Genomic DNA, 57,671 nt, shown 5'->3' on the forward strand with positions numbered 1-57,671 from the left:
GTCTGCAAGGATGGCTATGAGGTGATTCAGTCACCTGATGTGGATGCGGTGCTGGTGACCTCATGGGATCCGACGCATGAAGAGTTTACCCTGGCGGCCATCGCGGCGGGTAAGCCGGTGTTCTGTGAAAAACCGCTGGCCATGAGCGCAGAGGGTTGCCGTCGGGTAGTCGAAGCAGAAATTCAGCACGGTAAGCGGCTGGTTCAGGTGGGTTTTATGCGGCCTTACGATGCCGGCTACCGGGCGCTGAAAAAAGTGATTACCGACGGTGAAATCGGCGAGCCGCTCATGCTGCATTGCGCGCATCGCAATCCGACGGTGCCCGAAAATTACAATACGGAAATGGCGATCACCAATACGTTAATTCATGAACTTGACGTACTGCGCTGGCTGACGAGTGACGACTACAAAAGCGTGCAGGTGGTTTTCCCGCGCGTCAGTTCCAAAGCGCGTCCGCATCTGAAAGATCCGCAAATCGTCCTGTTTGAAACGCAAAAAGGCGTGCGCATCGATGTAGAAATTTTTGTTAACTGTACCTACGGCTACGACATTCAGTGTGAGGTAGTGGGTGAAGAAGGCATCGCCAGACTGCCGGAGCCTTCGTCAGTGCAGCTGCGCAAACAGGCCAAACTTTCCAACACCATTTTAGTCGACTGGAAAGACCGCTTTATCGAGGCTTACGACGTCGAACTGCAGGCGTTTATCAACGACGTGAAAGCCGGGCAGTTAACCGGTCCGTCTGCCTGGGATGGTTTTGCCGCCTCCGTCGCCGCTGACGCCTGTATCAAGGCGCAGAAAAGCGGTGCCATTGAACCGATTGAAATGCCCGCTCGTCCGGCATTCTATAACTAAATCTCTCGCCTTTGGCAGGTAAACAATGAACAACGATAACGTAAAGCTGGCGATAGCGCCCATTGGCTGGACAAATGATGATATGCCCGAGCTGGGCAGCGAGAATACTTTTCAGCAAACCGTCAGCGAGATGGCACTGGCGGGCTTCTCAGGGAGTGAAGTGGGTAGCAAATACCCACGCGATCCTGCCATTCTCAAGCCAATGCTCGATATTCGCGGCATTCAGATCTGCAACGCCTGGTTCAGCACATTTTTTGCGCAGGGTGACAAAGATGAGACCCTTGAGGGTTTTACGGCGCACATGAATTTTCTCTATGAAATGGGTGCCCGGGTGATCGGCTGTTCAGAGCAGAGTAAAAGTATTCAGGGCACAGCACGGGCAGTGTTCGATCACAAACCGGTGTTTAACGATGACGAGTGGCAGAGAACGGCGGAAGGCTACAATACGCTTGCCGACCTTGCCGCCGCGAAAGGGATGCGCGTTTGCCTGCACCACCATATGGGCACCGGCATTCAGACGCCCGCGGAAATCGACCGTTTCATGGCGCTCACGCATGACAATGTCGGTTTACTCTATGATACCGGCCACATCTATTATTCTGAAGGCTCACAGGACGTGATGCTGGCAGTGCTGAAAACCCATCTGCCGCGCATTTTCCACGTTCATCTGAAAGACGTGCGGGATGAGATTGTCGCAGAAGTGCGTGACCAGCACCTGTCGTTTCTGGACGGTGTGAAAAAGGGCACATTCACCGTTCCAGGCGACGGCGTCATTGATTTTAAACCGGTTTTCAAAATTCTTGATGACTACGGCTATCAAGGCTGGATGGTGGTTGAGGCTGAGCAGGATCCTGCGTTGGCCAATCCGTTCGAGTACGCGGTAAAGGCAAGAAAATATATTCGGGAGAATACCGGACTGTAAGACTGTTATCCGCCTTGAAGAGAATGACCAGGCCCTGTGTAAGGCTGTGCCCTCATCGGATGCAGCCTGTTATAGTGGCCAGCTCGCCCGCGCGTCGTCCCTGTCGCGGTGAATCTGTGAGTCATTTCATAAACCAATGAAATAAAAGCTGCATACATAACAAAAAAATGAAATTTTCCAACCATCTGATATCATAGCGTTCATTATCCAGCCACGTTTTCCGCAAATGAGCAGATGTCATGAGTAATAATCCCTCCCAACTTTCACTGCTGCAGGACGAGATTCGCCGTCGCTACGAAACGCTGAGCAAGCGTCTGAAGCAGGTGGCTCGTTATATCCTTGATAACAGTAACAGTATTGCTTTTGACACCGTGGCCTCTATTGCGCAGCAGGCCGACGTTCCGCCATCTACGCTGATTCGCTTTGCTAATGCATTTGGCTTCAGCGGTTTCAATGAAATGAAACAGGTTTTTCGTCAGCATCTGATGGAAGAGACCGTCAACTATACAGAACGAGCGCGGCTGTTTCGTCAGACAGCAGCGGACGATGCTGCGAATTCGCCCGAAAGTCCGGCTGAAATTCTCAATGTTTTCACCATGGTCAACAGTCAGGCCCTGCAGCAGCTGGCCATGCAGGTGAGCCCGGACCAGTTAGACAAAACCGTGCAGCTTCTGAACGAAGCCGAAAATGTCTACGTAATCGGCCTGCGGCGGTCGTTTAGCGTTGCCTCTTATTTAGTGTATGCCCTGCGCCATCTGGAACGCCGTGCCTTCCTGATTGACGGGCTGGGCGGCATGTTTACAGAACAGCTTAATCTGGTCACGCCCAAAGATGTGGTGATTGCCATCAGCTGTTCACCCTATGCAAGGGAGGCGGTAGAAGTGGTCGAGTTGGGGGCCAAACGCGGTGCCAGCTTAATCGCGATCACTGACAGCCAGGTCAGCCCACTTGCCGCCTTCAGTGACGTCTGTTTCGTTGTACGCGAAGCCCAGGTTGACGGCTTTCGCTCTCAGGTTGCCTCGCTGTGCCTGGCACAAACGCTGGCCGTCTCCCTGGCGCTGGCGAATGCGCAGTCCGGTCAGCTCTCCTGACATGCCGCCAGCTGCGGCGGCTTTGCTTACAGGTCATACCTGAACACATGATACACGCGCCCTCAGTAAAGCCGGGAGCATGACGCCGCCGCGCGTCCCGGCGAGAAACGCCCTCTGCAGCAACAAAAAAGCAGCCCTCAGGCTTAATGCTGGTCACTTAGGGGGACCAGCCTTTTTTATCGGCATATTTCCGGGATCTTATTCGCCGCTCCCGCGGGGAGTTTCGTTCTCTTCGCCCCGGCAGTATCAGCCATCTCGCCCTTTTCATACGGCGTTCTCAGTTCGCCCGGAACCGTGCCCGGGGTAACTCATCAGGAGCCGCGATATCTCACTGATAGCTCTGCTGAAGCTCAGCGGGAATAAGATCAGAGAGCGAGCGGGCGCGTTCGGGAGAAGTGGAATGAATGATGCCCAGAGCCTGTGAGAGTTCTATAAAAAAGGGTTCATGATGAACATGAACCCCTTTGATACCTGCCACTGGATCGGTCAACCGGGCCTTAAATGACCCGCATTAGCCCTCAGGCTGCCGTTTTGCTTTCAGCCGTGATTAACGTGACGGATAGCGATCGCTGTTGATCCAGGCATGATCCTGTTCCCAGCTGAATTTCCACAGGCGAACCGGCCCTGCCATAACGTTAAGGTAGTAATTGTTATAGCCAGCCAGGGTTGCTACAGGATGGTAACCGCGCGGTACGGTGACGACATCCCGGTTATAAACAGCCATGCACTCATCCAGAGAACGATCGTCTGTATAAACGCGCTGCATCGCGAAGCCCTGTTCGGGTTCAAAACGGTGGTAATAGGTTTCTTCGAGATAGGTTTCGTTCTCGCTGTTTTCCTGGTCGTGCTTGTGACTCGGATACGAACTGGTATTGCCCTCATCGGTAAACACTTCCACCACCAGCAAGCTATTTGCCGGTTCACTGTCCGGCAGAATGTTGTGCACAAGTCGCTGGTTGTGGCCTTTGCCGCGCCGCTCAACGCCGACATCTTCTGGCGCAATCAGTCGAGCGGGCAGGTTGTCGCCCTGCCCCGGTGCCTTGCAGACCGCCAGCTCAAGATCGCTGTCCGCTCTTACCGTCACTGCATCATCATGAGGGACATACACGGAATAAGGCGGCGTACGTTCAAACGGCGACATTCGCTTACCTAACCCCGGAAAGTTTGCATGACGCGTGCTAATCGAGGCCAGGCCTGCCACCAGCACCAGGCAAAGCTCGCTGTCACCGCTGGCCATGTCGAGCGTCTGTCCTTGTTTTAACAGGAAAGACTCGAAACCCACATAGCGCCAGCCCGCACTGTCTGGCGTTACCTGCTGTATGCGCCCCTGCTCATCGGGTTGTTTTACCTTTGAGAGTAATGACATCCGCCGTCTCCTAATCCATCGCCCTTTATCGTCAATACGCTGTCACTCAGCGCCCACTCAACCCAACGTCGGCATACTGAATTCAGAAACCGTTTGCTGGCCGCTCGGCCAACGGACGGTCGCTGTTTTCATGCGCGTATAAAAACGTACGCCGTCCGGACCGTGGACATTCAGTGCGCCAAACACCGAGCGCTTCCAGCCACCAAAACTGTGGAATGCCATTGGCACCGGCACGGGCACGTTGACGCCGACCATTCCGGCTTCGACGTTTTGGACAAATTCACGCGCCGTGTGACCATTACTGGTAAAAATGGCGCTGCCGTTGCCGAATTCGTGACTGTTAACCAGTTTCAGCGCACTGTCGTAATCCGGCGCGCGCATGATGCTCAGCACCGGGCCAAAGATTTCTTCACGCCAGATCACCATCTCTGGGGTTACGTGATCGAATAACGTTCCACCGACATAGTAGCCGTCCTCATAGCCTGCAACCTTCTGGTGACGACCATCCACAACCAGCGTTGCCCCTTCCTGCTCGCCGATGTCGATATAACCCAGCACTTTCTTCTGATGGGCGGCCGAAACGACAGGCCCCATTTCATTCTCGTCACTGCCCTTACTCATGCCCGGCCCGACGCGTAATGCTTTAATCAGCGGCGTCAGGCGCGAAATCAGTTTATCGGCGGTGTCATCGCCTACTGCGACCACGACAGGCAACGCCATGCAGCGTTCACCCGCCGAGCCAAATGCGCCCCCCATGATGGCATTGACCGTGGCGTCCAGGTCAGCATCAGGCATGACGATAGCGTGGTTTTTGGCCGCGCCAAATGCCTGCACGCGTTTGCCGTGCGCGCTGGCCGTTTTGTAAATGTGCTCAGCCACACCCGACGAACCCACAAAGCTAACGGCCGCGATTCGGGGATCTTTGTAAAGCTGTTCTGCATTCTCATTCGAACTGTGTACCACGTTGAAAACGCCATCCGGCAGGCCCGCTTCTTTCAGTAACTCCGCCATGCGCACGGCGGCAGACGGATCCAGCGCCGGGGGTTTAAGTACAAAGGTGTTGCCGCAGGCCAGGGCAATAGGGAACATCCACAGTGGCACCATGGCGGGGAAATTGAAGGGGGTAATCCCTGCAACCACGCCAACCGGCTGCATGAGCGAGTAGCTGTCTACGCCGCCGCCCACGTTAGGCGAGTTCTCCCCCTTAAGCAGGTGAGGAATGCCGCAGGCGAACTCAATCACCTCAATCCCGCGCGTCAGTTCACCCAACGCATCAGACCAGACTTTGCCGTGCTCGGACACGATCAGCGCCGCCAGCTCATCACGATGCTGTTCCATTAAGGCTTTAAAGTTGAACATCACGCGTGCGCGGCGCAGCGGGGCGGTTTTGGACCAGGCAGGAAAGGCTGCATGCGCCACGTCGATTGCCTGGGCCACTTCGTCTGCGCTGCATTGGGTAAGTTCACGGATCACCTTGCCGGTTGCCGGATCGAACACAGGAATGGTTTCGTTGCTGGCACTGAACGTGGTTTTACCGCCAATAAAATTTCCTACGATAGTCATGATGTTGCCTCTTTGGTATGTACGGTTCCAGCAGGCAAAGCACAAGAAGTGGCATGCTGGCTGGGCAGGAAAAGCCAAAAGCATGCTGAGAAGCTATTACAATGGAATAAATTTTTCAAATAAATATTTTTGAAAAATTACTTTTTAGCGGGGCAGATCGCATTTTTGCATGTCGCTCTGAACGGCTCGCCAGCAATGGCTTTACATGACTTGTCTGGGGGGAAGTTAGTGCCTGTATGCTGTGACGACAAGCGCCAGCGTGAAGCCTGCACTGATGCGGTCGTCCCTTCCCGGTCAGGCGTCAAAATAAGCAGGGAGAGACAAAACACCGCCTTCCTTTTAAGTTTCATTAAATCGCATAGTGAAATGAACATTTCTTTTTACGCACCTCTTGCCCTCAGCCTGCCTTTGACAAGGTTCATTCTGTTGGCGCAATGCCCTTAAGCCAAACTGGTGCACGAGAGTGGTGCAAAATCCCTCACCCAGGGCCATTTCCTGAACCAATAATTTCCTGATAGCAAATCAGGAATCATGTGTTTCATCGCTTACCGCCTTTCCTGCATCGCAGGGTAACGGTCTATCTGTATGATTATTAGCATTATTTATGAGATTCCTCGACACAACCCAAAACCTGGCCTGCTTTATGCAATATCGTCGGACCTCCCTGCACCCGAAAGAGATAATCATGTCTGACCCAAAAAACAGCGGCTTACTGTACGGACTGGACCAGCGAATCCCACCACTCCAGGCTTTCTTCAGCGCTTCACAGCATGTGCTGGCGGGCCTGGTTGGCATTATTACGCCCCCGTTGCTGATCGGCACGGCGCTGGGTCTGGATGCGTGGCTGCCTTATTTGATCAGCATGTCGCTCCTTGCCTCCGGCATCGGGACGTTTCTGCAGTCAAACCGGGTATGGGGCATAGGTGCCGGCATGATATGCATGCAGGGCACCAGTTTTGCCTTTCTTGGTGTGGCCATCTCCGGCGGCCTGTGGGTCAAAGCACAGGGCGGCAGTCCAGAAGACATCATGGCGATGCTGTTTGGCGTCAACTTTGTCGCGGCGCTGGTGCCGGTCATCGTCAGCCGCTTCATCGATACCTTAAAGCGGGTCTTTACGCCGGTGGTGACGGGGAGCGTGATTGCGCTGATTGGTATCAGCCTGATCAAAGTCAGTGTGATTAACTGGTGCGGCGGTGAGAAAGCCCAGGATTTTGCCAGCCTCAGTAACCTGGCGCTGGGTGCGTTAACGCTTGGCGTCATCGTTGTGCTGAGCTGCTCCGGTAACCGCTGGCTACGCCTTTCATCGGTCGTGGCCGGCATTGCAGCAGGCTGTATTGCCGCTGCACTGAGTGGCAAATTTCAGGTTCACGATCTGGGCGAGAGCGTCTTTCGTTTACCCTCTCTGTTTCCGTTTGGCTTTCACTTCAACAGTACGCTTTTCATTCCGGTGGTGCTGGTCTCTCTGGTCTGCATCATCGAGGCGGTGGGCGATCTTACTGCTAACAGCCTGATTTCCGGTAAATCTATTACCGACAAGACCTTTAGCGCCCGTCTCAAGGGCGGCATTCTGGCAGACGGACTGAGCTGCATGATTGCGGCGATGCTGAGCGCCTTTCCCAACACCACCTTTGCGCAAAATAACGGCGTGATCCAGATGACGGGCGTGGCGAGTCGTTTTGTCGGCCGTTACGTCGGCGTCATTCTTATCCTGCTGGGGCTGTTTCCGCCTTTCAGCGAAGCACTGCGTCAGATTCCCACACCGGTGCTGGGGGGAGCCACGATGGTGATGTTCGGCTGCGTCGTCACGGCGGGGATTCGCATCCTAAGCCAGGCTCCGCTAACGCGCAGGGAAATACTGATTGTCGGTCTGGCGTTTAGTTTCGGGCTGGGAATCGAATCCGTTCCCGCTTCGCTTTCCCATCTGCCGCCCATGTTTGAGAATCTGTTTGGCTCCGCGGCCACCACCGGCGGCCTGGTCGCCATTGTCCTGAATCTTCTCATTCCTGGCGCAGACAAGCCGGCACGTGAAGAAGTAGAAGAGGGCGAATCCGCACAGTCATTGTAATCCTGCCACATTCGCCCGCGACGCAGTCGTTGCGGGTGACCGCCTGTGCGCTCAGGCCCCCTGCTCTTGATGTCTCCGACAGCTTTCTCACTGGATCCGCCCCAGAATCCTTTAACACCCAGACGGCAACACAGCAGGAAATCCGGCTTATTCCGCCATTTATCGGGTAAAAAACTCGCCTGATTTACCGTTTCCCTCAACAAATCAGACCGTTACTTTTCCTTCAACTACACTTTCATCAGTTATTTATGCGCAGAGATACAGAATGAACGCGTTACAGCAGGAAAAAATTGGACAAAATATCTTAATCAAACTCGCGATGCTGGTGATTATCCTTGCCGGGATAAGAGCGGCCTCCGACATTCTGGTCCCGTTACTTCTGGCGGCCTTTTTTGCCATCGTACTGAATCCGTTAGTCACGATACTGATGCGGCGCGGGCTGCGGCGGGGGTTGGCGATTACCCTGGTGATTACGGTGATTTTTATCGTGATTCTGCTGCTGGGAGCCATACTGGCAAGCTCGATGAGTGAGTTTTCCGACCTCTATCCTCAACTGCGCACCATTATGGAAAAGAAAATGGCGGTGGTTCAGCATCTGGCAGCCAGCATCCATCTCAATATCTCAACCGATGCCCTGGTTCAGCGTTTCGACCCCAATACCGTTATGAATCTGGCCAGTGTGGCGCTGAGTGGCTTTTCAGGCGCGATGACCAATACCGTGTTACTGATCCTCACCGTGGTCTTTATGCTGTTTGAGGTGCACCATCTGCCTTACAAAATGCGTAACTCGTTTGTGAACCCCAAAATTCGTATCGCCGGTTTACACAAGGCCTTAAAAGGGGTGACGCATTACCTGGCATTGAAGACGCTAATCAGCCTGATCACCGGCATCGCGGTCTGGCTGACGCTCTACCTGCTGGACGTGAAATTTGCGTTACTGTGGGGCGTGGTGGCCTTTATCCTTAACTTTATTCCCAATATCGGGCCGATTATTGCCGGTATTCCTCCTTTCCTGCAGGCGCTGCTGCTCAACAGCGTGTTTGACGCGGCAATGGTGGCGGCGCTGTTTACTGCCATTCACATGGTTTTCGGCAATATGCTTGAGCCACGCATCATGGGGCGCGGTCTGGGCTTATCAACATTGGTGGTGTTTCTGTCATTGATATTTTGGGGCTGGCTGCTGGGCCCGGTCGGCATGCTGCTGTCCGTTCCTCTGACCAGCATCACTAAAATTTTAATGGAAACTACCCCGGGCGGGAGCCGTCTGGCCATTATGCTGGGAACCGGCCGACCCAAGCCTTCGCGGCTGTTAACCAAGTAAACGCTGCTGCACATGCTGCAGATGATCTCTCATCGCCGCCTGTGCAGCCTGCTCATCACCGGACGCAATTGCCTCGGCGATGCGCTGATGGTCCGCGTTCATTTCATCTGCAAAGGTATTGTCGGCATAATGACGTTCCAGCCGGCGGAAATGGGCGCTGTCGCGTTTGTTCCACAGATTTTCCATCATTTCCCGCAACAGATCATTGCCGCTCATCTCGCTAATCAGCAGATGAAAGCCTTTGTCCTGCTCGATGAAAGCCGCGTCGTTTTCATTAAATGCCTGGAGCGCTGCGCTAAGGGACAGCAGCTGCTGACGCTGGGCCTCACTGCCGTTTCGCGCCGCCATGCCCGCCAGCATGCTCTCATAGGCTTCGCGCGCCTGTAGCAGATCCTGCAGGCTGAAGTTCTCGGTTTCTTTGCCTGCTGAAGGTTGCGGTAAGGTCTGAGCGACAAAAACCCCCGTACCGGTGTGGATGCTGACGTAACCCGTCATCTCCAGCGCTATAAGGGCTTCACGCACCGATGAACGACTGACGCCCAGTTGTCGGGCCAGTTCCCGTTCGGGCGGCAGCGCCCCGCCCGGCACGAAATCGCCGCCATGAATGCCCGCAATGATGGCATTAGCAATTTGCCGATAAAGCCGCTCAGTTTTCAGTACCGCTAACCCCATAACTCTCTCCTGTTGCAGGCCGCCTTTCTGGCATCAGATGATACGTATTTATATTGCTGCGATCCGGATCACGGCCTTAATTTACGCGCTATCTTACTCTTGGTCCAGCGGCCTGACCACTGGGCCACACGTCCACCAAGGAGCAATAATGGAACATACATGGCGCTGGTACGGCCCGAACGATCCTGTGTCACTTGACGATGCCCGCCAGGCAGGTGCAACAGGAATTGTCACAGCACTTCATCACATCCCTAACGGAGAAGTGTGGCCTGTAGCCGAAATCAAAGCGCGTCAGGCGCTGCTGGCGGAAAAAGGTCTTACCTGGTCAGTCGTTGAAAGCATTCCTGTGCACGAAACGATTAAGACCCAACGCGGCGATTATCAGCACTACATCGCCAATTATCAGCAGTCAATTCGCAACCTGGCAGCCTGCGGGATTGATACCGTATGCTATAACTTTATGCCGGTTCTTGACTGGACGCGTACCGATCTGGCCTGGGAACTGCCGGACGGCGCTAAAGCGCTGCGCTTTGATGCCGATGCCTTTGCCGCGTTTGAACTGCATCTGTTACAACGCCCCGGCGCGGAAAAAGATTACAGCGCCGCCGAACAACAGGCCGCCGCAACGCGTTTCGCCGCCATGACCGAGGAAGAGAAAGCCACGCTGGTGCGCAACATCATCGCAGGCTTACCCGGTGCAGAAGAGGGTTATACGCTCGAACAATTTCAGGCACAGCTGGCGCAATACGACGGTATTGATAAAGCCAGGCTGCGCGAGCATATGGCCACCTTTCTGCGCGCCATCGTGCCGGTGGCGGAAGAAGTCGGCATTAAGCTGGCCGTCCATCCTGATGATCCTCCCCGTCCAATTCTTGGCCTGCCGCGCATTATCTCCACGCAAGAGGACATGCAGTGGCTGAAAGAAACGGTAGACAGCCTGCATAACGGATTCTGTTTCTGTACCGGTTCCTACGGCGTACGTGAGGATAATGCCCTTATCGAGATGGCAGAAACCTATGCCGACCGCATTAACTTTGTGCACCTGCGGGCAACAAAGCGAGAAACGAACCCCAACAGCTTCCACGAGGCGGCCCATCTGACAGGCGATGTGGATATGGTTGGCGTCATCAAAGTGATCCTGGCCGAGGAGCAGCGTCGCCGTAGGGCGGGCGAACAGCGGGCCATCCCGATGCGCCCCGATCACGGTCACCAGATGCTGGATGACTTGCGTAAGCGCACCAACCCAGGCTATTCCGCCATTGGCCGCCTTAAAGGGCTTGCAGAACTGCGCGGCGTCGAAGTTGCCCTGAAGCAGATCTATTTCCAGGACTAAACGTTGTTGCCCCGACGTCGTTATGCTGTCGGGGCAAAGGGTAGTTTAGACAGGTTGCTGTACTCATATTTATGGCGCGTCATCAGTTGGTCAGCCGCGCTTTCCAGGTAACAAGAGGGTTCTCATTTCTCTCCCTTCTGGCTGCCGTGTTTTGGATTACTCCTCCCACGGCTTCGCTGCGGCACCCTTTTCAGGACGCCCCCAAGCTCACCTTTTCCACGACCGGTTTACAGCCGCCATCAAACTAATGTGTGAGCATTCACTAATAGCATGAATTTTTTGTCAATTAATTGCCTGCCAGGTCGATAATTGACCATATCGGAGAATAAGGGATTTCCGACCGTTCACCAGCGGCGTGAACTGGCGTGCTATGCTGCATTAACCCTTAGCACCTCTCAAAACACGATCACGATTCAGAGGTTTTTACGGTGCCGCTAATAAAAAGAAAACATGAGCATGCCAAATCGCTCATTGTCCTCGCAGGACTATTGCCGCTGCTCCTGGGGTTGTTGTTCACGATAATTGATGCCAGAAAAACAGTAAAAGAACAGCAAATTGATACGGCCGCGACCTTACTGTCTCAGGCAGAAAAAATCAGCGATAACGCCTGGAGCATGATCGCCTGGCTGCGCCAGTATGAGTACCAACCCTGTGAAAAGATAGAAAATACGCTGCGGATTAATAGCACTCTCCATCCCTATTTTCGCGGTATCGGCAAACTGGAAAGTAACACGGTAAGCTGCTCTTCTGCCTACGGTAACAAGCCCGCTACGCTTAAAGCCATGATTGGCGTCGCCCCGCCCGTGACCGGCAAAGACTGGTGGAGCCTGTCCATCGCGGGTTCTTACATCGTGCCAGACCGACCTGCCGTGATATTTGTGCGCCAGCTGGCAGCTGGCAGAGCCCTCTGGGTGATGGTTGAAGGGCAGTATCTTATTGATTTTATGAGCGCGCTGGGCAGTACGCATCATTATCAGATAACCATGCGTTTTAGTAACGGTGCGCCAATCGTGTCAGGCGATCGTGAAATGGCCGACGACAGGTGGCTTAAGCCTCAGGTCTATCATGCCACCTCTTCCCGCTATAGCATCAAGGTCACCCTGATAGCGCCCGGTGCTGAGCTGGTTAAAACATGGACGCAGCTTCTTTTCGTGTTTATGCCGATGGCGGCGATTTTTTCCGTGCTGTTTATGATTCTTACCGCCTCCTGGCTTCGCAGACGTTTTTCCTGGGGAGATGAAATTCGTCGCGCCATTCAGTCCCGTCAGTTCAGCGTGCATTATCAACCTACCTACAGCTGCACGCTGCAACGTTGCACGGGCGCAGAAGCCCTGTTGCGCTGGACTCTGCCCAACGGTAACAGCGTGCGCCCGGACACCTTTATTACCGCCGCAGAAGCGGAAGGGATGATTATCCCGATTACCCATCATTTGATGGCGTTGATCGTTGAAGACACGCAAAGCTGGGCGCCTAACCCCGGCTTTCATCTGGCGATTAACGTGGCTGCCGAGCATCTTCAGCACCCGGATTTTGTTGACGATATGCTTAATTTTGCTGACAGGATGGCGAGAACCGAATTCAACATTACTCTGGAACTGACGGAGCGGAGCCTGATCAAAGAAGGGAGCCTTGTCGCGGCTAAGCTGGCGCAACTGCGTCAGGCAGGCATGAAAGTCGCTATTGATGACTTTGGTACGGGGCACTGCTCTCTCAGTTACCTGCAAACTTTTACGCTGGACTACCTAAAAATCGATCAGGGTTTTATCAATGCCATCGAATCCCTGGAGGGGGAAACGCCGGTGCTGGACGCCATTATCAGTCTGAGCCATAAACTGAAGCTGCAGGTATTGGGAGAAGGCGTCGAAACGGCAATGCAGTTCCGCTATTTACAGCAGCATGGTGTCACCTTTATCCAGGGCTATTTTTACGCCAGGCCCATGGATAACCCCACGATCGTGGCATGGATGAAACAATATGGTCATTTGCCGGTTGAGGTTGAAAACACCTGAGCCGCAACTTACTGACGCACGCGGCACAATGACGGCGAAGAAGCGCTAAATCAACGCGCTTTTCGCTGTGCTGCACGCTGCTTACTCGCCGCCCGCATTGCCACCGCAATGGCCTCTTCCTGTTGAATGACGTGCTCAACAGGCGCACTGGCGCGCTGATTCAGCCGTTGCAGCGTAGGCATCGACTGCTGCAACAGTTGCTGGCACTCCTCGTATTCCGAGCGTTGCTTACCTGTCACGGTCGATGTTTGTAGTGCTTCGCTCAATTGAGCCAGGCGGTCAATCCAGTATTTCGTGCGGCAGCTAAGCCATCCAGAACTGAGCTGCGCCTCAGGAGACCGGGAAGCCGTGGGCACCTCAGAAGAATTCATTAATTTTCTTTCTACACTATCTATCTGCGCCACCCAAGGGCTCTGGCAAGTAAGGGGTGTTTTCCTTGACATTCTTCCTCCAAATCAAGGTGAAAGAGTATTGCCGAAGGCGTTCTGATAGGCAAGCCTCAAACCTTAACCCGCCCAATCCTTAATCTTTATTAATAGCTTTAAGCCAGACGGCTGAGTGAGCTCAAACCGCAGCGCTCACTTAACACGCAAACGCGCGCAGAACCTGACTTTTTTTCGCTTCAGGGGCTGCTATAAACCACCGGTAAAATTGTTCGTTTTCAGGTCAAACATGACAAATATCACACAAAAACGTTATACTCTGCGGCCGATAAATCAGATAACAACAGTATTTGTTGTTTTGATGGATCGACAGATAATGCTGTTTTACGGCTATGCTTAAATTTCCTCAACGCAGCGGTCTGAACGCTGTTTTCGGTTCGCGCCGTTGAGGACTTTCATGTTCCATTACAGGGTAATTCTATGAAATTGCGTAGGAAGCGTGTAAAACCGATTGGGATAGATGATGTCACCATCATTGATGATTCCCGTTTACGTAAAGCCATTACCGCCGCCTCTTTGGGTAACGCCATGGAGTGGTTTGATTTTGGTGTTTATGGCTTTGTGGCTTATGCCTTAGGTAAGGTGTTTTTTCCGGATGCCTCTCCAGGGATTCAAATGATTGCCGCACTGGCAACCTTCTCCGTTCCTTTCCTGATTCGTCCTTTAGGCGGCCTGTTTTTCGGCATGCTGGGGGATAAATATGGTCGTCAGAAAATCCTGTCGATTACCATCGTCATTATGTCGGTCAGTACCTTCTGTATCGGCCTGATTCCCTCCTATGCCTCCATTGGCATCTGGGCGCCGGTTCTGCTACTGTTGGCCAAAATGGCCCAGGGCTTCTCAGTCGGTGGGGAATATACCGGTGCCTCTATCTTTGTGGCCGAGTATTCGCCTGACCGTAAGCGCGGCTTTATGGGAAGCTGGCTGGACTTCGGTTCTATCGCCGGCTTCGTGCTGGGCGCGGGCGTCGTCGTCTTAATCTCTACCATCATCGGCGAAGAGAACTTCCTTGCGTGGGGATGGCGTCTTCCGTTCTTCCTGGCCCTGCCACTGGGTATTATTGGCCTGTATTTGCGCCATGCCCTGGAAGAAACCCCCGCGTTCCAGCAGCACGTCGACAAACTGGAACAAGGCGATCGCGAAGGCCTGCGTGACGGTCCGAAAGTCTCTTTCAAAGAAATCGCCACGAAACACTGGCGTAGCCTGCTAGCCTGTATCGGTCTGGTTATTGCAACCAACGTGACCTATTACATGTTGCTGACCTACATGCCAAGTTACCTGTCGCACAACCTGCACTACTCTGAAGATCATGGCGTGCTGATTATCATCGCCATCATGATGGGCATGCTGTTTGTCCAGCCCGTGATGGGGCTGCTGAGCGACCGCTTTGGCCGTCGTCCGTTTGTGATTATCGGCAGTATCGCCCTGATGATCTTCGCCATTCCGGCCTTCATGATGATCAACAGTGGCATGCTGGGAATGATTTTCGCTGGGTTGTTGCTGCTGGCCGTTATCCTTAATGCCTTTACCGGCGTGATGGCTTCGTCACTGCCTGCTATGTTCCCGACGCACATTCGCTACAGTGCATTAGCCAGCGCCTTCAACATATCGGTACTGATTGCAGGCCTGACGCCAACGTTAGCGGCCTGGCTGGTAGAATCGACCAATAACCTTTATATGCCCGCTTACTATCTGATGGTGGTTGCAGTCATTGGCCTGATTACCGGCCTCTACATGAAAGAGACGGCGAATAAGCCCCTGAAAGGTGCAACTCCCGCCGCCTCTGACATGGAAGAAGCGCGCGAAATTCTGCAGGAGCATCACGATAACATCGAGCAGAAAATCGAAGATATCGACGCCGAGATGGCCCGCCTGGAAGCCAAACGTAAAAATCTGGTTGAACAGCACCCAAATATCAACGAGTAACGCCCCTCTCTCCCGCCCCTGAGGCGGGAGAATCTTTTGCTGCCTCTGCACACCGCACACAAACCTTCATCGCCTGCACCTAATCGGAGTAGACTGTGCGTCTTATTTAAACTGGCTACGTGAGTGTCTATGTCTGATTTTTCCCTTACCCAACGTCCCAGAAGATTGCGCGCCAGCGCGTCAATGCGTGCAATGTTTCAGGAGTCCAGCCTTAGCCTGAACGATTTGGCCCTGCCCATTTTTGTTGAGGAAGGTGTTGATGACTATAAAGATATTCAGGCCATGCCTGGCGTAAGACGTATTCCTGAAAAACGTCTTGCCTATGAAATTGAACGTATCGCTAAGGCGGGCATTCGCTCGGTCATGACCTTCGGGATTTCCCATCATACCGACGCGACCGGCAGCGATGCGTGGAATGAAAACGGCCTGGTGGCGCGTATGTCGAAAATCTGCAAAGACACCGTGCCTGAAATGATCGTGATGTCGGATACCTGCTTCTGCGAATACACCAGCCACGGCCACTGTGGCGTGCTGTGTGACCACGGCGTCGATAACGATGCCACCCTGATCAATCTGGGCAAGCAGGCCGTTGTGGCGGCGGAGGCGGGGGCCGACTTTATCGCGCCTTCTGCCGCAATGGATGGCCAGGTTCAGGCGATACGCCAGGCGCTGGACGCCGCAGGCTTTACCCAGACAGCGATCATGTCTTATTCCACCAAGTTTGCATCATCCTTCTATGGCCCCTTCCGGGAAGCGGCAGGTACGGCCCTGAAAGGCGATCGTAAAACCTATCAGATGAACCCGATGAACCGTCGTGAGGCTATTCGCGAGTCGCTAATTGACGCGGCTGAAGGTGCCGATGCACTGATGGTCAAACCGGCCGGAGCCTATCTGGACATTCTGCGCGATATCCGCGAGCGCACCGAACTTCCGCTGGCGGCCTATCAGGTTAGTGGTGAGTACGCGATGATTAAATTCGCGGCCCAGGCGGGCGCCATCGATGAGCGTAATGTCGTGCTCGAAAGCCTTGGCGCGATCAAGCGGGCTGGCGCAGATTTGATTTTCAGCTATTTTGCACTTGAGTTGGCCGAGAACAACCTGCTCTGAGCCATGGCCCTTCTGCGACGGTGCCTGCACCTTCGCAGAAGGCGTTATTCCTGTCCGGTAAACGGGGAAATGAACGCGATGCTTATTGGCGTGAATTAATCACATCACTCATTACGCCCTCTATTCAGTAAACAAATAATACACAAATCGCAACGTAATATAATTTTTTAGCCTTTACTTCCACATCGCAGGAAATAACCATTCACTTCCTTAAGAATCTTTACGTATGTAATGTTTTGAGAAACACAGGATAATTTACAATCACCTTCGAAATTTAAGGGGGTGTTATGAATGAGAACAAATACAATGAGAGCGTGATTATTTCTGTTACTGACTGGATTAATAAGAATCTGGACCAGCGCTTAAGCATTGACGACATTGCTGAAAAGGCGGGTTATTCAAAATGGTATCTACAAAAGTTATTTTCCCGTTATCATAATGAAACGCTGGCCCATTACATCCGTAGAAAGAAATTAATTGCCTGTATTAATGATTTAAAATACAGCCATGCGCCCATTATCAGCCTGGCAGTTAAATACCACTTTGAAAGTCAGCAGTCTTTTACCCGCTCCTTTAAGCAGATGATGGGCTGTACGCCTAGCGTATGCCGTAAAAGCCAGCGACTGAACGTTACCGACAGCAACGCCCATCCTTGCAGCGTATGTAGTAAGGCTGAAAACCACCCAAAAAAGAAGTTATTTAGCGGAATAAACGAAACCTTCGGGGTTGGTCATTTAGTCCGCTTGCTTTAACCGTGGCAGCAAAAAACTAGTTATCATCAGGCTTATAGTACTGTACGCCAATCTGGATCCGCTCGCGACCACTGGCAACGCGATGACGATTGGTATCCCGTAGGGAGTAAACACAACCGCAATATTCCTGCTGATAAAAACTCTCACGCTTACTGATTTCAATCATGCGTGCCGATCCGCCGCCTTTACGCCAGTTGAATTCCCAGTAGGACAGATCGGGATAATGTGCGGCAGCACGGACGCCGCAGTCGTTAATTTGCTGCATGTTCTTCCAGCGGGAAATCCCCAGTGAACTTGTGATCACCGGGAAACCATTTTCATGGGCGTACAGCGCCGTGCGCTCGAAACGCATATCGAAGCACATGGTGCAGCGCTCACCGCGCTCCGGTTCCCACTCCATCCCTTTGGCACGTTTAAACCAGTCGTCACGATCGTAGTCCGCATCGACAAACGGCACGCCAAACTTTTCGGCAAAGCGGATATTTTCGTCTTTGCGCAGCTCATACTCTTTAAGCGGATGGATGTTCGGATTATAGAAATAGATGGTGTATTCAATGCCGGATGCCAGCATCGCCTCCATGACTTCTCCCGAACAGGGCGCGCAGCAGGAGTGCAACAGCACTTTTTTATGGCCACCCGGTAAGGGTAGCGGTTGTCGCTCGTAGGGCTGAGACATAAGCACCTTCAATCAATGTAATCAAAAGCGCAGTGTAATGCCGGGGCGTGGATGTTGCAAAATTTCACGCTGACGGGCTGCCATTATCCCTGTCAGCCCGTCAGCGTTGCTGCAACCTTTACCTCACCACTGAAGCGTTTTGCCCGCGTAGTCCAGATAGTGGTGGCCGCCACGTCCCCGACTGGCGGTTAACTGCGTGACAATCCCATTGGCGCTTTCTTCAGGCGTGAGCGGTGCCGCATCGCCTCCCATATCCGTTTTGACCCAACCGGGATGCAGGGTTAGTAGCGTGCCGTTTTGCGCCGCCACCGGTCTGGCCAGCGAGCGCGTGAGCATATTAAGAGCCGCTTTGCTGGCTGAGTAAAGTGGCGCTTCTGCATGTCGATTCTCATTCAGGCTGGCAAGTTGAGATGAGGTTAACGCCAGTACGCCGTGTTGCTGGTTCAGTAACGGCAGCAAAATTTCTGCGGTTCGTATCGGCGCAACGGCATTGGTCATAAACAGCTGGATTAGCTCAGCATCGTTGCTCTCTGACAGCTTCTGATGCGCAGGCCCGTAAATGCCGGCGTTGATCAGAATCGCGTCAAAAGGCTGCCCGCTCAGCCCAACCGCAAATTGCTTGACCGCCTCGGTCTGCGTCATATCGAGCCGACGCCAGTCAACCTGCGGGATTTCCCCCTGCGGGGGGACTTCACTGCGATGGGTTGCCGTGACCTGCCAGTTGTTGGCCGCAAACGCCTTGACGACCGCCAGTCCAATGCCACGTGATGCACCAATCACTAACGCTTTGCCTTGATAAGCCATAGAGTTTCCTCGTTGATGAACGCAGTAAACAGCGTAGATACGTATTGGCAAACACACTGCATCATCAATGCTATTTTGCATTCAGACAGCATTGATGGGGCAGTGAATACTTACGGACAGAGGTGTTGCTGTATTATTCAATTTGCTGGTCTGGCGGGGATGAATGGTCACCTTCACGACTTTTCTCAACGCTCTGCGGATGGTCTTCGCCCATTGACAGTGCAGTTGCGCTGGCGGGATCAAACAGTGAGAAGCTTTCAATCTGATCCACCATGATGACTTTTCGAAATGCCATCGCGTTTTTCGGCTCAGAATCCAGTGTGATGTCGTGCTCGGCATACCAACTGCTGTAGTTATGCTCGACCGACAGTTTCAGCGTATGGCTGTCGCGGTAGCCGCTCAGCATCGGGATGAGCACGATATTGGCCGTGCGCTCATATTCAAAGGTGGCAGCGTGTACCATGCCGATATAAATACGACGGGATTTTAAGGTGATCCACGCCAGCTCTCCTTCTTCCATGCACTGGAACAGCATCTGTTCAACACCATTGGATCGTGAAAGCTTCTGATAAAGATCTTTGCGACCTGACACGTTCAGTTGTGCGCTGCCTGCCCAGTTTGACCGGTAGAGACAGAAGAGGATGGCAAAGCCCAGCATGATTACCACTGGGGCCTGAATACCGAGAAAACTCCAGTTCATGAACTTCATTTGCAGTTGCAAATGATCGCCAGGAAACGCATACAGGAAATTGGAAACGCTTGAAATAATAAACAAGATAAACCAGATAAGGGCGGTGACGAAAACGCCCTGCAGTACAAAAATACAGCCGTAAAGTGCGACAAGAAAATAGACATCCCATCCTGAAGAACGACGCATTTTGAAACGGCTGGACAGATCCCGGCTGGTGTACCAATAACCACTCACCATCAGTACCATAAAAATTGCGGTTCCCACCTCAAACTCCCTTTAAGGTATTGACGTGCCGATTAAAATCTTCCTTTACTTCATCACTGAGAATATTGACGGCAGCATTGCCATTTTCATCAATAATTATGCGCTCACCATCCGCAATAGAGTCGTTTATGTCCTGGCGGCTCATTATCTGCAGGAATTTATCCGGGCTGGCGAACAAAGAACGAACGAAGCTAATCATGATGTGTCACTTAACGAGTCAAAAAAGCAAGTATGTGACTGAATCGTGTTTACTGCCATTTTATTGCCGGTAAACATTCTTAAAAGTCACTTTAGCGAAGCGGTAATCAGCCATAATTTTTTCTGCATGCAAAAGGCCGCCGTTTTTAAAAAATCACGCCAGAAACAGGTTATTTTAACGCTGAATTTTCCCCTTCGCGGCCACCGCTGATTTTTGCTTTACCTCACTCCCTGGGGTTCAAAACGCGACCTGAAAAACCGATCGTCTCTGGCTGGCCCTCAGCATGACGAGTAATGTCTCCGCATCGTTCAGGCCACTCAGGCCTTGTCCTCAGACCTCGTAGCGCAACGGCCGTAACCGCGCTGACCGGGTCCGCGCCGTGCTGAACCGTTTTCTTCACCTGCATCACATTTCCCGCCGATTTTGTTGCCCCAATGTGATGCAGGTTTCAAATATGTTGCACCCTAATTGCGCCAGATTGATGGACGGGCTATTCACTCCTCTCACTCCCTTTACTGAATCCTCTGACGTGCGGCTTATTTTCATGCACCTCAGAAATATGGCATGCATTGTGCTTGTTACCTGACTAACAACGCAGCGGACAATGACAGCCAGGTAACATTGAGGACAACATGAGCGCGAACGAAGCCCTGTTCAAAAAAATCGAAGCCGCTTTTAGCCTGCAAACGCCAAGCGAAAAGCGGATTAGTTCGTGGCTGTTAAGTCATCCCGAGCAAATTCCGTTTGAAACGGCTGACAGCATCGCCCAGGCGACCGGTACCAGCGGTATAACCGTAGGACGTTACCTGCGTAAGCTGGGATTTAAAAACCTTGATGATGTGAAAAACCTGCTGCGCGACGTCCCCAATACGCCCTACAAGCAATGGGGGGTTATTGACCGTCTTGATTCCTGGGAGCAGCAACGCACCCTGCCCGACCTGTCCAGCCAGTCCCTGCAGATGGAGCTGGATGCCATTCGCTATGTCTATCAGCTGGCCCAAACGGATACTTTCCGCCATATCAGCCAGCAAATCGCGGATGCCGACACGGTCATCGTGCTGGGTATTCAGTCTACACGCGGCATTGCCAACACCTTTTTCAGTCATCTGGAATATTTGCGCCCGCGCGTTACCTACGCCGATGGCAGCTCAGGCAGCTGGCTGGAGTCGCTGAATTCCGAGTCTTCAAGGCCTTACGTCATTCTTACCGATACCCGGGCCTATTCCACCGTAGCAAGGCAGTTTTGCCGGATTGCCACCGAGCGCCAGGTCGCGATGGCGCTCGTCACCGATATCTGGTGCCCATGGGCGCGTGATTACCCGGTTGATCTGCTTCAGGTAAAAACGGATACCGCCAATTTCTGGGACTCTCTTGCGCCCATCAGTTGCCTTTTCAACCTGCTGCTGTCTGCCATCGTGGAACGACTTGGCCCGGCGCTTTCTGAGCGTCTGGCACAGAACCGACTGTTGCAGCAGGAATTTGGCCAGTTTGAACATTAACAAAACAGGGATTACAGCATGATGCAGGAAACAGAGTTGGTCGATATTGCAGCGGCCTTTCCCGCGCTCACTATCGACCTGAAATATGCCACCGCCGATAACATCACAGGAAAGCCCATCTACAGCGTCGCCCGCTGTCTGCTGCACCCCGATGCGGTCAGCGCGCTGGCGAAAAGCATCGCGATCGCAAAAGTGGCCGGATTGAGTCTGCTGGTGCTAGATGCCTATCGCCCGCAAAAAGCCCAGGAGCTGCTGTGGCACGCCTGCCCCGATCAGAATTACGTGGTGCCTTTATCGCAAGGATCCAACCATAGTCGTGGTACCGCCATTGACGTCACGCTGGTCGATGCCGAAGGTCAGATCCTGGATATGGGTACCGGATTCGATGAAATGCAGGCGTTGTCCCATCCCTATCATCCCGACGTACCGCTAACGGCTCAACGTAACAGGCTGCTGCTTAATGCCGTGATGTTTGGCGGCGGCTTCACTGGCATTGCCACGGAATGGTGGCATTTCGAATTACCGGAAGCGGCCCGTTATCCGCTGCTCAATGATGTTTTTACCTGCATATCCCCAGCCCAGACTGACGGAGTATTACCATGAAAATGACGCACACAGCACCCGGCTATTTTCGCCCTTTGTTACTGGCCATGACCCTTGCTGCCACCACGACATCCGTCCTGGCGGCGGTTCCCAAAGACATGTTGGTGATAGGTAAAGCTGCCGATCCCCAGACGCTTGATCCTGCCGTGACTATCGATAATAACGACTGGACCGTTACCTATCCTGCCTACCAACGATTGATCAAATACAAAACCGAGGACGGGAAGGGTTCGACAGACGTTGAAGGCGATCTGGCGGAAAGCTGGCAGAGCAGCGAGGACGGAAAGGTGTGGACGTTTAAATTACGTCCCGGCGCCGCGTTTGCGGATGGGTCAGCCGTTAACGCGGAGGCCGTTAAGCTGTCGTTTGAGCGCCTGCTGCGCATTAAGCAGGGGCCTTCAGAAGCGTTCCCGTCCGATCTCAACGTTGAGGTCGTGGATCCGCTTACCGTGCGCTTCACACTGAAGACGCCGTTTGCGCCTTTCCTTTACACTCTCGCTAACGACGGCGCTTCCATCATCAACCCTGCCGTGCTGAAAGCGAATGCCGCTGACGACGCGCGCAGTTATTTGGCCGACCATACCGCGGGCTCTGGCGCCTACATGCTGCAGCGCTGGCAGAAAGGTCAGCAGCTCGTGCTGGTGCCGAATCCACATTTCTCCGGACCTAAGCCTGCCTTTAAGCGCGTGTCCGTAAAGATTATCAGTGAAAGTTCGGCCCGACGCCTGCAGCTGGCAAAAGGTGATGTGGACATTGCGGATGCCCTGCCGATGGACCAGTTTGCCGCCCTGAAAAAGCAAAATGAGGTGGCAGTGCGGGATTATCCCGCTCTGCGCGTGACCTATCTCTATCTCAACAACAGTAAACCGCCTCTGAACCAGCCCGATTTGCGCAGAGCGATCTCCTGGGCCACCGATTATCAGGGAATGGTGCAGGGCATTCTGGGCGGCAACGGTAAACAGATGCGTGGACCGATTCCGGAAGGCATGTGGGGCTACGATGCCAAGGCCATGCAGTACAGCTTTAATCTTGCGAAAGCCAAAGCGGAGATGGATAAAGTGGCCACTAAACCGCAGTCGCTGTCGTTCCTCTATTCTGACAACGATCCCAACTGGGAGCCGATTGCCCTGTCGATGCAGGCCAACCTTCAGGCTATTGGCATCAATGTGAAGCTGGAAAAACTGGCCAACGCCACCATGCGTGAGCGCATCGGTAAAGCAGACTATGACATCGCGATTGGTAACTGGAGCCCGGACTTCGCCGATCCCTACATGTTTATGAATTACTGGTTTGCGTCAGACAAAAAAGGCCTGCCGGGTAACCGCTCCTTTTATTCCAACCCTGAAGTCGATGCGCTGCTGAAAAAAGCGGTATCGACCACGAATCAGGCTGAGCGGACTGCCGATTACCAGCAAGCGCAAAATATCGTGATTAACGATGCAGCTTACGTTTACTTATTCCAGAAAAATTATCAGGTTGCGATGAACAAATCGGTTAAAGGCTACGTGTTTAACCCGATGCTCGAGCAAATATTTAACATCGCCACCATGCATAAAGAATAACACCGCTCACGCCCGTTCATGCAGGGCCTGCCTGGCCCTGCTGAGGAAGACATGATGAGTTACTGGAGTTTATTAAGACAGCGTAGCTGGGGACTGCTGTTGGTGGTCGCCGGCGTCTGCGTCATTACATTTATTATTTCGCATCTTATTCCCGGGGATCCTGCCAGGCTGCTGGCGGGCGACCGCGCCAGTGATGAAATCGTCCAGCACATCCGTCAGCAGTTGGGGCTGGATTTACCGTTATGGCAACAATTTATCCGTTATGTGGAGCAGCTGTTACATGGCGACCTGGGCACCTCTATCCGGACAGGTCGCCCGGTCCTGGACGATCTGCGGGCGTTTTTTCCCGCGACTCTGGAACTGGCCTTTTGTGCGCTGACCATCGCCCTGCTCGTTGGCGTGCCGCTGGGCGTGCTCTCTGCGGTGTATCGTAACCGCTGGCTCGATCATCTGGTTCGTCTGCTGGCGCTGACCGGGATTTCCACACCGGCCTTCTGGCTGGGCCTGGGGGCGATCGTGCTATTCTATGGCAAGTTAAACCTGCTGCCCGGCGGCGGACGGCTGGATGACTGGCTCGATCCCCCTACGCGCGTTACCGGCTTCTATCTGATCGATGCCCTGCTGGAAGGCAACATCGAAGTCTTCTTTAATGCGCTTCAGCATCTGATCCTGCCTGCCACCACCCTGGCCTTTGTTCACCTTGGCATTGTAGCGCGCCAGATTCGCTCGGCCATGCTGGAGCAGTTGAGCGAAGACTATATTCGTACCGCGCTGGCCAGCGGGCTGCCGAAATGGACTATCGTCGTGCGCTATGCCCTGCCCAATGCCCTGATTCCCTCCGTAACCGTACTGGGGCTGGCATTAGGCGACCTGCTGTATGGTGCAGTATTAACCGAAACCGTGTTTGCCTGGCCAGGTATGGGCGCGTATGTGGTGTCTTCTATTCAGGCGCTTGATTTCCCGGCGGTGATGGGCTTCGCCATCGTGGTTTCCTTTGCTTACGTGCTGGTAAACCTGTTCGTGGATCTTCTTTATCTGTGGATTGACCCGCGAATGGGTCGGGGAGCGTAGAACATGATGATAACGCAAGAGCAGCCCGCCGTGCGTCAGGCAAAACCCAGCCTGTTCGCCTGGAAACGCCGCCTGTGGATGCTAAGTAAAAGCCCTCTGACCCTGTTGGGTGCCGCCATCATCACGCTGATGCTGGGATTAATGGTGTTTTCACCGTGGATTGTGCCGCACGATCCCAACGCCATTAGCCTGACCGATCGCCTCCAGCCACCCAGTGCCGCGCACTGGTTCGGGACTGATGAGGTGGGCCGGGATCTGTTCAGCCGTGTCCTGGTGGGGAGCCAGCAGTCGGTCGCAGCAGGGCTGGCGGTCGTGCTGCTGGCTGGCATAAGCGGCTCGTTACTGGGCTGTCTGTCCGGCGTATTAGGTGGCCGCAGCGATGCAATAATTATGCGCCTGATGGACATCATGCTGTCTATTCCTTCTCTGGTGCTGACCATGGCGCTGGCTGCCGCGCTGGGGCCGAGCCTGTTCAACGCCATGCTGGCTATCGCCATTGTGCGCATCCCTTTTTATGTCCGGCTGGCGCGCGGTCAGACGTTAATCGTCAAACAGCATACCTTTGTTGAAGCGGCAAAAACGTTCGGTGCTTCGCGCTGGCACCTGATTAGCTGGCATATCCTGCGCAATGCTCTGCCGCCCTTGGTGGTGCAGGCCTCCCTGGATATTGGCAGCGCCATTTTGATGGCGGCCACGTTGGGTTTTATCGGGCTGGGCGCTCAGCAACCGACGGCGGAATGGGGCGCAATGGTGGCTAACGGACGTAACTATGTTCTTGACCAGTGGTGGTACTGCACCTTTCCCGGGGCCGCGATTTTGATCACAGCGGTGGGATTCAATCTGTTTGGCGATGGCATCCAGGACCTGCTGGACCCCAAAGCGGGAGGACGTAACTGATGCAAGAAAGAATTCTGACGATCGAGGATTTACGTCTCAGCTTCCCGGTTTATCAGGGAGAGGTGAACGTACTGAATAGCGTATCAATGCACATCAATCGCGGCGAGATTGTGGGCGTTGTCGGCGAATCAGGTTCGGGGAAATCCGTCACCGCCATGCTGGCGATGCGGCTCATTCCGGAACACAGCTATCACATCAAAGGCGGCAGGCTGGAGCTGGCGGGTCAGGATGTTCTCGCCGCCAGTGAAGTGGACATGCGCAAAATGCGCGGCAATCGTGTTGCCATGATTTTTCAGGAGCCCATGACCGCGCTGAATCCGACCCGCCGCATTGGCAAACAGATGGTCGATGTGATCAGACAGCATCGTCCTCTGTCTGTCCGTGAGGCAAAAGCCCGGGCGCTTACGCTGCTGGGCGATATGCAAATTGCGGATGCGAAGAACGTTATGGAGCGCTATCCCTTTGAACTGTCAGGCGGAATGCGTCAGCGCGTCATGATTGCCCTGGCCTTTTCCTGTGAGCCAGACCTGCTGATTGCGGATGAACCCACGACCGCACTGGATGTTACCGTTCAGCGGCAGGTACTGCGCCTGTTGAAACAAAAAGCCGAAGCGACCGGCACCGCCGTGCTGTTTATCAGTCACGATATGGCTGTGGTTTCACAGCTGTGCGATCGGATCTACGTTATGTATGCCGGGTCCGTCATTGAAAGCGGCGTCACTGAAACCGTGCTGCGTTCACCACGCCATCCCTATTCCATTGGTCTGCTGGCCTGCTCGCCTGACGCGATTGAACCGCGTGCTCCGCTGGCATCCATTTCCGGCACCGTGCCTAATCTGGCCTGTTTACCCGCAGGCTGTGCCTTTCGCGATCGCTGTTTTGCGGCAGGAGAACGCTGCACCACCACGCCGCGCTTGCATACTACCGACAACGCCGCGCAGCAGGTTGCCTGCTGGTATCCACAACAGGAGGCGCAGCATGTCTGACGCTCTGCTTACGCTGCAAAACGTACATGTCACCTTCCCGGCCAAAAAGAACTGGCGCGGCAAAGTCACGGAACAGGTCCATGCGCTGAATGGCCTGGATATGGAGGTCAGGCAGGGAGAAACGCTGGGGATTGTTGGCGAATCCGGCTGTGGAAAAAGCACCCTGGCGAAACTGTTGATGGGCATGCTCTGCCCAACCTCAGGCCAGCTCGAACTGGCAACAGCGCCTGCCGATAACCGGGGACGTCGCATGCAAATGGTGTTTCAGGATCCGCTCTCTTCACTCGACCCCCGCCTGCCCGTCTGGCGCATTATCACCGAGCCGGTGTGGATTCAGTCGCGTGCTTCAGAAAAAGCGCGGCGCGCGTTGGCGGAATCACTGGCTCACCAGGTCGGTATTCGCCCCGAATATCTGGACCGTCCGCCGCATGCGTTTTCCGGCGGCCAGCGTCAGCGCATCGCGATTGCCCGGGCCCTGTCATCGCAGCCCGATATTATCGTGCTGGATGAACCGACCTCGGCACTGGATATTTCTGTTCAGGCGCAGATTCTGAATCTGCTGGTAGAACTGCAAAAACAGCAAAACCTGACCTATATCCTGATATCGCACAACGTGTCGGTCGTGCGCCATATGAGCGATCGCGTTGCAGTCATGTATCTGGGACAAATTGTGGAGCTGGGTGAAACACAGCGCGTCCTGGACGCCCCGCAACATCCTTATACCCAGCTACTGATGGCGTCCGTGCCGCGCATCGGCGCAGTGCTGGATGGCGCGCCTGTGAACACCGAGCTACCGGGTAACCGCCACCTGCCAACGGGATGCTATTTCCGCGATCGCTGTCCGCAAGCCACCAGCGGCTGCGAGGCGCCTCAGTTACTCCTGTCGCAGGAAAAGGGCAGCGCGGTGCGATGCTGGCAGGCACAAAACCGGGTTCAGGCATAAGCCACAACGAGAACAGATGGCCCAGGCAACGCCTGCGCCATTGAGCGATAACGCATGCAGGATAACGATCAACATGAAAATTATTGTACTCGGCAGTGGTGTCGTGGGCGTAACAACCGCCTGGTATCTGCAGCAGGCCGGACATCAGGTGACCGTGATTGATAAAGAAGCCGGTCCGGCATTAGGCACCAGCGCGGCCAATGCCGGGCAAATTTCCCCAGGCTATGCCGCGCCCTGGGCCGCGCCGGGCGTTCCCTTAAAGGCGGTGAAATGGATGGTACAGCGTCATGCTCCCCTTTCCGTGCGCCCGGATGGCTCACGTTTTCAGCTTGCCTGGATGATGCAAATGCTGAAAAACTGCAATCCGCAGAGTTACGCCGAAAATAAGGCCAGAATGGTCAGGCTGGCAGAGTACAGCCGGGACTGCATCAGAGCACTGCGGGCCAGCACGGGCATTGAATATGAAGGGCGTCAGGGCGGCACGCTGCAGCTGTTTCGCACCGCTCAGCAGTTTGACAATGCGGCACGCGACATCGCCGTGTTGCAGGACGCCGGCGTTCCTTATCAACTGCTGGAAGCCTCACAACTGGCCGAGGTTGAACCGGCGCTGGCGGCGGTTAAGCATAAGCTGACCGGCGGGCTGCGACTGCCTAATGACGAAACCGGCGATTGCCAGTTATTTACCCAGCGGCTTGCGGCAATGGCGCGCGAGGCGGGCGTCGACTTTCGCTTTAACACCACCGTGGATGCGCTGCTGACACAGGGAGACAGGATCAGCGGTATGACCTTTGGTAGCGAAACGCTGACGGCGGACGGATACGTCATGGCGCTGGGTTCATACTCCACGCCATTACTCCGGCCACTCATGTCTGTTCCGGTTTACCCACTCAAAGGCTACTCGCTGACGATCCCCATTGCCGATGCGTCCGCCGCGCCGGTGTCCACGGTGCTGGATGAAACCTACAAAATTGCCATTACGCGCTTTGATGATCGCATTCGCGTGGGCGGTATGGCGGAAATTGTGGGATACAGCAACACCCTGCTGCCTGCCAGACGGCAAACACTTGAGATGGTAGTGAACGACCTTTATCCCCGTGGCGGTCGCGTTGAGCAGGCAACCTTCTGGACCGGGTTACGTCCCATGACGCCTGATGGCACGCCCATCGTCGGCCATACACATTTCAGCAACCTGTGGCTGAATACCGGCCACGGTACGCTGGGCTGGACGATGGCCTGCGGCTCCGGCCAGCTGTTGAGTGATGTGATTTCAGGCAAACCGCCCGAGATTGCCCATGCGGACTATGCGGTTTCGCGTTATGCCTGAGTGCAGGGCGAGATGGCGACCTTACAGCGCCTGGGCACAGGCCCAGGCCGAACTCCAGGCCCACTGGAAATTATAGCCGCCGAGCCAGCCGGTCACGTCCACCACCTCACCGATAAAATACAGCCCCGGTACGTCCCGCGCTTCCATTGTCTTCGATGACAGTTGAGTAGTATCAACGCCACCGAGGGTCACTTCGGCGGTGCGATAACCTTCGGTGCCGTTAGGCTGAACCTGCCAGCCGTGCAGCGTCTGCACCAGCTCTGTTTGCTGCTTGCGGTTAAGTTGCTTCAGCGTCACATCCGGCACGACGTTCATATCCTGTAGGACCTCCACCAGGCGCTTGGGCAGAATTTTCGCCAGGCTGTTTTTCAGGCTCAGATTCGGATGCGCCTCACGTTGAATCGTCAGGAAATCCTCAAGACGGGTGGCCGGAGAGAGGTCCACAGTGAGGTATTCGCCCGGCTGCCAGTAGCTGGAAATCTGCAACACTGCCGGGCCGGACAGGCCGCGGTGGGTGAACAACATCGCCTCTTTGAACAGGGTGCCGTCCTTTGCCGCAATGGTCGTATCCAGCGCAACGCCTGACAGCATCTGCAACTGTTCCAGGAGTGGTTTATGTAAGGTAAAGGGCACCAGTGCCGCGCGCGTGGGCAGCACCTTCAGCCCAAACTGCTCAGCAATTTTATAGCCAAACGGTGATGCGCCCAGGCCCGGCATGGAAAGGCCGCCACTGGCAATGACCAGCTTCTCAGCCTGAACCGCGCTGCCGTTGAGCTGCAGGCTGTAGCCCGCATCATCCCGGATTACGCTCAGTATTTCGCTGCGCAGCCGAACGGTGACGCCACCTTTGTCACATTCGGCCATTAATAAATCGACCACCTGCTGGGCAGAATCATCGCAAAACAGCTGCCCCAGGGTTTTCTCATGCCAGGCGATACCGTGGCGATTCACCAGATCGATAAAATCCCATTGGGTATAGCGCGCGAGGGCCGACTTACAAAAGTGGGGATTATTCGACAGGTAGGCGGCCGGTTCAGTGTAGAGATTGGTGAAATTGCAGCGCCCACCGCCCGACATCAAAATCTTGCGTCCCGGCTTCTTGCCGTTATCCAGCAGTAATACGCGGCGACCACGCTGTCCGGCCTGCGCAGCACAAAAAAGCCCGGCAGCGCCTGCCCCAATTACGATAACGTCAAACTGTTCCACTGCTTTTGCCCACCAGGTAAGAGAGGGGCAGATTGTAGTGATCTGCTCCTGTGGATGCCAGTGTCAAAATTTTGCCGTAAATATGTCACAATGTAACCAGCTAATTTTTATAGCTTTTGTATCTGTTCACCGGGTTAATTGACACTTTTAGTCCAAATCATGACTATATTTTCCTTTCCCAGACAGCATGTTGTCGCGGATAATGCGCCGCGTTCATGTCCTCCAAAAATGGCGTAACGTCTATGCTACATCTGTTTGCTGGTCTAGATCTTAGCACCGGCCTGTTACTGATACTTGCTCTGCTGTTTGTATTGTTTTACGAAGCAATTAACGGCTTTCATGATACGGCCAACGCGGTTGCGACGGTCATCTATACCCGTGCCATGCGGGCGCAGCTTGCCGTTTTAATGGCAGGCGTCTTCAACTTCTTTGGTGTATTGCTCGGCGGATTAAGCGTGGCTTACGCTATCGTGCATATGCTGCCTACCGATCTGCTGCTGAATGTCGGATCGGCCCACGGTCTCGCCATGGTCTTTTCCATGCTGCTGGCGGCGATTATCTGGAACCTGGGTACCTGGTATTTGGGCCTGCCCGCGTCCAGTTCCCATACCTTAATCGGCGCGATTATCGGCATTGGCCTGACGAACGCGTTGATGAGCGGCACATCGGTCGTTGATGCGCTTAACATCCCGAAAGTGCTGAATATTTTCCTGTCTCTGATTCTTTCCCCTATTGTCGGACTGGTGATTGCGGGCAGCCTAATTTTTCTTCTCCGCCGTTACTGGAGTAACACCAAAAAGCGTGCGCGTATTCATATGACGCCCGCCGATCGCGAGAAGATTGATGGCAAGAAAAAACCGCCTTTCTGGACGCGCACGGCACTGATTATCTCCGCCATTGGTGTCAGTTATTCACACGGTGCGAACGACGGGCAGAAAGGCATTGGCCTGATCATGCTGGTTCTGATAGGCGTTGCGCCAGCCGGCTTCGTGGTGAATATGAACGCATCGGGTTACGACATTACGCGTACACGGGACGCGGTCAATCATCTTGAGCAGTATTATCAACAGCACCAGGCCTCACTGAACCACATCATCGAGATGGCGCCGCCTAAGCTGCCTACGCCGGAAGAAGTGGCGCCGGTATCATCGACAGAGTTTCATTGCGACAGTGCACGTGCGCTGCAGGCCGTGCAACGTGCTCAGTTGCTGCTGAACAACCTGCAAAGCTACAGCGATCTGTCCGTCGAGCAGCGTAGTCAGATGCGTCGCCTGCTGCTGTGTATTTCCGACACCGCCGATAAAGCGGCGAAGCTGCCGGAAACCTCTCCAGACGATAAACGTTTCCTGGGCAAGCTCAAAGGCGATCTGTTGAACACCATTGAGTACGCGCCGGTATGGATCATCATGGCGGTTGCGCTGGCATTAGGCGTCGGCACCATGATCGGCTGGCGTCGCGTGGCCACCACCATCGGTGAGAAAATTGGTAAGAAGGGCATGACCTATGCGCAGGGCATGTCTGCGCAGGTGACGGCAGCCGTGTCGATAGGCATCGCCAGCTACACCGGCATGCCGGTCTCCACCACGCATATCCTCTCTTCTTCCGTTGCCGGCACCATGCTGGTTGACGGCGGCGGCTTGCAGAGCAAAACCATCAAAAACATCGCCATGGCGTGGGTATTTACCCTGCCGGTCTGTATTTTGTTATCGGGTTCGCTCTACTGGATAGCGCTGAAACTCATCTGATTCGGCGGCATACCAGGGCGACTTCGGTCGCCCTTTTTAATGCCAGATGGCCAGCGCAATCAGGCTGATAATCACCAATCCACACAGTGAACTGGTTAAGATAAACAGACCTCTCACCCGCTCACACCGGCGAATGAATTCGTCGTCATGATGATCAAGATAGCGCCTTGCCCAGATGTAACGCACCAGCCGCACCTGCTTGCCGGGCTGACCATGGGATGTGAAAAACCCCGCGCCATCAACATACTGATAGAGCAGCGGATCACAGCCACGCAGAACCACCAACAGCGCACGCAGCGATGAGAAATAGCGCGCCATATTCACAATACATACCACACAAAGAGCCCAAAAAAGCGCGATAGTGCTGATCATGTCATCCTCCTTACCGGCACCGCAGCAGGGTGCTGAGCGCGCACCCTGTTGAACAGTCCCTGCAGAATTAGCCAACAACCCCGTAAAGCGATTTGTAGTTTTATTTTGAATCATCAGAAAAGTAGCAACCGTGTGACGCAGGCTGCTTTTTCCAGTTTAGGAGAAATGTTCAATTTTTTACCAGCGAGGATTTTCGTTTTATACGAGTAAAAATCGTTCATCATTGATCTTATTCACAACCCAGGCGGCTTCAGAAGCATTTGTTAACACACAGGGCTATACTTTCAGGTATAACAACATCATCGCCTGTGCTGTACATTAATCATCTCGGTGGCGCTCATCGCCCGTTCGCGCAATGGATTTCGCAACTGTGACGCGTCTGGAAACCGCTGCCATTCTGAATCTCGTGGAAGGAGTAATATCATGGCTTATAAACATATCCTGATTGCAGTCGATCTTTCGCCAGAAAGCCAGTTGTTAGTGGATAAAGCTGTCTCACTCGCGCGCCCTTACGACGCAAAAATCTCGCTGATTCATGTCGATGTTAATTACTCGGATCTCTACACCGGCCTGATTGATGTCAACCTGGGAGATATGCAAAAGCGTATTTCTGAGGAAACGCATCTGGCGCTAAAAAGCCTGTCCGATGCCGCGGGCTACCCTATCACCGAAACCCTGAGCGGCAGTGGCGACCTGGGGCAGGTGCTGGTGGATGCGATTAAGAAATACGATGTGGACATGGTGGTGTGCGGTCATCATCAGGACTTCTGGAGCAAGCTGATGTCGTCTGCCCGCCAGTTGATCAATACCGTGCACATCGACATGCTGATTGTGCCGCTGCGTGACGAAGAGGATGAATAATTCGCGAGCGTTAAGCCGGTGCGACTGAGGTGCCGACCGGCTTAAAACCACGATTAAGACAGAGGCGGATAGATATCGAAGCGGTGGCTTTTGGTGACCACCGCAGACTGCGTGGCAACACCGGCCAGCGGTGGCGCGTAGTCGGGACGCTTCACCACAATACGTTTCTTTGCCAGACGGCGAGCCGGTGCCAGCAGTGCGTCGGCATCTTCATCCGCCCCCACCAGCGACTGAAAGACCCGCATCTCTTTTTTTACCATGGCGCTTTTTTGCCGATGGGGATACATAGGATCGAGATACACCACGTCCGGCTGCGGGGTAATATCGGTCAGAGCCTGAATGCTGGAAGCATGAATCAGCGTCAGGCGTTCGCGAAGCCAGCCGCCAATTTCTGCATCTTCATAGCCACGCGTCAGCCCGTCCTCCAGCAGTGCGGCCACCACCGGATGGCGCTCCAGCATGCGAACCCGACAGCCCAGCGCGGCCAGCACAAAGGCATCCCGTCCTAATCCGGCGGTGGCGTCCACCACATCGGGCAGGTAGGTCCCTTTTATCCCCACCGCTTTCGCGACGGCTTCACCGCGGCCACCGCCAAAACGACGTCGATGTGCCAGGGCACCGGAGGCGAAATCCACAAAGATGCCCCCCAGTTTGGGCTCATCCCGTTTGCGCAGTTCAAGATGTGTGGCGGTCTTCACCAGCGCCAGCGCGGCGTCATCACAGTGCGTCAGTTGCCAGCGTGCGGCTAAAACAGGTAAGGCGCCGTCACCGGCGCCTGTCTCATCAAGCAAACAGATTTTCACGTACGGCTTATCCCTGAATACCGTAGTGTTCCAGCATGGCATCCAGCTGTGGTTCACGGCCGCGGAAGCGTTTAAACAGCTCCATCGGTTCTTCTGACCCGCCGCGCGTCAGAATATTGTCGAGGAAGGACTGCCCGGTTTCCCGGTTGAAAATCCCCTCTTCTTCAAAGCGCGAATAGGCATCTGCTGCCAGCACATCAGCCCACAGATAGCTGTAATAGCCCGCTGCATAGCCACCCGCAAAGATATGGCTGAAGGCATGAGGGAAACGTCCCCACTCCGGGCTGGGGACCACGGCGACTTTGCTTTTCACTTCGCGCAGGGTTTCGAGAATCTGTGCACCTTTTTCCGGATTGAATTCGGTATGCAGGCGGAAGTCGAACAGGCCGAACTCAAGCTGACGCAGGATAAACAGCGCCGCCTGGTAGTTTTTCGCCGCCAGCATTTTATCCAACAGTTCTTTAGGCAGTGGCTCACCGGTTTCGTAGTGCCCCGAAATAAACGCCAGTGCTTCCGGCTCCCAGCACCAGTTCTCCATGAACTGGCTAGGCAGTTCCACGGCGTCCCATGGCACGCCATTAATGCCGGACACGCCCGCTGCCTCAATGCGCGTCAGCATATGGTGCAGGCCGTGACCGAACTCGTGGAACAGGGTAATCACTTCGTCATGCGTAAACAGCGCAGGCTTGCCGCTTACCGGACGGTTGAAGTTACAGGTCAGGTAAGCCACCGGTTTTTGCAGGCTCCCGTCCGCTTTACGCATTTGGCCCACGCAGTCGTCCATCCATGCGCCGCCGCGTTTGTGTTCGCGAGCATAGAGATCGAGATAGAAACTGCCGCGCAGCTCGCCGCTTTCATCGAACAGATCAAAGAAGCGGACATCCGGATGGTAAACATCGACGTCAGTGCGCTCTTTCGCGGTAATACCGTAAATGCGCTTCACCACTTCAAACAGGCCGGACACTGCACGCGACTCCGGGAAGTAAGGGCGCAGCTGTTCATCGCTGATGGTATAAAGATGCTGCTTCTGCTTTTCGCCGTAGTAGCTGAGATCCCATGGGTTCATGGTTTCTACGCCAAACGCTTTCTGCGCAAAAGCGCGCAGCTGCGCCAGCTCTTTCTCACCCTGTGGACGGGCGCGATCGGCCAGATCGTTCAGGAAATCGATCACCTGTGCCGGGCTCTGTGCCATCTTGGTGGCCAGGGATTTATCCGCGAAGGAGTCGAAGCCCAGCAGCTGCGCCAGCTCGTGCCGCAGCGCCAGCTCTTCCGCCATAATCGGACCGTTATCCCATTTACCCGCGTTAGGGCCTTGATCGGAGGCGCGGGTCGAATAGGCGCGGTACATCTCTTCGCGCAGCGCGGCATTATCGCAATAGGTCATGACCGGCAGATAGCTGGGGATATCCAGCGTCAGTAACCAGCCTTCCTGCCCTTTGGCTTCCGCCTGGGCTTTCGCTGCGGCCAGCGCGCTTTCCGGCATGCCCGCCAGCTCGCTTTCGTCCGTAATCAGCTTGCTCCAGCCCATTGTGGCATCAAGCACGTTGTTACTGTAGGCCGAACCCAGCTCGGAAAGACGCGCGGCAATTTCGCCGTAACGCTGCTGCTTGTCTTTTTCCAGACCGATACCGGAAAGCTCAAAATCACGCAGTGCGTTATCGACCGCTTTCTGCTTTGCCTGATCCAGCGAAGCATAATGACTGCCTTCTTTCAGATCGCGGTAGGCCTGATAAAGCCCTTCATGTTGGCCCACCCAGGTGCTGTACTCAGACAGCAGCGGCAGCGTTTGTTCGTAGGCTTCGCGCAGTTCCGGACTGTTTTTAACAGAGTTCAGATGGCTGACCGGTGAAAAGATACGGCTCAGGCGGTCATCGGTTTCTGCCAGCGGCTGAACCAGGTTATCCCAGGTGTAAGGTGCGCCTTGCGCCACCACTTTTTCCACCATTGCGCGGCATTCATTCAAAACGTCGGTTACGGCGGGCACCACATGTTCAGGCTTAATCGCTGAAAACGGGGGAAGTGTGAACGAGGTGAGTAACGGATTGGTCATAGCGCAGTCCTTTAACAATGTGTGGGGCGCGACGGCTCGCGCGACGCAATTTAATTAACATGCGGTCGGATATCACGAAAATCAATGGCGCGACCGGCGGTGATTTCAACAATGGTGCGAATAGTGATCCTTCTGACAATGAGATCAATCATAGCTGACGCCAAAACAGGCTATCACTTTCCTGTCGCTGAATACGTAACGGAGGTTAACAGCCTGTGGCAGATTGCTATGCAAAGTGTAAAGCGGTCTGAACAGGGAAAACCGGCCTCGCGGGCGACGGATGCGCGAAATGCCAGCAATTATTCCCGTCTGTCGGTATAATCGGGCCAATATCACTATTTTTAGCTTCAACCGCGGAAATCCCCTTTTTTATGCTGAGTTATCGCCACAGTTTTCACGCCGGCAACCATGCCGATGTGCTTAAGCACACCGTACAAAGCCTCATCATCACCGCCCTGAAAGAGAAAGAAAAACCGTTTTTCTATCTTGATACACATGCAGGCGCAGGACGTTATCAACTGAGCGGCGAGCATGCAGAGCGTACCGGCGAATATCTGGAAGGCATTGGACGCATCTGGCAGCAGCCGGATGCGCCCGCACTGCTGCAACCCTATTTTGATGCGATTCATGCCCTGAACCGCAGTGGAACGCTGCGTTACTATCCAGGCTCCCCACTGATCGCCCGCCACTTGCTCCGCCCGGAAGATAAGATTCAACTGACCGAGCTGCATTCCAGCGATTTTCCCATGCTGCGCACTGAGTTCAGTAAAGACAGCCGCGCGCGCGTTGAAAAGGCCGATGGCTATCAGCAGTTAAAATCAAAGCTGCCCCCGCTTTCACGCCGTGGGCTGGTGCTGATCGATCCGCCTTATGAAATGAAGAGTGATTACCAGGCGGTCGTCAAAGGCATTCAGGAAGGCCACAAGCGCTTTGGCACCGGCGTTTATGCCCTGTGGTATCCGGTTGTCATGCGTCAGCAAATCAAGCATATGCTGCGCGATCTGCAGGCGACCGGCATTCGAAATATCCTGCAAATTGAACTGGCCGTGCGTCCTGACAGCGATCAGCGCGGGATGACCGCCTCCGGCATGATTGTGATCAATCCCCCCTGGAAGCTGGCCGATCAGATGAATACGCTGCTGCCGTGGTTACACCAGAAACTGGTACCGGCAGGTACAGGTCATTTCAGCGTAAACCAGATCGTTCCTGAATAACGCCTTTCCCGTTTAGCGTCGCCGGTTCAGTTACGGCGGCGTGATATCGCAGGTCATTTTTATGTGGATTATTCTGGCAGGCGCCCTGGCGGCTCTGCAACCGGCGAAACGCCTCTCTCTGTTACTGCTGGCACTGGCAACGGCTCTGGGTGTGTACCAGAACGTGCTGGACTGGCCCGTTACCCTCGTTTTTGCTGCGGTGGCAGCGCTGGTCGCGTTTCGTATTTACGATCGCCGCAGTCGCGTGTGGCAGGGCATAAGCGAGGTGCTCCTGGTCGTGATGGCCGCTGCGCTGCTGCTGCATCTTATTCCCGGCTTTAACAATCCGCGTCAAATCAATGCCGTTCAGGTAGGCGCACGCAGCCTGCCCTTCTCTTTTTCATTTAATTTTGACAAAGCCCTGATCCCCTTCCTGTTGCTGGCCTGTATGCCGACGCTGTTCAAAGCTGAGGCGCACCCACCGCGCACGCCTCTGTTATGGCTGGTACCCGTGGCGGCGATTCCGCTGCTGTTAGTCAGCGCGGTAGGGCTGGGTGGCCTGGCGTTTGAGCCACACCTGCCTGACTGGCTGGGCGCGTTCGCACTGGCCAACCTGTTTTTTGTCTCGTTGGCAGAAGAAGCATTTTTTCGTGGCTATCTACAGCAGCGGCTGCGCCAGAGATGGGGCGGGACAATCGCCCTGGTGGCCACCGCCTTGCTGTTTGGCCTGGCGCATGCGTCCGGCGGCGTACTGCTGATGATATTTGCCGGGCTGGCCGGGCTCATTTATGGCCTGGTCTGGCACTGGAGCGGCCGGCTTTGGCTGGCAACAGCCTGCCATTTTGCACTCAACATGGTTCATCTGTTGTTGTTTACCTACCCGGCACTGATGCATTAGTCGTTACAGCGTAAAGACGGCCAGGTCATACGCCATCTCGGTTTCGGGGAAAATGGCCTGGCACTCTGCCAGCAAACGCGTCATGTCTCTGGCGAGATAGCGTGAGCTAAAATGCGTGGCGATCATCCGTTTTGCACCGGCCTGCTTTGCTACTGTAGCGGCCTGCACGGTAGTTGAGTGACCGCGCCCGTTGGCTTTTTCCGCCAGCGCATCCTCCAGCGTGGTTTCGTGCACCATCACATCCACATTGGCCGCCAGCTGTAACGCCACCTCGGTGGGCGCCGTATCGCCAAAAATCGCCAGGGTTTTTCCTTTAGTGGACGGCCCCAAATACGCCGCGCCATCAATGGTGCGTCCATCTTCCAGCGTGATACTTTCTCCCTGCTTCAGCTGTTGATACCAAGGGCCACGGGGCACACCTTCCGCTTTGAGACGTGCGGCATCCAGAAAGCCGGGCTTGTCTCGCTGTTCAATACGATAGCCAAAGCAGTCAATAGTGTGATTCATCGGCCAGGCCGTGACACGAAACTCGCCATCATCCAGCACCTCGCCCGCCGCAATCTCGATCACCTCAAGCGGATAGTCGGTGTACGAGCTGGACAGGGAAAGTGCGCTATCGACAAAGGCTTTCAGTCCTTTTGGGCCGTAAACCGTCATCGGCGTGGTCAGACCGGCCATTGAACGGCTGGTGAGCAGGCCCGGCAGGCCAAAAATATGGTCACCGTGCAAATGGGTAATAAAGATTTTATCGAGCTTGCCGGGTTTAAGATCGGATCGCATAAACTGAAGCTGAGTGCCTTCACCACAGTCAAACAGCCAGGTGTCGCCACTGCTTGCCCGGGTGAAGGCAATGGCGGTGACGTTACGCTGCAAGCTGGGCGCGCCACCGCCCGTGCCAAGAAAAGTCAGGTGCATGCTATGCTTCTCTGTAAGTAGTGGGAAAATATGGCCTGTTACAATCATAGGCGCAATTTTTGCGACACCGTGCCCTGCGGCGTTACACTCTATATCAATTTCCATGTAACCGGATGATACTTCAATGACCCGACATTATGACTATCTCGCCATCGGCGGCGGCAGCGGCGGTATTGCTTCGATTAACCGTGCAGCAAGCTATGGCCAGAAGTGTGCCTTGATAGAAGCCAAAGCGCTGGGCGGAACCTGCGTCAACGTAGGCTGTGTGCCGAAAAAAGTCATGTGGCATGCCGCGCAAATCGCCGAGGCCATTCATCTTTACGGGCCTGATTATGGTTTTGATACTACGGTAAACCGCTTCGACTGGGGCACGCTGGTCAAAAACCGCAGCGCCTACATCGACCGTATTCACCAATCATACGACAATGTTCTGGGGAAAAATAAGGTCGATGTCATCACCGGCTTTGCCCGTTTTATTGATGCGCATACCGTTGAAGTCAATGGCGAAACCATTACGGCCGACCATATTTTGATCGCCACCGGGGGACGTCCGAGCCATCCCTCTATCCCCGGAGCGGAATACGGAATTGATTCAGACGGCTTCTTTGAACTGGGCGCGCTGCCAAAACGGACCGCGGTGATCGGTGCCGGTTATATCGCGGTTGAGCTGGCAGGCGTGGTCAATGCGCTGGGCTCGGAAACCCATTTATTCGTTCGTAAACATGCCCCGCTGCGCAGCTTTGATCCGCTGATTACCGATACGCTGGTTGAGGTCATGAATGCGGAAGGCCCAACGCTGCATACCGAGGCGACACCAAAAGCCGTCGTGAAAAATGCCGATGGTAGCCTGACGCTGCAGTTGGAAAACGGCAGTGAATACACCGTGGATTGCCTGGTCTGGGCGATTGGCCGGGTGCCGGAAACCGACAGCCTGAATATCGAGGCGGCGGGCGTTGCGCTGGATGAAAAAGGCTATATCAAGGTCGATAAATTCCAGAATACCAACGTGCCAGGCGTTTATGCCGTTGGTGATAATACCGGCGCCGTTGAGCTGACGCCGGTAGCGGTGGCGGCAGGTCGTCGCCTGTCTGAGCGGCTGTTTAATAACAAACCCGATGAGCACCTGGATTACAGCAATATTCCTACCGTGGTGTTCAGCCATCCGCCGATCGGCACCGTGGGCCTGACGGAACCGCAGGCGCGCGAGCAGTACGGTAATGACCAGGTAAAAGTCTACAAATCGTCCTTTACCGCAATGTATACCGCGGTGACCCAACATCGCCAGCCGTGCCGCATGAAGTTAGTCTGCGTCGGCCCGGAGGAGAAGATTGTGGGTATTCACGGCATCGGCGGCGGAATGGACGAGATGCTGCAGGGCTTTGCGGTGGCGTTGAAAATGGGCGCGACCAAGAAAGACTTTGATAACACCGTGGCGATTCACCCGACGGCGGCAGAAGAGTTTGTGACGATGCGTTAATCCGCTTACGCGCATAACGTAGCGCTGCCCGCTGACCCTGTGGTCTGCGGGCAGCAGCCTCAATTAAAATAGGTCTCCCGCAGCGGCGTCAACGCCGCCCCCAGCGCCGAACTGTCCCCTTCGATCTCGCTCAGCAGAATATCCGGATATTCCGCAGAAATATTCCAGCGTTTACCCGAACTGATGCGCGGCATGGCTAAAAACATTTCGCCCAGCTTACGGGGAATCTCGCCCCCTAATATGATGGCTCCGGGATCGATCACCGCATTCATGGCATCCATTGCCCGATGCAGGTTTGGCGTGACGTCTTCTACCCACTGTTGCGCAATCGGCCAGGCCGGATCGAATTTATGATTGAGATCGCGAATATCTTTAATTTCAATACCACCGTTACGTAAGCGATCGATCAAGATCCCCAGGGCCGGGCGCAGCTTGCCCTCTTCCGGCGTAAAAATACGGCTGATCTCCCCCGCATTTCCAAACGCACCCTGGAACGGTTTACCGTTAATCACGATGCCACCGCCAAAACCATAATTAAAAGAGAGATAGCCAAAGGTATCGTATTTCAGCCCGGCGCCTAAAAAGGCTTCAGCGTGCGCCGCCGTTGTGGCGTTATTTTCAATCCATACTGGTCGATCAAATAACATGGTAATTTCACGGCGCAGATCGATGCCCATCCAGTTTTTTAAAGGTTCAGGCGGATTGAAATACTTTCGTGATTCATAAAGAAAGCCCGCCATGCTGTATCCCACACCACAGACTTTGTCCGGCGAAATACCGTATTGTTTCAAGGTATCCAGATAGTGATGTTTGATATTGAGTAAGGTACGGGCAGGATCGCGCGGATGCGTATCCAGTACGCAGTATTCTGTAATACCGCCCCGGAAATTAATCAGGCTGGCGGCAACGCTGTCTGAGTTAATAGAGATGCCGTAACCATAACGCGCATTCGCATTCAGTGATAACGATGGGCTGGGCTTGCCTCTTCCCTGGGACGGTGATTCCCCCAGGCTGAGAAAGCCGTTTTCGGTCAGCGTATCAACAATGCGGTGAACAGATGACTGATTCAGAATGGTTTGCGAAACCAGCGAGGAGCGGGAAATGCCATCGTTGCGGCGGACAAGCTCAAGAATGAGTTTTTCACTGCGATTAAGTTCGACTTCATGACCAGCGGAATATCCATGAACCACAGCGTTGTCCTCACCGTATTTAATAATGGGTTCTGTTAATACCCTAGCATGCTTTTATGCAGGACGAATAGTAAAGGCCCCTGCCTTTACGTTTTAATAAAATGTGCTGCTTTTCAGCTTCTCCGGCCCGGTTTTTCCCGATCATAAAAGCATCATAATAGTGAAACATAACGGAGAGACACTCTAATATCATGCAATGAGCATTATATTAAAAGCGAGCCTTATGTCCGGATGGGCACTTTCATTTGCGTAGGGTTCTGTCTTCATTCACATGCTTCTTCTTATACATCAGGTAAACAATGGAAACGCGCTTAAAGGTTGCTGAACGCATCGCACAAGAGGCTTCACTTTTGGCTCTTGACTATTTCAGACAGCTGAGTGAATTAGCGATCTGCGAAAAAAGGCCGCAGGATGTCTTCAGTGAAGCCGATCGGGAAGTGGAAAATCTGATTCGGCAGCGCCTGGAACACCATTTCCCACAGGATTCTGTTGTTGGGGAAGAGCATGGCGGTGAGCTCAGCGCCAGCTACTGGTCTGTTGATCCTATCGATGGTACGAGTAACTTCCTGCGCGGCTCGTCATTGTGGGGGATTTCTGTTGGCTATGTGCACAATGGCGAGCCGGTTATGGGCGTGATCGTCCATCCGGTATTAAACCTCATGGTGAGCGGCGGCAAAGAGACAGGGGTTTATCTGAATGGTGAACCCTTTGAACGGCCAGTGGTCACCGAGGCGCTGAAAACCGTGGCGATTGGCGACAGTCCATCATGGGATTTCACCCATCAGCTCTGTATTGAAAAGGCCTATCGGGACGACGGCTGGAATGTGGTGCGCTATCGCTGTGCCACCGTAGGCTTAACCTTTAGCGTGCTGGGTTACGTTGACGGTTATCAGGAATGTTTTAGCAGCATGTGGGACGTTTCTGCGGGTTATGCACTCTGTAAAGCGGCCGGACTGGATGCGCATCTTGCCGGCACACAGGAAAAAAGCAGTACACATGTTAGTGTCGGTACGGCTGAAATGAACCGCCTTTCCGCCCAGTTTATCCCTCACCCTCGTTTTACTCCCGCCTGACCACGCATTGCCCCCGGCTTACCTCATCACTGCATTTCAGGACAGCGTTCCCACGCTGTCCTGCCCTCTGTGCGCTTGCTGATACAACGACCTTGTTCTTCGCCTCAAATATTAATCACAACGCATTAAAATAGTTAGCGCGTTAAACGTACGATTTCAAAGTAACCCTTCATTTAACTGTTATATATAGGTTTTAAAAAATTAATAAATTCTTAACCTGTCTGAAATTGCTTAAATTCACTACAGCAAATTATTATGCGTCTCGCATTAATTAAGAAGTCCCTGGCATTATATGACGGAGCAGCCCAACGTGAACACGCTAGAAATACACAATGCCATGCTGACGTTCGACGATTTTGTCGCGCTGAACGGCATTTCACTGCAGGCCAAAAAAGGACAATTTGTTTCCCTGCTTGGCCCATCTGGCTGTGGCAAAACCACGCTGCTTAAAGTTATTGCCGGCTTTTACAGTCTTGATAGTGGCGAAGTACTGATCCACCAGCAGGACATGCATCATGTAAAACCTGAACATCGCGACACGGCGATGTGCTTTCAGTCCTATGCGCTTTTTCCTCACCTTTCCGTTGCTGAAAATATCGGGTTTGGCCTCAAGCAAATGAAGATGGCGAAAACGGACATTCACGATCGCGTCGCGCAGACCGCCGCTCAGGTATCGCTGAATGCGCATTTGCCTAAACTGCCAGCACAGTTATCCGGCGGTCAGCAGCAGCGCGTGGCGCTTGCCAGAGCGCTGGCCGTGCGTCCGGAAATCGTGTTGTTTGATGAGCCGCTGTCAAATCTGGATGCCAAATTACGCGACAAGGTACGACTGGAGATCAGACAGCTTCAGCGCTCCCATGGGTTTACCGCCATTTATGTTACCCACGACCGTGCAGAAGCCTTGTCGATGTCCGACATTGTAGTGGTCATGAATGCCGGAAAAATTGAGCAAACCGGTACGCCGGATGAGATCTATTATTCCCCGGTAAACCGCTTTGTCGCCGGTTTCGTCGGTCAGGCTAACGTCATGAAAGCCCGCGTAGTGAATAGCGACAGCAGCACCGGTATTTATCGCATTGCGTGCGCACTGGGCGAAATGGAGATCCATAGCCATGTGCCGCCCGTCTCGGACAAGGTCTATACCTTCTGGCGCCCTGAGGATGCCTTACTCAGCGAACACAGTGCCGGGAAAAACACGCTGGCCTTCGAGATCGGTGCGGTGAGTTTTCTGGGCAACCTTTCTGAACTCCAGGTTCATCCGCTGGGCCATGAAGAAACGGAATATCAGTGGTGTATCCAGTTGGTCGGTAAAAACCACATCCGCGAAGGTGACAACGTTAATTTCTCTATTGCGCCAGACAAGATCCGCTTTTTACGGGAAAGCTATTCATGAAAACGCGCAACCGGAACAGGCTCTGTTGGTTGCTGGTCCTGCCTGCGGTCGCGCCGGTCATCATCACTCTGGTGCTGATTGTGATCATGGCGTTGGCGCAATCCGTTGGCCTGTTTAATTTTGGCGCACCGGCGCACTTCACGCTTCAGTACTGGCAAACCATTCTGAATGACAGCCAGCTGTGGCGCGCGACAGGTTATTCGCTCAGAATCGGCGTGCTCAGTGCGGTGCTGTCCGTTGCCCTGGCGCTTCCGCTGGCACTGTGGCTGAGAAAGCCGTTTCCCGGCTCGATGCTGATGGGCGGCTTACTCAAAGCCCCGCTGATGGTACACGGACTGGTGGCTGCGCTGCTGTTTATCAACCTGATTTCCTGGCAGGGCTTTATTAACCTGGGCTTGCTCAAGCTGGGGATCATCTCGCACCCCATCAGAATGCAGAATGACCGCTGGGGAATTGGCGTGATTATTTTGCAGGTCTGGAAACAGCTTCCCTATGCGCTGCTTATCATTACCGGCAGCCTGCGCGCGATTGGTGACGAAATTTTTAATGCCGCGCGGGATTTAGGCGCCGGCAAGACTGCCCGGTTGTTACAGATCATCCTGCCCTTATCTATCAAGTCCGTTCAGGTATCGCTGGTGCTGATCTTCATCGGCGCCTTGGGAGACTTTTCATTTCAGGTCGTTGCGGGGCCAACCAGCGTGTTCTCTCTTTCGCAATACATGCTGCGCTTCCCTGAAATCAGCGCGCAGGGCTGGAATCTTGCGGCCGTTGTCGCGGTAATTTTGATGCTGGCGGCTTTTATCGGTGCAGTGGTGCTTGCCACCCTGGCGAAGTGGTTACAACAAGCCGGAGAACAGAGATAATGAAAGCCAGAGAGACGTTATCCCCGCTGCGAATCGTCATGATGATCCTTATCACCGCCCTGTTTATGCTGTGGCTGGTTATTCCCTTTATGTTGACCGTCCTGTGGTCACTGGTCGATAAAACCCATCCTTGGGCATGGCCAGATGCCCTGCCGCCGGTTCTCTCACTGGGACGCTGGGTGGAGGTATGGACGACGACCGCGTTACCCCAGGCGCTCAGGAACAGCTATTTACTGGCGGCAACCGTCTCCGTCTGCACGCTGATGTTGTCTCTGCCTGCCGCGTGGGCGTTTGGCAGAATGTCGTTTACGGGCAAACACCTTTTACAGAATGCGATCTTACTGCCGCTTATCGTTCCGGGCTTTGTCGTCGCGCTGTTTTTTTCCATGTTGCTCAACGTGGCGGGCATTCACAGCCGGTTTGGTGGCATTTTGCTGGGGCATATTATTATCTTGATGCCTTATGCCGTGCGCATTCTGACCCTGTCATTTTCGCAGATACGCCAGGACACGCTCGATGCAGCACGAGATATGGGCGCTTCGGTGATCAACCGTTTTTTAGTGGCCTGCCTGCCCACCATCAGACCGGGAATATTTGCCGCATTAATTATTGTCTTTACGTTATCAATAGAAGAGTTCGCCATAAGTTTCATTGTTGGCTCACCCGATTTTATTACCGTCCCTACCATTCTGTATTCTTATCTGGGTTATAACTTTATTCGACCCAACGCGGCGGTTATTTCTTTAATGCTGGTTGTGCCAAATGTCATGTTGATGTTGATTGCAGAAAAATTACTGACAAAAAATCCTGTCGCCTCCTTTGCAGGAAAAGGCTGACAGTCTTTAACACGCGTTATTGGGGAAAAATATGTTCAGACTCGTTGCTGCAATATTATTGCTGGCCGGGGCTTTCTGTAGCCAGGCTCAGGATTTAACCTCGATGAACTGGGAACAGATTGTCGAACAGGCGAAAAAAGAAGGGAAATTAACCTGGTATCAATGGTATTACCAGGACCGTTTAAAAGAGCAGGTCAGCCTGTTTGAAAAACAGTACGGTATTAACGTTACCCTGTCTGAAGGCACATTACAGGGCAACATTAATAAACTCATGGCTGACCGGGGACGGGAAACGGGCGATATTGATGTGTTTTCGATTGGTGGGGGCGCATTCGGTACCGTATCGCCTCAGCAAACGTTTTTTGGCCCGCTTAATACACTGCTGCCGGAAGGCAAAACCCTGAACTACACCATTGAGGGAACGGACAGTAAAGGCTATGGCGTGGCATTTTGGGGCAACCAGACCGGTCTGGCCTACGATTCGCGCCGCCTGAAAGAAAGTGAGTTGCCACGAACCCTGCCGCAGATTACGTCCTTCCTGCAAAGTCATCCTCAGGAATTTGGCTTCAACGTTGAAAACGGCGGTTCCGGCCCGGCCTTTATTGAATCGGTGACGCGCACGCTGGTACCGGGTTTTGATTTCACCAAAGGCGACGCAGATGTAAAAAGCCTGACGGCTCTGCAGCCCGCCTGGAACTGGTTCAAACAGCAGCGCCCCAACTACATCATTACGGCCTCCAACGCCGACAGCGTCACCCGACTGGTCAGCGGTGAGTTCCTGCTGGTCCCCGCCTGGGAAGATTACCTGGTGGGATTAGAAAACCACGGTGAGGTCCCGAAAACTATCCGGCTGTATATCCCCGATTTCGGCATGCCCGGCGGCGGAAATATGGTGGCGATACCTAAAAACGCGCCCCACAAAGCGGCAGCGTTGCTGTTTATCCACTGGTTGACCCTGCCTACCACCCAACGGCTGTTCCAGCAGGTTTATGGCATTACGCCTCAAAACAAAGAAGTGAATCGTGATGCCGGGCTGATCAATAGCAAAGAGCGCGTTCATGGCACTCAGTTCATGCCTAAACCGCTGGGTGATGAAGTCAGGACCGAATTCTCTAACCAGGTTTTGCTTAAGTAGACCTGCGATAAAACCCTAACAGAAGGTAAAGCCAAGAATGTCGACCAAAAAACACCCTGCACGCGTAGTGAACGCCCGCCTGATTGCCCATCGGGGAGCACCGCTGCTGGCACCGGAAAACACGCTGCCTTCGTTTCAGGCGGCGGTTGAACGCGGAGCGACGTGGATAGAGGTGGATGTCAAACTCACCAAAGATATGCACCCGGTCATTATTCATGACGATTCCGTAGACCGGACAACGAATGGCAAAGGCTATGTGGCAAATTTAACCCTGGATGAGATCCGGTCGCTGGAGGCTGGCGTGTGTTACGGCCACCTCTTTAAAGGCGTGAAAGTGCCTACGCTGGCTGAAACTGTGGGCTTTGTACTGGATAAAGGCGTCGGGCTGCAACTGGAAATCAAACCCACCTCCGGGCAGGAAGTGGAAACGGCGGAGATTGCGATCGCTCAGTTGAAGTCGTTGTGGCCAGCGAGCGAGAAGAAGTTATTTATCAGCAGCTTCTCTGAGATTTCGCTGCAGGTTGCCGCCAGGCTGATGCCTGACGTACCGCGTGGGCTGGCAGTTTGCGTCCCGCCAAAAGACCCGGCGGCGCTCCTCGCCAGAACAGGTTGCCAGATCCTGCATTTCCTGGGTGACTTCGCAACGGACGAAGACCTGACGCGCCTGGCCCGTTCAGGTATTGAATTCGCGATTGCCACGATCAACGACCCGGTGCTTGCCCGAAAATATATTGATGCGGGCGCACAAACGGTATTAAGCGATATACCCGACTTGGCATTTTGAATAAAAAGTTCATCAGGATCTTCTCTGCCTGAATGCAATAACACCAGGGAAAGCCATTATAAAAAATGGCCATAAATTTTATGGTCGCTATACCCATTTTATTATTTAGTCATTAAATAAGACGAAAGTGATATTGAAATAAATACCGCCCTGAGCGGTAACATCCTCATGCTTCAGTTAACTGATAAGGGTAGATGATATGCACAATAAAATAAAAAAAGTCGCGCCGTATGCAATGTGTTTTCTGGTCTCATTTTCTGCATGCTCCGCCGAGATTTATAATAAAAGTGGAAATAAGCTCGACCTGTACGGTAAAGTCGATGCGCGCCATGTTTTCTCAGATAATATTGCAGAAGATGGCGACAACTCTTATGCGCGCCTGGGTTTTAAAGGTGAGACGCAAATTAATGATAAGCTTACCGGTTATGGTCAATGGGAATATAATTTCCAGCTGAATCACAGTGAAGGCGGTAGCGATGCGCAAACGGGTAATGCCACACGCTTAGGGTTTGCCGGTCTGAAACTCGCCGACTTCGGCTCGTTCGATTATGGCCGTAGCTTTGGGGTACTGTATGTTGCCTCTGCCTATACGGATATGGCACCGATCTACGGTTCCGGCACCATGACCACCAACGATAACTTCCTGTCAAAACGCTCAACCGGCCTCGCGACCTGGCACTCTCCGGACTGGGGCGGGTTAAAGTTAACCCTGCAGTATCAAGGGAAAAATGACCGCTCAACCGCCAAACTGGCTAACGGAGATGGTTACGGTGCTGGCCTGACTTACAGCATTACCGATGGGCTGAGCATTGCGGCAGCAGGGATGAAAGCAAAACGGACACTGACTCAGCAAGCTGACGGTCAGGGAGACGATGCCACCGCCTGGGTAACCTCTGCAAAATATGACGCCAACCAGATCTATCTGGCCGCCATGTATGGCGAAGCCAATGACGTTACGCCTTATGGACAGCTGGCACAGGTCGCCGACAAAACCCATAACTTTGAGGCGATTGCACAGTACCAGTTCCTGAACGGTTTGCGCCCTTCTGTCGGTTTTGTCACGCAGCGTGGCGAAAACCTGCAGGGCGCTGGGAATTTTGCCGGGGGCAGCCAGACGATGCAGAAATATATTGCGGTGGGCACCTATTACTATTTCAACAAGAACATGCTGACCTACGTGGACTACCGCATTAACTTACTGAAGGAAAACGATTTTACGCGCGCCACCGGCATTACGACGAAAAACAGTATCGGTATGGGCCTGACCTATCAATTCTGATCCGCCTGTTGCTGCTTCGTCCTGTGTTGCTTCAATCCTGATCATCGCTCATTTAGCGAGGCCGGCAAATGCCGGCTTTTTTTACGCCTGCCGCAGGAAGCGTCAGTCAGGACAGAACGGAGGCGTGCCTGACCGCCAATGCGCCCTGACTGAGGTTTTCCAGCCATTTAACATAGGCCTGATCCCACAGCGCGGCAGGTGTACCCGCTTTGCCGAGTCCAAAACCATGCCCCCCGCTGGACAGCTGAATCAGCTGCACCGGTACGCGGTTGCGGCGACAGGTGTCACGCATGAGCTGGGTGTTAAAGGGTTTTGAGGTGTGATCGTCTCCGGCCTGAGCCAGGAACGTGGGCGGATAGAGATTCGTCACATAGTTTTGTACTGACCAGCTGGCTTCTTCTTGCGGACTGGCGTCATTGCCTACCATCATCAGGTGCGTGTTGGTATGCTGATAGGGCGCTTCAAGCGTAATCACCGGGTAAATCAGCCCAACACTGTCGGCTTTAGGGACTTCCTGATCCAGCCTGTCCACCGGCGGATATGACTGAAATTCCGGGCGCGCCGCCGCCATGCCCAGTAAATGCCCCCCAGCCGAAAACCCCAGGACATGCACTTTTCGTTCAAACGAACGTATCAGGCGCAGCGCGCGCTGTGCATCCTGTAAGGGCGCGAGGTTGCCAGCCTGCCATTTCTCGCGCGGTAAGCGGTAGCTGAGCACATAGGCGGTATAACCGTTAGCATTTAACCAGTGCGCGACGGGCCAGGCTTCGCGTCCCATACCAATCCACCGGTAGCCTCCCCCGGCCGCAATCAGCACCGCTTCGCCATTGGGATTTTCTGGCCTGAAGCGTTGAATCGCCGGGCTGACAATATTCGACCACGAACCCCAGGCGTCCACGCGCAATGTTCCAGACGGCCCACCGCCGCCGGGCGGTTCGTCCGGCCAGAGAGGAATAATATCATCGCGGGCAAACAGTTTGCTGGTAGCCAGTGAAAGCGCAAGCGCTCCTGTGCCGAAAATAAAGCGTCGACGCGTAATCATGATGCCTGTTAAATCAATGCCATAAAGGTCAGCCGACCCTTTTGGCCCGCTGCGTTTTTATTATGTATCGCACATTTGGTTAAGACGCTGGCGATTATGTACGCAATCGGTAGGGAAAATCCATTAAAAAACGCGCCATTTTAGCGCGTTTATTGGCGAATTAACTGCGGTTAATCTTCCTGCTGAAACTGCGTCATCACCGTTTGTTCACACTGTTGGGTATTGGTGCGGAGTTTGGCGCGTTCTTCATCACCCAGTTGCAGCCAGGCGCTGGCCACTTCATTGGCCAGCTCTTCATCAAATTCAGGCTTGCTGACGGCAGAGGAGGACTGCGATCCTGCCACGCTGGCCTTCATTTTTTCCACATACTGGTCGGCTGTCGAAACGCTTTTTTCACTGCTGACAATGTGACACAGCTGGCTTGCATACACGCTTTCTTCACTATTGTCTTCCGCCAGCGCGCTGCCCGACGCCAGCATGCTCAGCAACAGTATCTGAGATATCTTCATCATCTACTCCCGTTATCAGTTAATTCACTCTCATGACTGGCGTTGTTTCGCCTCCAGTCGAGCCTGGCGCCAGTTGAGCAGCGGCGTCACCGAAATGCCGTGAACCACGATACTGCACACCACCAGCGTCAGCGCCATATCAGCCATTATCGTTGCTTCTGCGCCCCCCATGCCATGGACCCAGGCGAACGCAATATAGTTAAGGCTCCCAATACCGCGGATACCCAGCCAGCCAATCAGCAACCGCTGAGGAAGCGGCATGCCCGTCCCGAGGGTAACCAACCATACTGCCAGGGGGCGCACCACGATAAACAGCAGCAGTCCAAGGAAGATGCCCTGAATGTTCCAGTGGTATGCCATGGTTACGCCCAGTACCACCATCATGATGGCAGCCAGCAAACGTTCAATAGTATCGCCAAAAGAAAGCGCGTCGCCTACTACTAAACCAACGGATTTCACCATGCCACTGCTGCGTTGCTGCAGGCGCTTGTTGGGATTGACCAATGCCTCTGCGGGCAGTAACCGATCGTCGTCCGGCATATCGTCTGGCTGGTAACGCTTAAAGACGCCCAGCTCAGCACGGCGCAGCCCAAGACCGGCGGCAAAGGTGGCCAGAAAGCCTGAAGCACCCAGCCATTCCGCCAGGGCGTAGCTGAGCGCGATCAACGCCAGCGCCAGAAAGTCGTTGGGGGCGCAATCCCCATGCGCATTGCGAAGCCGGGTGGCCAGTAAGCCAACGAGTCGGCCCAGGCCAAATCCCAGCAGGATACCGCCGCCGATGGCCCACACGACGTCGACAGCAGCCCAGTGCGCCAGCATGCCTGCACTGAGGTTTTCGCCGTTGAACAGCAGCAAAGCCAGCACCAGCAACGGCAGCGCTGAACCATCATTCATGCCCGCCTCGCTAGAAATGGCGACGCGCAAGGCGTCATCGTCCTGCGCGTCGCTCACCGAAATCAGGCTAGCCAGTACCGGGTCGGTGGGCGCAACAATTGCGCCAAACGCCAGTGCAACGGGCCAGGACAACCCGACCAGCCAATGAGACAGCAGCGTCATGGCCGCCACCGTCATCAACATCGCCGGAAAGGCCAGTAAGCCTCCGGCTCGCCAGCTTTTCGCTTTAAGCGGCAAGCGTAATTTGAGCCCCGTAATAAACAGTGACGCAGCCATCGTGATTTCGGTAATGTGCGTCACCAGTTCCGCATGGCGAATGATATCAATCTCGATAACATCAAACATCCACGGCCCACAGGCGATCCCGGCTAACAAGAAAAGACCAAAAGAGGTCACTGGGCCACGGTGGATCCACCCTGATGCCAGTGACATTAATAACAGAAGACAGCCCGTCGCGGCGGTCCAGGCAATAAAGTTCATAACGCACCGTTTTAATTGAGTTTATGACTAAGCCTGGCACATTTGCTGACGGGCGGAAGGATCAGTCCTTGAGGTGACGACTGGCGAGCCGCACCATCAGGCTGGCAGCGGCGGCGAGCGTGGACAACACCACAACGCCATTCCAGCCCCAGTGGGCAAGCGCCAGGCTGCCCAGCGCCGCACCGCTGGCCATGCCGATAAACACGATGGTAAACAGTAGGGCGTTAAGACGACTACGTGCATCGGGTACCAGACCATAAATCAGCGTTTGATGGGCGACCAGCGTGGCCTGCACGCCTAAGTCGAAACCAAGCGTGCTGATAACGATGACGACCAGCTGACCGGGGAGCGACAGCAGCGGCAGCAAAAACATCAGGGCGAAGGCCGCCGTGACCAGGCCGGCACCAAACTGGGTCACGCGTGCCGGGCCGAGTCGATCGGCCAGGTTACCCGCCAGCGGCGCGGCCAGTGCACCCGCCGCCCCTGCCAGACCAAAGGCACCGGCGATGGCACTGTCAAAGTGAAAACGTTCGCTAAGCATGATCGCCAGCGTAGACCAGAAGGCGCTGAAGCTGACAGAAAGCAGCCCCTGAGCCAGGGCCGCGCGTCGCAGGGTCTGGTGTTCGCGCCACAGGTGAACCAGCGATAAAAGCAGGCGGGGATAGCTTACCGACGTGCCGGGCGTAAAGCGCGGCAGCACACGCCACAACGTCAGGCTAATCAGAAACACAGCCAGGGCCGCGATAATATACATGGTGCGCCAGCCAAAATACTCTGCCACCACGCCGCTGACGACCCGGGAGAGTAAAATGCCTACCAGTAATCCCGTCATTACCGTACCCACGGTTTTACCCCGGCTGTGCGCCGGTGCCAGCGCCGCCGATGCCGGAACAATATCCTGCGCCACGGTCGCCGTCAGGCCGGTGACAAAGCTGGCGATGAGCAGCGCGCTGATGCCGCCGGAAAACCCACACAGCAGCAGCGCCATCACCAACAGCAGCCCTTTGATCAAAATTATCGTGCGGCGATCGTGGCGATCGCCAAGCGGGGCCAGCAGCAGAATACCTAAAGCATACCCGGCCTGCGTTAACATCGGCACCATGCCTACGGTGCTCACACTGACCTGAAACTGCTTACCGATGATATCCAGCATCGGCTGACTGTAGTAAATCGAGGCCACGCTCAGGCCCGCGCCGGCAGCCAGCGTAAAGACCAGGGGGGCGGGCAGGCGTTCAGTTGAGTGGGGAGTCATAGTTTTTACCGCTGACATGGTTACATCCTCAAAAAATAGTGTGGCAAGTAAAGCCTGTTTTTGACATACGCGGTAGACTAATAAAAAGCAAAACGGTTATACGTGGAACGCATGAGCAATTTCAGTAACAGCGATCGTATCGAACTGATGCACACCTTTATTCGCATTGTCGAAAGCGGCAGTTTGTCTGCCGCAGCGTTGCAACTGGGTATTACGCAACCGACAATCAGTCGCCGGTTGCAGTCTCTTGAACAGGGGCTGGGGCTGAAACTGATTCTGCGCACCACCCATGCGCTAAAGCTGACTGATGATGGTGAGCGTTGCTATGCACAGGCCCGGCAGCTCCTGGCAACCTGGCACGCGCTGGAAGATGAACTGACCGGCGCCGGCAGCGATCCGGTTGGCATTTTGCGGGTGCGCGCGCCCCACGCTTTTGGCCAGGATCAGCTGGTCACACCGCTGGTGAACTTTATGCGCCGCTATCCGCGTTTGCGCATTGAATGGATGCTGAACGACAGGACGCCAGACTTCGTCGCCGAGAACGTGGACTGTGCGATTCAGGTGGGGGCACTGACCGACCCTTCTGTTGTAGCCGTGCTGCTGGCCGAAGTGCCGCGCATTGTTGTCGCTGCGCCCGCGCTGCTTCAGCAATATCCCCCGATTAACCAGGTGGCGCAACTGGGCGATTTGCCGTGGCTGGCGCTGACGAGTTTCTACCGTAACGAGATCGCATTACAACATAAAGACAAGGGGGAACCGATGAATCTGCCTATCGTTCCCCTGCTCAGCAGCGACAGCCTCTTCGCCGTGCGCAAAGCTGCGCTGGCGGGGCTGGGAACCGCTATTCTGTCGACATGGGTCATTCAGGAGGATCTGGCACAGGGCAATCTGATTCAGCTTATGCCGGAATGGCAGGCTCCCCCGTTGCCAGTCTGGCTGACCTATCCGTGGGCGAGCTATTATCCCGCCAGGCTGACCGCCTTCTTTGCCATGATCAAAGCGGTATTTCCGCATCTGACGGGCGCGCGGCCCGCTTCAGGCTGAAAAAGGCCTCCCCCACCGGGGAAGCCGTGTCACCGGACGGCGTCCAGGGGGTTGCCGTCGATCAGACGTTTTTCTTTTCCGCTCGCGACATGTTGTCCAGCCAGCCCATCACGAAGGCAGACAGGACAAAGGTCAGGTGGATGATGACGTACCACATCAGCTTGTCGTTTTCGACATTGCGCGCATCCATAAACACCCGCAGCAGGTGAATGGAGGAAATCGCCACAATCGAGGCCGCGACTTTATTTTTCAACGAGCCGGAATCCATCTTGCCCAGCCAGCTCAGCTTCTCTTTGCCCTCGTCAATGTCGAGTTTGGACACAAAGTTTTCGTAGCCTGACAGCATAACCATGACCAGCAACCCACCCACCAGCGTCATATCCACCAGCGACAGCAGCAGCAAAATCAGATCGTTTTCTGCAATGCTAAAAATGTTGGGCAACAGGTGAAAAATTTCCTGGAAAAATTTGACGGTGAGCGCCAGCAGTCCCAGCGAAAGTCCAATGTAAACCGGAGCCAACAACCAGCGCGATGCATACATCAGGTTTTCGGTAAAACGTTCCATAATTTCCCAATCATAATCAGTAAGGTCGCGCATTATAACCGATCATCTGTGAAGTTATTTCAAGCCTTCAGGAGAAATTTCAGGAACGGGTGGAAGTGGTAAAGAGAGACGAAAGCAGGCACCGCCTTCAGCACGATTTTCCGCCCAGATCTGACCGCCGTGGCTTTCGATAATCGTTTTACAAATCGCCAGTCCCAGCCCAACGCCCGGTACGGCCGATTCTTTATCACCGCGTGAAAATTTATCGAAAATCCGCGTCAGGTCGTTTTGGGCGATGCCCGGCCCGCCGTCCCAGATGGCGATTTCCAGCCGGGTATTTTCACACCAGGCACGTATGCCGCGGGGCGCACAGTTGCCAGCGTACTTCAGGCTGTTTTCAATCAGGTTGGTAAATACCCGCTCCAGCAACGTACTGTCGCCTTTGATCAGGACAATATCTTCAGGCAGGTCGAGTTCGACCTCTCTTCCCTTGAGCGACGGCGCCATGCTACTGAGCGCGCCGCCAATCACCTCTTCCAGCGCCAGCCACTCTTCGCGTAAATTCAGGCCGCCTGACTGAATACGCGCCATATCCAGCATGTTGCTGACCAGACGAATGGTACTCAGGGTTTGTTCACGAATCTGGCTGGCCTGGGGCACATACTTTGAGTTATCGCTGGCCAGGTCCAGCATCAGCATTTCTGCCTGACCAAACAGCACCGTCAGCGGGGTACGTAAATCATGGGAGAGCGCCGACAGCAAAGCATTACGCAGCTGCTCACGTTCAGCTGACAGCCGGGAAGCCGCCTCACTCTGGGACAGCGCCATCCGCTCCAGGGCATTGGCAATCAGCACGGTGAAGGTTTCCAGCAGCCGTTGCTGTTCCGGCACCATCAGCTGACGCACATTCTGCGGTTCAACCACCAGCAATCCGCGACACAGATCGCCCACTTTCAGCGGCAGAATCTGGTAGGGCACCGCCGGTAAGGTGTCCGTGCCTGCGCCTGCTGGCTGGCCCTTGCTGAAGCTCCATTTCGCGATAGCCCAATCCGGTTCGTTGCCCGGCAGCGCGTTGCCCAGCGTGTGCAGTTCGCCCTGCTCATCGGGTAGCAGCAGCAGGCATCGCGCCTGTAAGGTCGCCTCCAGCACCCGCTGGCTGGTTGCGGCGATATCTTCAGGCGTCAGGCCGCTTCCCAGCGACTTGGCCATTTCATAAAGCTGCCGCGTGCGCTGCTCCCGGTAACGGGCAACCCGCGCCTGGTAGCGAACGCCGGCCGTCAGGTTGCCAACAATAACCCCGACCGCCAGCATCACCCCAAAGGTCACCAGGTATTGCAAATCCGAGACCGCGACCGTGCCGGTAGGTGCGACGAAAAACAGGTCAAAGGCAATGATGTTCATGACGGTGGCGATAACGGAGGGCCATCGTCCATAGCGCAACGCGACGATCACCACCGCCAGCAAATAGATCATCACACAGTTGGCCGGATCGAAGCTGATCAGAACCGACTGCCCTGCGGCGGTGACCACAATACACAGCACCAGCGCCATCAGTACGCCGCGCAGCTGCAGCCGCCATTTGTCGCTGTTAACCCGATCCTCGGCTAACGGATGGGGCGCATCCTGGATAGGCTCATTGAGCGCCACGACCAACAGATCCAGATCGGGACCCAACTGCCCCAGCCGCTCGGCAAAGCTGTCACGCCGCCAGCGGCGCGCCGGGCGTCGGCCTGTCACAATCTTACCCAGATTGTGTTCCCGCGCGTAACGCAGGACCGCCTGCGCCTCATCAGGGTCGGACAGCGTCGCCGTTTCCGCCCCCATATCCTGCGCCAGCTTCAGCGTGCGTAAAATGGCCCGACGCCGCGCTTCCGGTAGCCGGTTAAGCCGGGGCGTTTCCACGTAAACGGCATGCCATTCGCTGCCCAGCCTGGCGGCCAGCCGCGCCGCCGTCCGCACCAGTTTTTCGCTGCCGGTATCGTCCCCAATACACAATAAAATGGCATCACGCGTGTGCCAGACCCGATCGCGGCCTTGACTGTCGCGCCAGGCGCGCATCTGGTCATCGACCCGGTCGGCAGTGCGGCGCAGCGCCAGCTCACGCAGGGCATACAGGTTGCCCTTACGAAAGAAATTTTCGATGGCGCGTTCGGCACGATCGCCAATGTATACCTTGCCCTCTTTCAGGCGCTGGCGGAGATCGTCAGGCGGGAGATCAACCAGTACCACTTCATCGGCAGCGTCGAAAAAGGGATCGGGAACGGTTTCACGCACCTGAATGCCGGTGACACCACCGACCACATCATTCAGACTTTCCAGATGCTGAACATTCACTGTCGTCAGGACATCAATGCCCGCTTCCAGCAGTTCCTCAATATCCTGCCAGCGTTTGGGATGACGTGAGCCCTTCACGTTCGTGTGCGCCAGCTCATCCATCAAAATTACTGCCGGATGGCGCGCCAGCGCGGCATCAAGGTCGAACTCCGCATGCCGCGAACGGCCCGTCGCCCGGCGCGGCAACAGCACCAGTCCGTTAAGAAGCTGCGCTGTTTCCGGACGTTCGTGCGTTTCCACTACGCCCACCAGCACATCCAGCCCCTGGGCACGCAGCCGCTGCGCCTCCTGCAACATGGCATAGGTTTTTCCTACGCCCGCACAGGCGCCAAAATAGATTTTCAGTTTGCCGCGATGGCTGTCGCTGCTGGTCTGCAGCAGCGCATCCGGATCGGGGCGCAGCGGTTCGTGGTTCATAGCGTCCTTACAGTTATTTGAGGTCGTTCAGCGCCAGATTAAGCTGCAGCACATTGACAGTCGGTTCGCCGATAAAGGGCAGCAGCGGGCGCTGCGTCATGCTGTCTACCAGGGCATCCACTTTCGCCAGCGGCAGCTGAC

Annotated in this window: 52 protein-coding genes (2 of these 52 cut by a window edge); 31 read left to right on the plus strand and 21 right to left on the minus strand. The window is 54.5% G+C overall.

The genetic code is table 11. The features are described from left to right. From QLG08_RS07840 to QLG08_RS07850, 3 genes are all read left to right on the plus strand, one after another. Positions 1 to 852, plus strand: the 3' portion of a protein-coding gene (locus QLG08_RS07840) for a Gfo/Idh/MocA family oxidoreductase (protein ID WP_013027573.1). It extends 159 nt beyond the left edge of the window; only the last 852 of its 1,011 coding nucleotides appear in the window; the start codon falls outside the window, past its left edge; the stop codon is at positions 850 to 852. Positions 853 to 877: 25 nt separating this feature from the next. Beyond that, entirely contained in the window at positions 878 to 1,774 is an 897-nt protein-coding gene (gene iolE, locus QLG08_RS07845) for a myo-inosose-2 dehydratase (protein WP_013027574.1), read from the plus strand. A gap of 239 nt (positions 1,775 to 2,013) precedes the next feature. Further along, positions 2,014 to 2,865, plus strand: coding sequence for a MurR/RpiR family transcriptional regulator (locus QLG08_RS07850; protein ID WP_013027575.1), 852 nt, complete (start codon positions 2,014 to 2,016; stop codon positions 2,863 to 2,865). 547 nt (positions 2,866 to 3,412) lie between these two features. Here QLG08_RS07850 and iolB read toward each other — a convergent pair. Together iolB and QLG08_RS07860 are read right to left on the minus strand one after the other, a co-directional pair. Beyond that, on the minus strand, positions 3,413 to 4,231 hold the full coding sequence (gene iolB / locus QLG08_RS07855) for a 5-deoxy-glucuronate isomerase (RefSeq protein ID WP_014604822.1): 819 nt from the start codon (positions 4,229 to 4,231) through the stop codon (positions 3,413 to 3,415). A 57-nt stretch (positions 4,232 to 4,288) separates the two neighbouring features. Next, positions 4,289 to 5,794 carry a CoA-acylating methylmalonate-semialdehyde dehydrogenase gene (locus QLG08_RS07860; RefSeq protein ID WP_014604821.1) on the minus strand — a complete coding sequence of 502 codons (1,506 nt, stop codon included), beginning with the start codon at positions 5,792 to 5,794 and terminating at the stop codon, positions 4,289 to 4,291. 685 nt (positions 5,795 to 6,479) lie between these two features. On the opposite strand from QLG08_RS07860, the gene QLG08_RS07865 reads away from it, so the two are divergent. Both QLG08_RS07865 and QLG08_RS07870 read left to right on the plus strand, forming a co-directional pair. Next, a complete protein-coding gene (locus tag QLG08_RS07865) occupies positions 6,480 to 7,859 on the plus strand; it encodes a nucleobase:cation symporter-2 family protein (protein WP_028715893.1) in 1,380 nt (459 codons plus the stop codon). A gap of 265 nt (positions 7,860 to 8,124) precedes the next feature. Next, the gene (locus tag QLG08_RS07870; RefSeq protein ID WP_013027580.1) at positions 8,125 to 9,180 is read left to right on the plus strand and encodes an AI-2E family transporter; all 1,056 of its coding nucleotides are present in this window, start codon (positions 8,125 to 8,127) and stop codon (positions 9,178 to 9,180) included. Here the strand turns inward: QLG08_RS07870 and QLG08_RS07875 are convergent. After that, positions 9,169 to 9,852 (minus strand): FadR/GntR family transcriptional regulator, encoded by a 684-nt coding sequence (locus QLG08_RS07875; protein ID WP_013027581.1) that lies wholly within the window; start codon positions 9,850 to 9,852, stop codon positions 9,169 to 9,171. The two genes, QLG08_RS07870 and QLG08_RS07875, sit on opposite strands and share 12 nt — an antisense overlap. A 148-nt stretch (positions 9,853 to 10,000) precedes the next feature. On the opposite strand from QLG08_RS07875, the gene uxuA reads away from it, so the two are divergent. Both uxuA and QLG08_RS07885 read left to right on the plus strand, forming a co-directional pair. Next, positions 10,001 to 11,185 carry a mannonate dehydratase gene (gene uxuA / locus QLG08_RS07880; RefSeq protein ID WP_014604819.1) on the plus strand — a complete coding sequence of 395 codons (1,185 nt, stop codon included), beginning with the start codon at positions 10,001 to 10,003 and terminating at the stop codon, positions 11,183 to 11,185. A 428-nt stretch (positions 11,186 to 11,613) separates the two neighbouring features. Beyond that, positions 11,614 to 13,194 carry an EAL domain-containing protein gene (locus QLG08_RS07885; protein ID WP_014604818.1) on the plus strand — a complete coding sequence of 527 codons (1,581 nt, stop codon included), beginning with the start codon at positions 11,614 to 11,616 and terminating at the stop codon, positions 13,192 to 13,194. 50 nt (positions 13,195 to 13,244) lie between these two features. Here the strand turns inward: QLG08_RS07885 and QLG08_RS07890 are convergent, their stop codons facing one another. After that, positions 13,245 to 13,565, minus strand: a complete 321-nt coding sequence (locus QLG08_RS07890) for a hypothetical protein (protein WP_013027584.1) — start codon at positions 13,563 to 13,565, stop codon at positions 13,245 to 13,247. 492 nt (positions 13,566 to 14,057) lie between these two features. Here QLG08_RS07890 and proP point away from each other — a divergent pair, with 492 nt between their 5' ends. The 3 genes from proP to QLG08_RS07905 all read left to right on the plus strand — a co-directional run bounded on the left by proP (position 14,058) and on the right by QLG08_RS07905 (position 17,422). Next, a complete protein-coding gene (gene proP, locus QLG08_RS07895) occupies positions 14,058 to 15,563 on the plus strand; it encodes a glycine betaine/L-proline transporter ProP (protein WP_013027585.1) in 1,506 nt (501 codons plus the stop codon). 129 nt (positions 15,564 to 15,692) lie between these two features. Further along, positions 15,693 to 16,670 (plus strand): porphobilinogen synthase, encoded by a 978-nt coding sequence (gene hemB, locus QLG08_RS07900; protein ID WP_282472879.1) that lies wholly within the window; start codon positions 15,693 to 15,695, stop codon positions 16,668 to 16,670. Between the two features lie 287 nt (positions 16,671 to 16,957). Then, positions 16,958 to 17,422 carry a helix-turn-helix domain-containing protein gene (locus QLG08_RS07905; RefSeq protein ID WP_024472236.1) on the plus strand — a complete coding sequence of 155 codons (465 nt, stop codon included), beginning with the start codon at positions 16,958 to 16,960 and terminating at the stop codon, positions 17,420 to 17,422. Between the two features lie 16 nt (positions 17,423 to 17,438). Here the strand turns inward: QLG08_RS07905 and QLG08_RS07910 are convergent, their stop codons facing one another. From QLG08_RS07910 to QLG08_RS07925, 4 genes are all read right to left on the minus strand, one after another. Further along, positions 17,439 to 18,098, minus strand: a complete 660-nt coding sequence (locus QLG08_RS07910; protein WP_014594818.1) for an epoxyqueuosine reductase QueH — start codon at positions 18,096 to 18,098, stop codon at positions 17,439 to 17,441. Between the two features lie 123 nt (positions 18,099 to 18,221). Continuing rightward, on the minus strand, positions 18,222 to 18,902 hold the full coding sequence (locus QLG08_RS07915; RefSeq protein WP_015699365.1) for an SDR family oxidoreductase: 681 nt from the start codon (positions 18,900 to 18,902) through the stop codon (positions 18,222 to 18,224). A gap of 133 nt (positions 18,903 to 19,035) precedes the next feature. Further along, on the minus strand, positions 19,036 to 19,857 hold the full coding sequence (locus QLG08_RS07920) for a hypothetical protein (protein WP_013027590.1): 822 nt from the start codon (positions 19,855 to 19,857) through the stop codon (positions 19,036 to 19,038). A 1-nt stretch (position 19,858) separates the two neighbouring features. Continuing rightward, positions 19,859 to 20,056 carry a hypothetical protein gene (locus QLG08_RS07925; protein ID WP_013027591.1) on the minus strand — a complete coding sequence of 66 codons (198 nt, stop codon included), beginning with the start codon at positions 20,054 to 20,056 and terminating at the stop codon, positions 19,859 to 19,861. Positions 20,057 to 20,688: 632 nt separating this feature from the next. On the opposite strand from QLG08_RS07925, the gene QLG08_RS07930 reads away from it, so the two are divergent. The 8 genes from QLG08_RS07930 to QLG08_RS07965 all read left to right on the plus strand — a co-directional run bounded on the left by QLG08_RS07930 (position 20,689) and on the right by QLG08_RS07965 (position 28,941). Then, positions 20,689 to 21,555, plus strand: coding sequence for a MurR/RpiR family transcriptional regulator (locus QLG08_RS07930; RefSeq protein ID WP_013027592.1), 867 nt, complete (start codon positions 20,689 to 20,691; stop codon positions 21,553 to 21,555). 18 nt (positions 21,556 to 21,573) lie between these two features. After that, entirely contained in the window at positions 21,574 to 22,158 is a 585-nt protein-coding gene (ddpX, locus tag QLG08_RS07935) for a D-alanyl-D-alanine dipeptidase (protein ID WP_019106364.1), read from the plus strand. Beyond that, positions 22,155 to 23,720 (plus strand): ABC transporter substrate-binding protein, encoded by a 1,566-nt coding sequence (locus tag QLG08_RS07940; protein WP_013027594.1) that lies wholly within the window; start codon positions 22,155 to 22,157, stop codon positions 23,718 to 23,720. The genes ddpX and QLG08_RS07940 overlap by 4 nt, the downstream gene beginning before the upstream one ends. A gap of 54 nt (positions 23,721 to 23,774) precedes the next feature. Continuing rightward, the gene (locus tag QLG08_RS07945) at positions 23,775 to 24,791 is read left to right on the plus strand and encodes an ABC transporter permease (RefSeq protein WP_026021054.1); all 1,017 of its coding nucleotides are present in this window, start codon (positions 23,775 to 23,777) and stop codon (positions 24,789 to 24,791) included. Between the two features lie 3 nt (positions 24,792 to 24,794). Beyond that, entirely contained in the window at positions 24,795 to 25,688 is an 894-nt protein-coding gene (gene ddpC / locus QLG08_RS07950; protein ID WP_014594822.1) for a D,D-dipeptide ABC transporter permease, read from the plus strand. Beyond that, positions 25,688 to 26,674 (plus strand): ABC transporter ATP-binding protein, encoded by a 987-nt coding sequence (locus QLG08_RS07955; RefSeq protein ID WP_013027597.1) that lies wholly within the window; start codon positions 25,688 to 25,690, stop codon positions 26,672 to 26,674. Before ddpC ends, QLG08_RS07955 begins: the two co-directional genes overlap by 1 nt. Beyond that, the gene (locus QLG08_RS07960; RefSeq protein ID WP_042678017.1) at positions 26,667 to 27,617 is read left to right on the plus strand and encodes an oligopeptide/dipeptide ABC transporter ATP-binding protein; all 951 of its coding nucleotides are present in this window, start codon (positions 26,667 to 26,669) and stop codon (positions 27,615 to 27,617) included. The genes QLG08_RS07955 and QLG08_RS07960 overlap by 8 nt, the downstream gene beginning before the upstream one ends. 73 nt (positions 27,618 to 27,690) lie before the next feature. After that, entirely contained in the window at positions 27,691 to 28,941 is a 1,251-nt protein-coding gene (locus QLG08_RS07965; protein WP_042678016.1) for a D-amino acid dehydrogenase, read from the plus strand. Between the two features lie 21 nt (positions 28,942 to 28,962). Here the strand turns inward: QLG08_RS07965 and QLG08_RS07970 are convergent, their stop codons facing one another. After that, the gene (locus QLG08_RS07970) at positions 28,963 to 30,147 is read right to left on the minus strand and encodes an NAD(P)/FAD-dependent oxidoreductase (RefSeq protein WP_282472880.1); all 1,185 of its coding nucleotides are present in this window, start codon (positions 30,145 to 30,147) and stop codon (positions 28,963 to 28,965) included. Positions 30,148 to 30,389: 242 nt separating this feature from the next. Between QLG08_RS07970 and pitA the strand changes: the two genes are divergently transcribed. Further along, on the plus strand, positions 30,390 to 31,892 hold the full coding sequence (gene pitA / locus QLG08_RS07975) for an inorganic phosphate transporter PitA (protein WP_128574381.1): 1,503 nt from the start codon (positions 30,390 to 30,392) through the stop codon (positions 31,890 to 31,892). A 36-nt stretch (positions 31,893 to 31,928) separates the two neighbouring features. Here the strand turns inward: pitA and uspB are convergent, their stop codons facing one another. Next, positions 31,929 to 32,264 (minus strand): universal stress protein UspB, encoded by a 336-nt coding sequence (gene uspB, locus QLG08_RS07980; RefSeq protein WP_014604809.1) that lies wholly within the window; start codon positions 32,262 to 32,264, stop codon positions 31,929 to 31,931. Between the two features lie 423 nt (positions 32,265 to 32,687). Between uspB and uspA the strand changes: the two genes are divergently transcribed. Beyond that, positions 32,688 to 33,125 carry a universal stress protein UspA gene (gene uspA / locus QLG08_RS07985; protein ID WP_014604808.1) on the plus strand — a complete coding sequence of 146 codons (438 nt, stop codon included), beginning with the start codon at positions 32,688 to 32,690 and terminating at the stop codon, positions 33,123 to 33,125. Between the two features lie 53 nt (positions 33,126 to 33,178). Here the strand turns inward: uspA and rsmJ are convergent, their stop codons facing one another. Both rsmJ and prlC read right to left on the minus strand, forming a co-directional pair. Beyond that, positions 33,179 to 33,928, minus strand: coding sequence for a 16S rRNA (guanine(1516)-N(2))-methyltransferase RsmJ (gene rsmJ / locus QLG08_RS07990; protein WP_014604807.1), 750 nt, complete (start codon positions 33,926 to 33,928; stop codon positions 33,179 to 33,181). A gap of 7 nt (positions 33,929 to 33,935) precedes the next feature. Next, the gene (prlC, locus tag QLG08_RS07995) at positions 33,936 to 35,978 is read right to left on the minus strand and encodes an oligopeptidase A (protein ID WP_029569250.1); all 2,043 of its coding nucleotides are present in this window, start codon (positions 35,976 to 35,978) and stop codon (positions 33,936 to 33,938) included. 371 nt (positions 35,979 to 36,349) lie between these two features. Between prlC and QLG08_RS08000 the strand changes: the two genes are divergently transcribed. Then, on the plus strand, positions 36,350 to 37,192 hold the full coding sequence (locus QLG08_RS08000; RefSeq protein ID WP_013027606.1) for a 23S rRNA (adenine(2030)-N(6))-methyltransferase RlmJ: 843 nt from the start codon (positions 36,350 to 36,352) through the stop codon (positions 37,190 to 37,192). A gap of 61 nt (positions 37,193 to 37,253) precedes the next feature. Continuing rightward, a complete protein-coding gene (locus QLG08_RS08005) occupies positions 37,254 to 38,069 on the plus strand; it encodes a CPBP family intramembrane glutamic endopeptidase (RefSeq protein WP_105077635.1) in 816 nt (271 codons plus the stop codon). Between the two features lie 3 nt (positions 38,070 to 38,072). Here the strand turns inward: QLG08_RS08005 and rnz are convergent, their stop codons facing one another. After that, positions 38,073 to 38,984, minus strand: coding sequence for a ribonuclease Z (gene rnz / locus QLG08_RS08010; RefSeq protein ID WP_022622538.1), 912 nt, complete (start codon positions 38,982 to 38,984; stop codon positions 38,073 to 38,075). A 124-nt stretch (positions 38,985 to 39,108) separates the two neighbouring features. On the opposite strand from rnz, the gene gorA reads away from it, so the two are divergent. Continuing rightward, positions 39,109 to 40,461 (plus strand): glutathione-disulfide reductase, encoded by a 1,353-nt coding sequence (gene gorA, locus QLG08_RS08015; RefSeq protein ID WP_282472881.1) that lies wholly within the window; start codon positions 39,109 to 39,111, stop codon positions 40,459 to 40,461. A 59-nt stretch (positions 40,462 to 40,520) separates the two neighbouring features. Here the strand turns inward: gorA and QLG08_RS08020 are convergent, their stop codons facing one another. Next, entirely contained in the window at positions 40,521 to 41,651 is a 1,131-nt protein-coding gene (locus tag QLG08_RS08020; protein ID WP_014604803.1) for an ROK family transcriptional regulator, read from the minus strand. Between the two features lie 299 nt (positions 41,652 to 41,950). Between QLG08_RS08020 and QLG08_RS08025 the strand changes: the two genes are divergently transcribed. The 7 genes from QLG08_RS08025 to QLG08_RS08055 all read left to right on the plus strand — a co-directional run bounded on the left by QLG08_RS08025 (position 41,951) and on the right by QLG08_RS08055 (position 49,014). Continuing rightward, a complete protein-coding gene (locus QLG08_RS08025) occupies positions 41,951 to 42,724 on the plus strand; it encodes an inositol monophosphatase family protein (RefSeq protein WP_014604802.1) in 774 nt (257 codons plus the stop codon). A gap of 292 nt (positions 42,725 to 43,016) precedes the next feature. Next, entirely contained in the window at positions 43,017 to 44,117 is a 1,101-nt protein-coding gene (locus tag QLG08_RS08030; protein WP_029569251.1) for an ABC transporter ATP-binding protein, read from the plus strand. Next, positions 44,114 to 44,980: an ABC transporter permease subunit gene (locus QLG08_RS08035; protein ID WP_014594834.1), complete on the plus strand. Its 867-nt coding sequence runs from the start codon at positions 44,114 to 44,116 to the stop codon at positions 44,978 to 44,980. The genes QLG08_RS08030 and QLG08_RS08035 overlap by 4 nt, the downstream gene beginning before the upstream one ends. Then, a complete protein-coding gene (locus QLG08_RS08040) occupies positions 44,980 to 45,816 on the plus strand; it encodes an ABC transporter permease (protein WP_029570768.1) in 837 nt (278 codons plus the stop codon). The genes QLG08_RS08035 and QLG08_RS08040 overlap by 1 nt, the downstream gene beginning before the upstream one ends. Positions 45,817 to 45,847: 31 nt before the next feature. Beyond that, positions 45,848 to 46,951: an extracellular solute-binding protein gene (locus QLG08_RS08045; protein ID WP_014594836.1), complete on the plus strand. Its 1,104-nt coding sequence runs from the start codon at positions 45,848 to 45,850 to the stop codon at positions 46,949 to 46,951. Positions 46,952 to 46,988: 37 nt separating this feature from the next. Continuing rightward, positions 46,989 to 47,735, plus strand: a complete 747-nt coding sequence (locus tag QLG08_RS08050; protein ID WP_013027616.1) for a glycerophosphodiester phosphodiesterase family protein — start codon at positions 46,989 to 46,991, stop codon at positions 47,733 to 47,735. Positions 47,736 to 47,934: 199 nt separating this feature from the next. Then, positions 47,935 to 49,014: a porin gene (locus QLG08_RS08055; RefSeq protein WP_174261511.1), complete on the plus strand. Its 1,080-nt coding sequence runs from the start codon at positions 47,935 to 47,937 to the stop codon at positions 49,012 to 49,014. A gap of 106 nt (positions 49,015 to 49,120) precedes the next feature. Here the strand turns inward: QLG08_RS08055 and QLG08_RS08060 are convergent, their stop codons facing one another. From QLG08_RS08060 to QLG08_RS08075, 4 genes are all read right to left on the minus strand, one after another. Then, positions 49,121 to 50,056: an alpha/beta hydrolase gene (locus tag QLG08_RS08060; protein ID WP_013027618.1), complete on the minus strand. Its 936-nt coding sequence runs from the start codon at positions 50,054 to 50,056 to the stop codon at positions 49,121 to 49,123. Positions 50,057 to 50,226: 170 nt separating this feature from the next. Further along, positions 50,227 to 50,565, minus strand: a complete 339-nt coding sequence (locus QLG08_RS08065; protein ID WP_015699351.1) for a hypothetical protein — start codon at positions 50,563 to 50,565, stop codon at positions 50,227 to 50,229. A gap of 30 nt (positions 50,566 to 50,595) precedes the next feature. Then, entirely contained in the window at positions 50,596 to 51,939 is a 1,344-nt protein-coding gene (locus QLG08_RS08070) for a cation:proton antiporter (protein ID WP_210512364.1), read from the minus strand. A 61-nt stretch (positions 51,940 to 52,000) separates the two neighbouring features. Further along, entirely contained in the window at positions 52,001 to 53,209 is a 1,209-nt protein-coding gene (locus QLG08_RS08075; RefSeq protein ID WP_014594837.1) for an MFS transporter, read from the minus strand. A 93-nt stretch (positions 53,210 to 53,302) separates the two neighbouring features. Between QLG08_RS08075 and QLG08_RS08080 the strand changes: the two genes are divergently transcribed. Further along, a complete protein-coding gene (locus QLG08_RS08080; protein WP_014594838.1) occupies positions 53,303 to 54,235 on the plus strand; it encodes a LysR family transcriptional regulator in 933 nt (310 codons plus the stop codon). A gap of 61 nt (positions 54,236 to 54,296) precedes the next feature. Here QLG08_RS08080 and QLG08_RS08085 read toward each other — a convergent pair whose 3' ends face one another. The 3 genes in view from QLG08_RS08085 to kdpC are tightly spaced (at most 54 nt apart) and all read right to left on the minus strand, a layout consistent with a single transcriptional unit that may run on beyond the window. Beyond that, entirely contained in the window at positions 54,297 to 54,800 is a 504-nt protein-coding gene (locus QLG08_RS08085; protein WP_014604798.1) for a TIGR00645 family protein, read from the minus strand. 54 nt (positions 54,801 to 54,854) lie between these two features. Then, the gene (gene kdpD / locus QLG08_RS08090) at positions 54,855 to 57,530 is read right to left on the minus strand and encodes a two-component system sensor histidine kinase KdpD (protein WP_013027624.1); all 2,676 of its coding nucleotides are present in this window, start codon (positions 57,528 to 57,530) and stop codon (positions 54,855 to 54,857) included. Positions 57,531 to 57,543: 13 nt separating this feature from the next. Continuing rightward, positions 57,544 to 57,671, minus strand: partial view of a potassium-transporting ATPase subunit KdpC gene (gene kdpC / locus QLG08_RS08095; RefSeq protein WP_014594840.1) — the 3' end only. The gene runs 442 nt beyond the window's last position; only the last 128 of its 570 coding nucleotides appear in the window; its start codon lies off the right edge, out of view; it ends in the stop codon at positions 57,544 to 57,546.

This window comes from Pantoea sp. V106_11 (assembly GCF_029967885.1).
Taxonomy (GTDB): domain Bacteria; phylum Pseudomonadota; class Gammaproteobacteria; order Enterobacterales; family Enterobacteriaceae; genus Pantoea; species Pantoea ananatis.

Bases quoted from the DNA above. Each gene is read 5' to 3' on its own strand.
- iolB (WP_014604822.1), bottom strand. From the start codon at position 4,231: ATGTCATTACTCTCAAAGGTAAAACAACCCGATGAGCAGGGGCGCATA.
- gorA (WP_282472881.1), top strand. From the start codon at position 39,109: ATGACCCGACATTATGACTATCTCGCCATCGGCGGCGGCAGCGGCGGT.
- QLG08_RS07875 (WP_013027581.1), bottom strand. From the start codon at position 9,852: ATGGGGTTAGCGGTACTGAAAACTGAGCGGCTTTATCGGCAAATTGCT.
- QLG08_RS08085 (WP_014604798.1), bottom strand. From the start codon at position 54,800: ATGGAACGTTTTACCGAAAACCTGATGTATGCATCGCGCTGGTTGTTG.
- QLG08_RS07865 (WP_028715893.1), top strand. From the start codon at position 6,480: ATGTCTGACCCAAAAAACAGCGGCTTACTGTACGGACTGGACCAGCGA.
- iolE (WP_013027574.1), top strand. From the start codon at position 878: ATGAACAACGATAACGTAAAGCTGGCGATAGCGCCCATTGGCTGGACA.
- pitA (WP_128574381.1), top strand. From the start codon at position 30,390: ATGCTACATCTGTTTGCTGGTCTAGATCTTAGCACCGGCCTGTTACTG.
- kdpD (WP_013027624.1), bottom strand. From the start codon at position 57,530: ATGAACCACGAACCGCTGCGCCCCGATCCGGATGCGCTGCTGCAGACC.
- QLG08_RS07930 (WP_013027592.1), top strand. From the start codon at position 20,689: ATGAGCGCGAACGAAGCCCTGTTCAAAAAAATCGAAGCCGCTTTTAGC.
- uspB (WP_014604809.1), bottom strand. From the start codon at position 32,264: ATGATCAGCACTATCGCGCTTTTTTGGGCTCTTTGTGTGGTATGTATT.
- hemB (WP_282472879.1), top strand. From the start codon at position 15,693: ATGTCTGATTTTTCCCTTACCCAACGTCCCAGAAGATTGCGCGCCAGC.
- QLG08_RS08075 (WP_014594837.1), bottom strand. From the start codon at position 53,209: ATGTCAGCGGTAAAAACTATGACTCCCCACTCAACTGAACGCCTGCCC.
- QLG08_RS08000 (WP_013027606.1), top strand. From the start codon at position 36,350: ATGCTGAGTTATCGCCACAGTTTTCACGCCGGCAACCATGCCGATGTG.
- QLG08_RS07960 (WP_042678017.1), top strand. From the start codon at position 26,667: ATGTCTGACGCTCTGCTTACGCTGCAAAACGTACATGTCACCTTCCCG.
- QLG08_RS08080 (WP_014594838.1), top strand. From the start codon at position 53,303: ATGAGCAATTTCAGTAACAGCGATCGTATCGAACTGATGCACACCTTT.
- QLG08_RS07910 (WP_014594818.1), bottom strand. From the start codon at position 18,098: ATGTCTCAGCCCTACGAGCGACAACCGCTACCCTTACCGGGTGGCCAT.
- QLG08_RS07860 (WP_014604821.1), bottom strand. From the start codon at position 5,794: ATGACTATCGTAGGAAATTTTATTGGCGGTAAAACCACGTTCAGTGCC.
- QLG08_RS07915 (WP_015699365.1), bottom strand. From the start codon at position 18,902: ATGGCTTATCAAGGCAAAGCGTTAGTGATTGGTGCATCACGTGGCATT.
- QLG08_RS07945 (WP_026021054.1), top strand. From the start codon at position 23,775: ATGAGTTACTGGAGTTTATTAAGACAGCGTAGCTGGGGACTGCTGTTG.
- QLG08_RS08040 (WP_029570768.1), top strand. From the start codon at position 44,980: ATGAAAGCCAGAGAGACGTTATCCCCGCTGCGAATCGTCATGATGATC.
- ddpC (WP_014594822.1), top strand. From the start codon at position 24,795: ATGATGATAACGCAAGAGCAGCCCGCCGTGCGTCAGGCAAAACCCAGC.
- QLG08_RS07925 (WP_013027591.1), bottom strand. From the start codon at position 20,056: ATGATTAGCTTCGTTCGTTCTTTGTTCGCCAGCCCGGATAAATTCCTG.
- QLG08_RS07955 (WP_013027597.1), top strand. From the start codon at position 25,688: ATGCAAGAAAGAATTCTGACGATCGAGGATTTACGTCTCAGCTTCCCG.
- QLG08_RS07890 (WP_013027584.1), bottom strand. From the start codon at position 13,565: ATGAATTCTTCTGAGGTGCCCACGGCTTCCCGGTCTCCTGAGGCGCAG.
- QLG08_RS08050 (WP_013027616.1), top strand. From the start codon at position 46,989: ATGTCGACCAAAAAACACCCTGCACGCGTAGTGAACGCCCGCCTGATT.
- uxuA (WP_014604819.1), top strand. From the start codon at position 10,001: ATGGAACATACATGGCGCTGGTACGGCCCGAACGATCCTGTGTCACTT.
- rnz (WP_022622538.1), bottom strand. From the start codon at position 38,984: ATGCACCTGACTTTTCTTGGCACGGGCGGTGGCGCGCCCAGCTTGCAG.
- QLG08_RS07905 (WP_024472236.1), top strand. From the start codon at position 16,958: ATGAATGAGAACAAATACAATGAGAGCGTGATTATTTCTGTTACTGAC.
- QLG08_RS07850 (WP_013027575.1), top strand. From the start codon at position 2,014: ATGAGTAATAATCCCTCCCAACTTTCACTGCTGCAGGACGAGATTCGC.
- QLG08_RS08065 (WP_015699351.1), bottom strand. From the start codon at position 50,565: ATGAAGATATCTCAGATACTGTTGCTGAGCATGCTGGCGTCGGGCAGC.
- uspA (WP_014604808.1), top strand. From the start codon at position 32,688: ATGGCTTATAAACATATCCTGATTGCAGTCGATCTTTCGCCAGAAAGC.
- ddpX (WP_019106364.1), top strand. From the start codon at position 21,574: ATGATGCAGGAAACAGAGTTGGTCGATATTGCAGCGGCCTTTCCCGCG.
- QLG08_RS08035 (WP_014594834.1), top strand. From the start codon at position 44,114: ATGAAAACGCGCAACCGGAACAGGCTCTGTTGGTTGCTGGTCCTGCCT.
- QLG08_RS07870 (WP_013027580.1), top strand. From the start codon at position 8,125: ATGAACGCGTTACAGCAGGAAAAAATTGGACAAAATATCTTAATCAAA.
- QLG08_RS08030 (WP_029569251.1), top strand. From the start codon at position 43,017: ATGACGGAGCAGCCCAACGTGAACACGCTAGAAATACACAATGCCATG.
- QLG08_RS08025 (WP_014604802.1), top strand. From the start codon at position 41,951: ATGGAAACGCGCTTAAAGGTTGCTGAACGCATCGCACAAGAGGCTTCA.
- prlC (WP_029569250.1), bottom strand. From the start codon at position 35,978: ATGACCAATCCGTTACTCACCTCGTTCACACTTCCCCCGTTTTCAGCG.
- QLG08_RS08060 (WP_013027618.1), bottom strand. From the start codon at position 50,056: ATGATTACGCGTCGACGCTTTATTTTCGGCACAGGAGCGCTTGCGCTT.
- QLG08_RS07940 (WP_013027594.1), top strand. From the start codon at position 22,155: ATGAAAATGACGCACACAGCACCCGGCTATTTTCGCCCTTTGTTACTG.
- QLG08_RS07965 (WP_042678016.1), top strand. From the start codon at position 27,691: ATGAAAATTATTGTACTCGGCAGTGGTGTCGTGGGCGTAACAACCGCC.
- QLG08_RS08045 (WP_014594836.1), top strand. From the start codon at position 45,848: ATGTTCAGACTCGTTGCTGCAATATTATTGCTGGCCGGGGCTTTCTGT.
- QLG08_RS08055 (WP_174261511.1), top strand. From the start codon at position 47,935: ATGCACAATAAAATAAAAAAAGTCGCGCCGTATGCAATGTGTTTTCTG.
- QLG08_RS08005 (WP_105077635.1), top strand. From the start codon at position 37,254: ATGTGGATTATTCTGGCAGGCGCCCTGGCGGCTCTGCAACCGGCGAAA.
- QLG08_RS08070 (WP_210512364.1), bottom strand. From the start codon at position 51,939: ATGAACTTTATTGCCTGGACCGCCGCGACGGGCTGTCTTCTGTTATTA.
- proP (WP_013027585.1), top strand. From the start codon at position 14,058: ATGAAATTGCGTAGGAAGCGTGTAAAACCGATTGGGATAGATGATGTC.